The sequence below is a fragment of the Aeromonas sp. 1805 genome, from assembly GCF_013085525.1.
In the GTDB taxonomy this organism is placed as follows: domain Bacteria; phylum Pseudomonadota; class Gammaproteobacteria; order Enterobacterales; family Aeromonadaceae; genus Aeromonas; species Aeromonas hydrophila.
Genome location: NZ_CP038515.1, coordinates 3,934,719 through 3,992,389, shown reverse-complemented (window position 1 = coordinate 3,992,389; position 57,671 = coordinate 3,934,719). Strand labels below are relative to the sequence as shown.

The window sequence follows — 57,671 nt, the reverse complement described above, 5'->3', positions numbered from 1 at the left end:
GGCGGCATGGCGTGGGACGAGGCCGGTTTCGAGGCACTCAAGGAGTATGTCCGCGCCGAGCTCAACGACGCCGTGGTGGAGGTGGCCAAGCAGGTAGAAGCCGTACTGACGCTGTCCCATGAGATCAAGAAACGGCTCAAGGGCAAGATGCAGCTCGACACCGCCTTTGCCATGTCCGACATCCAGCAGCAGCTCGGCAACCTCATCCACAAGGGTTTTGTCACCGAGACCGGCTGGCAGCGGCTGCCTGACTTGCTGCGCTACCTGCGGGCCATCGAGCGGCGCCTGGAGAAGCTTGCCATCGATCCCAACCGGGATCGGGTCTACATGCTCAAGGTGCACAGCGTGGAGTCGGAGTACAAGGCGCTGCTCGCCAAGATCCCCAAATCCCAGCTTATTCCCACCGAGGTGGCCAATATTCGCTGGATGATCGAGGAGCTGCGGGTGTCGTTTTTTGCCCAGAATCTGGGAACTCCCTATCCGGTCTCCGATAAACGGGTGCTGAACGCTATCGCTCAGTGCTAATCTGCTGTAAAGGAGAGGGGCCGGTGCCGTGTTACCGGCCGGATGGACGCTGACGGAGGAGCAAGGATGCTTGGAATCTGGTTAGGGATGGCGATGGTCAACATCAGTGGCTATCAACCCATTGCCGAGCAAACCTGGGTGCAACTGAACCCGGAATACTACCCGCTGCAACGCACCCCGCCCGCCATGTTCGTGGCCTGGCGGGGCAATCAATTTCCCACCCTGGAACTCAAGAAGAAGAAGGGGCGCTGGCAGGTGCTGTTTCCGGCCAGGCTGGTGCCCCCATTCGATCTGTTCGAAGGGGAGGCCGAGCTCTCCAAGGCCTATCTGGCCAGGTTAAGGCGCATTGACGAGGCGGCCTACGGGCTGGCACCCGTTGCGGTTCCCCCTTACCAGCACCATGCGCAGCAAGAGGTGGCCACCCTTGGTGTGCCCTTCATGGCCGAGTTTGCCGCGCCGCAGCGACAAGGTCAGCCCCGTAGCAATAGTACAGAGGATGCCGAGCCCCTGCTGGCCGTTCTGAATCTGCGAGCAGCGGACTGGCAAGCGCCTGCGACGCTGCTTGCTCAAGCAGGTGAGGGGCAGGATCCCGCGCTGGTTTCACTGGCGAGCGAGCCGACCGGCAGTACCCTCACGCTGGCGGCGCCAGCGGCGGGCGGCAAACGGGTATGTCATCAGGTCGCGGCGGGGGAGACGCTCTGGCGCATCGCCGCCATGCTGGCCCAGAGCGGAACCGTGACGGGGGCGGCAGGGGATACCTACAGCTATCTGCTGGCCATCGTCGATGACAATCGGGCGCTGATGGGCAATGGCATTCGGGTCAAGGCCGGAGACACCCTGTATTGTCCGGCGCCGCAGACCCTGGCCCGCTTCGATGCCCTGAGCCCGGCCCAGCGGCAGCAGCGCTTTGCCCGGTTGGAGCAGGGGCGTTAAGGTCTCTTGTCACTGTTCGGGGCCCGTGATAGTATGCGCCCTCGTTTTGCGAGGTGCTGACCGGTCGCAGTCAACACCATACATTCATCTATATGAGATAAACATTATGTCTTTCGTATTCCAAGCTGAAGTCCGTTCTGACCTGGGGAAAGGTGCGAGCCGCCGCCTGCGTCATGCTGACCAAGTTCCTGCCATCGTTTACGGTGCAGGCAAAGAAGCCCAGTCCATCACCGTTGACCACAAGAAATTCATCCTGGCCCAAGAAAAGCCGGAATTCTACGAGTCTGTACTGACTCTGGTTATCAACGGCGAAGAAGTTAACGTGAAAGTGAAGGCTATCCAGCGTCACCCGGTACGTTACAAGCTGGTTCACCTGGACTTCGTTCGCGTTTAATCGACAGCGAACGTTCCAGTAAAGAGGCCACCCAAACGGGTGGCCTCTTTGTTTTTACAGCGTTTTTCCCCGATAAAAATAAAATACTCAAATAGTACTGTTAGTCTTTACTTGTAGGCATGATTGACAGCAACGCACCAACTGTGATGCTCTGGCATCTACAAAGTATTCGAACAAGTCCAAATACGGGGTAATGTTGACCGTGATGAAGGGAATCATACGGGGATATTTCCTGCTGTTCACACCCATTCTGGTACTGGTTTTGGTGGGTGGGTATCTGCTGGGTGACGCACTGATCGAGCGCGAGCTCTACCGTGTACGTAGCGATGAGAGCACCTTCCTGTCGCTCGCCAGCGGTCGTCTCGACGACGAACTGGCGGTGCCGCTGCGCCATGTGCGCAGCATGTCTGAAGAGCCCATCCTGCTCGAAGCTGCGGGTCGCAACGAGCGTGACAACATTGCCGCCCAGTTTACCGTGCTGATGAACCGCAATCCTGACTACGCCCAGGTGCGTTGGCTGGCGCCGGATGGCATGGAGTTGGTGCGCTTCAATCGTCAGGGCCAGCATCTGCAGCGTGTGCCCGATGACCAGCTGCAAAACAAAAAGGATCGTTACTATTTCCGCGATGCCATGGCGCTGCCCTGGGAGCGGATCTACGTCTCGCCGCTTGATCTCAACGTCGAGCAGGGGGTGATCGATCGTCCCTTCAATCCCATGATCCGTATTGCCAAGCGCCTGCGCCTGGGAGATCGCGATCTGGGTTTGCTGCTCATCAACGTGCAGGCCGGCCGTATGCTCAAGGTATTTGCCAACAGCAGTGGCAGGGCCGCCGATCACACCATGCTGCTCAATCAGGATGGCTATTGGCTGCGCAGCCCGGATCCGGCACAAGAGTGGGGCTTCATGCTCGAGCGTCCGGACCTCACCTTGAAGCAGTTTTCTCCCCAGGCCTGGCAGGCATTCTTGGGTGCTTCGAGCGGCCAGGTTGAGCTCGCCGACGGTCTGTGGAGCTGGACCACGCTGTACCCGGCACTGAATCACGATCAGCTGGCCTGGAAGGCTGCCTCCATGGTGCCACGCAGCGAGCTGCTGGCCATTCGCACTCACATCTGGGGGATCATCTCGGCCACTTGCGCCATCTTGCTGTTGCTGTTCGGCGCCGCAGTGGCCTCGTTGGTGCTCAGCCGGCATCGGGAGCAGCTGGCGCAGCAAGAGGCGGCCAGACTGGCGCGGGTCAAAGGGGATTTCATCGCCAACATGAGCCACGAGATCCGTACCCCCATGAACGCCATCATGGGGCTGGCCTACCTGCTCGAACAGGGGGCGCTCGACGATGGCCAACGTGCCCTGGTGCGCAAGATCCATCAGGCCGGGCAGGCTCTGCTCGGGATCATCAACGACATCCTCGATTTCTCCAAGATTGAATCGGGCCGGCTCGAACTCGAGCAGGTGCCATTCAGCCTGGAAGAGGTACTCGATCATGTGGCGGCCATCATGTCCACCTGCGTTGGCAACAAGCACCTCGAGCTGGTGGTGAGCAGTGCCCCCGAGCAGGCCGCTCACCTGGTTGGGGACGCCCTGCGCCTCGAGCAGGTGTTGCTCAACTTGACCGGCAACGCCATCAAGTTCACCGAGCGCGGGGAGGTGGAAGTCAAGGTTGAGCTGGAAGCCGAGCAAGATGGCATGGCCACCTTGCTGTTTCGGGTGCGCGATACCGGGATCGGCATTCCGCCCGAGCAGCAGGCCAACATCTTCAATGCCTTCTCCCAGGCCGACTCCTCTACCAGCCGCCGTTTTGGGGGAACCGGGCTCGGTCTGACTATCAGTCGCCGCCTGGTGAACCTGATGGGGGGCGACATCGGGGTCACCAGCGAACTGGGCAAGGGGAGCGAGTTCTGGTTTCGTGTCCGGCTGGAACAGGTAGAGCGGCCAGAGGCCTTCCACGAGCGGTTGCAGCACGTCTCGCTGCTTATCGCCGACGACAATCAGGTAACCCGCGACACCCTGTCGATGACGGTGGGCTCCCTCGGTTGGCAGTCACGGGTGGTGGAGTCGGGCGAGCAGGCCTTGCACCATCTGCTGCGTCAGGGGGAGCGTTTCGATGTGATCCTGCTCGACTGGATCATGCCGGGCATGGACGGTCTCGAGACCTGCGTGGCCATTCGCCAAGCCTTCGAGCAGCAGGATCGCTCGCCCATCATCATCATGGCAACGGCCTATTCCCAGGAAGAGCTGATGCGCCGCCCCGGCTCGGAGCAGGTGGATCTGGTGCTGCACAAGCCGGTCACCGGCTCCAGCCTCTACAACGCGGTGGCACGCCTCATCCATGAGAAGCGCGAGCATGTGGATCTGCTGGAGAGTGGCCAGCGCCGTCTGCGCCTGCCTGGCGTTCACATACTGCTGGTCGATGACAGCGACATCAACCTGGAGGTGGCAACCCGCTTGCTGCAGCGGGAGGGGCCGAGGTGATCACCGCCATCGACGGGGAGCGGGCCCTGACCTGTCTTGCCGATCCGGCGCAGCGTATCGATCTGGTGCTCATGGACGTGCAGATGCCGGTAATGGATGGCTACGAGGCGACCCGTCGCCTGCGCCAGCTGCCGGGACACAAGGAGACGCCCGTGCTGGCACTCACCGCCGGGGTGTTCAAGGATCAACGCGAGGCAGCGCTGGCCTGCGGCATGAACGATTTCATCGCCAAGCCGCTGGACGTGGAGCAGCTCATCGCGACCCTGCTGCGTTATCTGCCCGACAGCGTGGTGCCGCTCACGATCAACGACGTGCCACCTGCCGTGGAGCCGGTGGCCGGCATTGACATCGATACCGGGCTTCGCAACTGGGGCGAGGCCTCTGTCTATCTCAAATACCTGCGGCGATTTCGCGATGACTACATGACGGTCGGTACCGTGCTGCCGGACTACATCGCCCAGCACGAGACTGATGCGGCCGCGAGCCTGACACACAAGCTCAAGGGGGTGGCGGGCAGTCTGTCGCTCACCGATGTGGCGCGCATCAGTGCAGAACTGAATGAGGCCATCGAGCAGGGAGGGGACACCAGCCAGTTGATGGCCCCCTTCTTGGAGGCGCTGGAACGGGCGCAGCAGGCCATCGACCTCTATGCCGGACGCGAGCCGGGGGCCGTCAGCTCCCCGTTGGCGCAGGGTGAGGCGCAGGAGGTGTGCCTGCACGCCCTGCGTGAGGCCCTTGTAAGCGAGGATCTGGAACTGATTGAACCAGCGCTGGGCCAGGCCAAGAGTTACTTGCCTGCTGAGCTGGTGAGCGAGATCAGTGCGGCCCTGGAGCTGTTCGATATCCAGCTCGCGACCTGCAAGCTGGAGGGGTATCTGGACAATCGGGAGACACCTGGATCATGAATCGACCGCGAGTGTTGATCATCGACGACGAGCCGAGCAACCTCGGTCTGTTGCGGCAAATCCTCAAGGAGGAGTACAGCCTCTTTTTTGCCAAAGGCGGCGAGGAGGGGCTGGCCGCCGTGGCGCGCCACGAACCGGCCCTGATCCTGCTTGACGTGCGCATGCCTGACATGGACGGCTACGAGGTGTGCCGTAGGCTTAAAGCCGATCCGGCCCATGCCGGGATCCCGGTGCTGTTCATCACGGCGAGCGACAACCCGGACAGCGAGAGCCAGGGGTTCGAGGCGGGCGGGGTGGATTACATTTACAAGCCGGTTTGCCCAAGCACGGTGCGCGCCCGGGTGCGCACTCACCTCTCGCTGGTACGGCTCGATCAGCTCGAGCGCAGCTACCGCACCGCCATCGTGATGCTGAGCGAGGCGGGTCACTACAACGACACCGACACCGGGGTACATATCTGGCGCATGGCCGCCTATGCCCGAGCCCTGGCCGACGCGGCGGGCTGGAGTGCGGATCAGTCCGAGTTACTGGAGCTGGCGGCCCCCATGCACGACATGGGCAAAATTGGGATCCCCGATCACATTCTCAAAAAGCCCGGTCCTCTCACCGAAGAGGAGTGGGCCATCATGCGCACCCATCCGCGCATCGGGTACGAAATCTTGAAGCGCTCAGACGGGCTCATCTTTCGGATGGCGGCGGAGATTGCCCTGCATCACCACGAGAAGTGGGACGGCTCGGGTTACCCTGCAGGAGAAACCGGCGAAGGGATCCCCGAGGCGTCGCGGATCGTGGCCATCGCCGATGTGTTTGACGCCTTGAGCGTGCGTCGCCCTTACAAGGAGCCTTGGCCGCTGGAGCAGGTGCTGGCGACGATGCGTGATGGTGCCGGCCAGCACTTTGATCCCCGGCTGCTCGCCTGTTTTCTCGAGATCATGCCGGAGATCTTGCGCCTCAAGGCCCAGTGGGACACCCGCGAGGAGCGGGGGATCACCAGATAGGTTGTGTCAGGTAGGGATTGCTTGCCTGCTCGCGGCCGAACGTCGAGCTGGGACCGTGGCCGGGGATGAAGACGATGTCATCGCCAAGGGGCAGCAGGGTCTCGGTGATCGACTTGATCAGCGTCCCGTGATCGCCACGGGGAAAGTCGGTCCGACCTATGCTGCCGGCAAACAGCACGTCACCCACCCAGGCAAGCCGCTCGGTTTGAGAGAGCAGCACCACATGACCCGGGGTGTGGCCTGGGCAGAAGTACACCTCCAGCTCGCATTGACCCACCTTTACCTTGTCACCTTGCTCAAGCCAGTGATCCGGCGTGAACGCGGGGGTATGGGCGAAGCCGAACATCTGGCTTTGCTGGGGCAGCATGTCGAGCCAGAACGCATCCTCTTTGTGGGGGCCGGTGATGGCCACCCCGGTTTTCTCCCGCAGCTCGGCAGCGGCACCCACGTGATCCAGATGACCGTGAGTCAGCAGGATATGGGTCAGGGTCAGCCCGCGTTTGGCGATGGCGGCCAGCAGCTTGTCCGCTTCGCCGCCCGGATCGATGAGGGCGGCCTGATGGGTCTCGTCACACCAGATGAGGGAGCAGTTCTGGGCAAACTGGGTGACCGGGATCACCTCGAATTTCAACATATGGGGTCCTCTTGATGGGCCGCTGATTCAGGCGCGCTGCTTGGCAAAGAAATCGAGACAAGCCTGCTTGCCACCCTGGAAGATGATGCGCTCGCGCTTGTTGCCAAGCTGGTAAAGATACATGGGATCGTAATAGCGGGTCAGCAACAGGGTGATCCAGGCCAGGTGCAGCGAGGTATCACCGCTGCTGGCTTGCTCGGTGAGCGCGCTCTGCATCAGGGTGTCCAGCTCGCGATGGGCCTGATCGCCAAGCCGACGCTTGAGTCTGGCCAGTGCATCGGTCAGGTAGGCGGCAAACAGCGGCCAGCCTGCTTCGGCGCCAAACATCGCCTGATAGCGCAGCCAGAGATCGTGCACATAGTCCTGGCGGATCTGTTGGGCTCGCTCTTCTTGCGGCACTTCGACCACCACCAGCGGCGCCTGGCTCATGGCATCGAACAGTGGATTGGGCAGGCAGCAGCGGCCGATGAGGCGGCTCTCGTCTTCCACCACGAACGCCTGCTCGCCCTGATGGCGGCGTTTGAGCAGCTCGATGGCCAGGTTGTTTTCAAAGTTGATGTTGCTGGGCTGGCCGCCGGGCAGCTGGCCAAACGACGACCCCCTGTGATGAGCATGGCCTTCCAGATCGAGCGCCTGAGCCACCTCGGCCAGCATGTGGGTCTTGCCGGAGCCGGTCATGCCGGTCAGCACGGTCCACTGGCACTCTACCGCCGCACTGTCCAGGGTATCGATGAGGAAGCGGCGAAGATCCTTGTAGCCACCAGCTATCCGCGGGCGGGTGACCCCCGCCTCATGCAGCCACTGCTGCACCGTTTGCGAGCGCAGGCCGCCGCGAAAACAGTAGAGCACGGCATCCGGCTGCCGGTGCAGCTGGGCAAGCCAGCCCTCGAGGCGTTCGGCCCGCACGGCGCCACCGACCAGTTGATGGCCCAGAGCGATGGCGGCCGCCTGCCCCTGCTGCTTGAAGCAGGTACCGACCTGGGCCCGCTCATCATCCGTCATCAACGGCAGATTGGTCGAGCAGGGGAAAGCCCCCTCCTTGAACTCGATGGGGGCGCGCAGGTCGATGAGCGGAACGTCATCCAGAAAAATCCGGGCGTAATCCGTGGCCAGTGGCAGTGCACTCATTGGACAACCTCGATGAACTGGTTGCCGGTGCGGGCCTGCAGCTGGCCGATGGGGGAGAGGGTCAGCCCTGCCTGTGTGGCAATGGCGAGGAGCTCGGCTTCACTTTCTTTACCGACGGCTACCAGCAGGCCGCCGCTGGTCTGCGGGTCGCACAGGATGTTGCGGGTGCGGTCATCCATGGCGTCCAGCTTGTCGCCATAGGAGTCGAAGTTGCGCAGGGTGCCACCCGGTACGCAGCCCTCACTCAGGTAGTAATCCACCTCGTCCAGCAGCGGCAGCGCCTTGAAGTCCAGACGGGCACTGACGCCGGACCCTTCGCACATCTCCAGCAGATGGCCGGCCAGACCAAAGCCGGTCACGTCGGTCATGGCATGCACACCAGGCAGCTCGGCAAAGCGCTGGCCAATCTTGTTGAGTGTGCACATGGCGTTGGGGGCCAGTTGCTCGTGCTCGGGTTTGAGCTTGCCCTTCTTCTGGGCGGTGGTGAGGATGCCGATGCCAAGCGGCTTGGTCAGATAGAGGGTGTCACCCACCTTGGCGGTGTCGTTCTGCTTGATGGCATTGAGCGGCACGATACCGGTCACCGCGAGGCCGAAGATAGGTTCGGGGGCATCAATGCTGTGGCCGCCGGCCAGAGAAATACCTGCTTCGTGGCACACCTGACGGCCGCCGTCGATCACCTGCTGGGCCACTTCCGGCGCCAGGGTGTTGATGGGCCAGCCGAGAATGGCGATGGCGACGATGGGTTTGCCACCCATGGCGTAGATGTCGCTGATGGCGTTGGTGGCGGCGATGCGACCGAAGGTGAAGGGATCATCGACGATGGGCATGAAGAAGTCGGTGGTGGAGACGATACCCTGACCGTTGCCGATATCGACCACGGCCGCGTCATCCTTGCTGCTGTTGCCAACCACCAGCGTCGGGTCGTCAAAGCCCGGGATCTGGCTCTTGAGAATGGTGTCGAGCACCTTGGGAGAGATTTTGCAACCGCAGCCAGCGCCGTGGCTGTATTGGGTCAGACGAATGGAAGACATACTTTCCCCTTGTGTGTGCAAACTTGTGTGTACAAATAAGTGCAGCGGCTCTGTGGAGCCGTCAAATGTGCGCGTATGCGCGCGAAATTCGGGTGGCCTTGGCTGGCTTTGAGCGCAGCGATGTCAGGCAGCCGTGCAAGGCTGTCTGGCAGGACGGGGGAGGAGAGGCGACAGATGCGCCGGCGCAGCCCCGCCAAGGGCCACAGGACGGGCCATTATGCCACAAATGGCCGCTCTGGTTCGAACTGGAATTCACACAAAACGCAGGGAATTGGCGGGTTTAGAGGAAAGGGGCAGCCTTCGCCATAACGCTGGCAAGGCTCTCCCCCGGCGTAGCCCCGAAGGCGAGCCATGCTGCCATCGGGGCCATCTTTTGGTGGGGAACTTAGCCGGCTTGCTCCATCACCGGCTGGCGAGTCTTGCCGAGCCGGCGCAGGCGCCGTTGCAGCGGCCGCTCCAGCAGGGTGTAGCTCAGCGCCGAGAGGCCGATCAGCACCGCCAGCATCAACATGGTGGCCAGCACACCCAGCAAGGGGTTGGTCTGGGCATACCACCACGCGGTGAGCCCTGGCGCCAGATAGTGGACAAGCTCGCAGCCGGTGAGCAGCACCAGCGCGTGCAGCAGGTAGATGGAGTAGGAGAGATCCCCCAGCCAGTTGGTGAAGCGGTTATCCAGGAGGCGCAGCAGCGGGCTCTGGCGATCGCCCTGGCAGGCGGCAATCCAGATCAGCAACACGTAGGCGCTGATCAGCAGCAGGGTCAGCTGCGGCGTCATGGTGAACTGCATCAGCGCGAAGGGGAGCAGAAAGGCGAGCAGCAGCGGCAGATCCTGCTGCATCATGGGCCACTGGCGGGCGGTCTTGACCTTCGGCAGCAGCCAGAGGCCGAGCACGAATTCACTCACCCCGCGCGCGATGGCCAGTGCCCCGCTGGTGACATCCAGGGTACCGCGACTGTGCACGATAAAGGCCAGCACCGTCAGGGCCAGCAAGGGGACGAGGTTGCTCCAGCGGCTGCGGGTGACGGCGAGGGGAATGAGCAGCGGAAACAGCAGATAGCTAATCCACTCCACGCTGAGCGACCAGGCGGCGAAGTTCCAGGTCAATCCGTGATCGGTCACCACCTGCAGCAGCAACAGGCTGCTTGGCAGCGCCTCGGCCGGGGTAAAGGGTGAGCCGAAAGGAGGCATCCCTTCCCACTCCCACATCTTGAACAGGGGGCCGGCGTAGAAGCCAATCCCATGGTGGGCCTTGTAGAGCTCCCAGCCCACCAGCAGCAGCAGGGTCACCAGGTAGAGGGGATAAACCCGGGTCAGCCGCAGCCAGAGGAAGCGGCCATAACTTATGGTGCGGGGCGAGTGGGCGAAGCCTTCCCCGTAGACATGGGCCAGCACCAGCCCGCTCAAAATAAAGAACAGATCGACCCAGAGGTAGCCGTTTTCGATGAGTTGGGTGTGGCCGGCGATCGACTCCATCCACTGGGGAAAGAGCAGCAAGCGGGCGTGGAACAGCACCACCATCAGGGCAGCGATGCCCCGCAGCGGCGTCAACAGCGGCAATGATTGATTCATGACGGGATCCTTGATGATGTTCAGCTTGGCCTGACATCAATTTTTGTTGTGGTGCCGCTCATCAACCCTGATGAGTCGGCTGCCCAGGCTTGGCAGCCACAGGCGGGATCACCCTACCTAAAAGAGAGCCATACGGGTGTGATTTTCGTCATGAATGCGCATTTATCATCCAAAAACCAGCAAGGGATCCGCGCTGCAGCGAAGGTGAAGAGGGGATCTAGACTAGGGAAGTCATCCATCAGCGTGCAAGGATCGTCCCGATGAAACTCTATGCCCATCCTTTCTCATCCTACAGCCAGAAGGTGTTGATCGCCCTCTACGAGAATGCCACCCCGTTCGAGTACCGGAATCTCGAAGAGCCGGCGGCCAACGTCGAACTTGCCGCCCTCTGGCCGCTCAAGCGCTTTCCCGTGTTGCTCGATGACGGTCGCTGCATCCTCGAGAGCAGCACCATCGTCGCCCATCTGCAGGCGCACCACCCGGGCCCCGTCTGCCTGATCCCGCCTGGCGATGCGGGCCTGGAGGTGCATATGCTGGATCGCGTCTTCGACAACTATGTGATGACGCCGATGCAAAAAGTGGTGCTGGATGCGCTGCGCCCGGTCGCGGATCGCGACCGCTATGGCGTAATGGAGGCCCGCGAGCTGCTCGATCAGATTTACCCCTGGCTCGATCAGCGGCTGGAAGGGCGCCACTGGATTGCCGGCGCTGGCTTCACGCTGGCCGATTGCGCCGCCGCCCCCTCGCTCTTCTACGCCGACTGGGCCCACGAGATCCCCGCTGGCTATGGCCGCCTGCGTGCTTATCGCGCCCGGCTGCTTAGCCATCCCTCCATCGTGCGGGTGGTGGAGGAGGCCAGGCCATTTCGACACTACTTCCCGCTGGGCGCGCCGGCGCGTGATTGAGCGGGATGATTTGTGGCAGGCGGAATATTGCCGCCCCGGGCAATGTGCGAGGCGGACAGGGGCATGGCGGCATCAACTGCAGGGGAAAAACAGCAGTATTCATTAAGGTGAGTGAGTATGCGTTTATGGCTGATATTTCCCCGAGAAATTTTGAATGTTGATGCGTAATATTTCATGTTTTTGCATAAAGAAAATGCCGAATAGTCCCTGCCGGTGGGCTGTGTATGCCATGTCTGGGTGAAAGAGAGATGAGAAGCGGGCTAACGAGGCGGCAATTCCAGATTGAGGATGGCTGCAGTCAGTCGAAGAGGATTGTTGGGGGCACCCATCGCTGCTGGTGGCAGGGTGAGGTTATCTCTTTGGCGGCTGCATAAAAAAAGCCCGCTTTGATCGCGGGCTTTTTGATGGCTTGCCGGACCCAGTCCTAGCCCGGATCTGGAACCGGGGACAAGGGGGCTGCGCTGGTCTGCTCGGCTTAGCGGGCACGCACCACCAGCCCCTTGAGGTAGAAGCCTTCCGGATAGGCGGTACCGATGGGGTGATCGGATGCCTGGGACAAGAGCTCCAGGATCTGGGCATCGCGGCCGGCATCGAGCGCCGCATCGGCGACGATCTTCTGGAACAGGCTCTGTTCCATCAGGCCGGAGCAGGAGTAGGTCAGCAGCACACCACCCGGCGCCAGCAGCTGGAACGCCAGCATGTTGATGTCCTTGTAGCCGCGGCAGGCACCCAGCAGCTGGGCCTTGCTCTCGGCAAACTTGGGCGGATCCAGCACGATGACGTCGAACTTCTCACCCTTCTCGCGGTATTCACGCAGCAGCTTGAACACGTCGTGACGAACGAACTGGGTGTTGCTGGTATCCAGTCCGTTCAGCTCGGCGTTCTGGCGGGCGATATCCAGCGCGTTCTGGGAGAGATCGACGTTGACCACTTCCTTGGCGCCGCCCTTGAGGGCGTAGACGCCAAAACCACCGGTGTAGCAGAAGCAGTTGAGCACCCGCTTGCCTTCGGTGTACTTGGCGGCAGCCTGGCGGTTATCCCGCTGATCCAGATAGAAACCGGTCTTGTGGCCGTTGCGGATGTCCACCAGGATCTTGACGCCGCTGTTCTCCTCGATCACCACCGGCTCGGTCGGGGTCTCGCCATAGATGACGCCGGTGCGTTCCTTCAGCCCTTCTTTCTTGCGTACCGCCACGTCGGAGCGTTCATAGATGCTGCACTCGGGGTAGAGGGTACGCAGTGCTTGTGTTATCAGCTCGCGCTGGAACTCGGCGCCGGCGGAGAGAATTTGGCACACCAGAAAATCGGCATAGCGGTCGATGGTCAGACCCGGCAGGCCGTCGGATTCGGCGGCGCAGAGGCGGTAGCCGGTGAGGCCCTGACGCTTGATGAGCCCGTCGCGGGACTCCTGGGCGTATTTGAGGCGACGGATGAAGAAGTCGAGATCGACGGTTTCATCTTTGTCGAAGGTCCAGACCCGGGCGCGGATCTGGGAGCTGCCGGACCAGGCACCGCGGGCGAGCCACTTGCCATCCTGGGTGTAGATCTCGACGGTATCGCCATCGATGGGGTTGCCCTGTACCCGCTCGATCCCCTTGGAGAAGATCCAGGGGTGGCGACGCAGCAGGGATTTTTCGCGGCCTTTGACGAGATAGATGGAAGCGCTCATGGGGGTTGCCAGATGGTCAAAAGAAAAGGGGCCACATTCTATGTGGCCCGCTGGCAAAACTCAAACAACCTTGGCAGATAGCGTCAGGCTCTGGGAGCTTGCTAATCAGATTTTTAGCCCCTTCAGCGCCTGCGCCAGCTCGGTGGCGGTGGCCTTGAGGCCGGCGGTGCCGGCCACCGAGGCGCTGGCGGACTCTTCCACCTGGCCCGCTTCGTGGCGCACCTGATCCAGATTGCGGGTGATCTCCTCGGCCACCGAGCTCTGCTGCTCGCTGGAGGTGGCGATCTGGGTGCTCATCTCCAGCACCGCATCGCTGTGGTTGCTGAGCTTGTCGATATCGAGCCCCACTTCGCTGATCAAGGCCTGGCTGCTGGCGGCGCGACCTACGGTTTTCTCCATGATGTCGTTCAGCGCGCCGGTGCCGGCCTGCAGCTCTTCGATCATCTGCTGGATCTCCACCGTGGCCTGCTGGGTGCGGCTGGCGAGGGTGCGTACCTCGTCGGCCACCACCGCGAAGCCGCGGCCCTGCTCGCCGGCGCGGGCTGCCTCGATGGCGGCATTGAGGGCCAGCAGGTTGGTCTGCTGGGAGATGGCGTTGATGACGCTTACCACCTCGTTGATGCGGTTGGCGTTGTGGGTCAGTCGTTCCACCGCGCCGGAGGCGTTGCCGATCTCGTCGGCCAGGGTGCGGATGGCAGTGATGGTGCGCGATACCCGGGCGGCGCCGTTGGCCGCTTCTTCGCTCGACTGACGGGTCTGCTGCAGGGTGTCGTTGGCGTTGCGGGCCACTTCACGGATGGCGGCGGACATCTGCTCCATGGCGGCGGCCAGGGAGTCCATGTGCTGGCGCTGGGAGCGGGCCATGCTCTCGCCCTCGCTGGCATGATCGCGAAACTCGTCGGCGGCCAGGGTGAGCGCCTCGGCGGACTCTTCTACCAGTTGCACTATCTTGTGTTGGCGGTCGGTGAATCTGTCGATGCTGCCCGCCAGAATGGAGAATTCGTCGCGCACCGGGAAGAAGTTGAGACGGAAGGTGAGATCGCCATCCGCCACGGTCTGCAACGCCTTGTTGGTGGAGTAGAGCGCACCGGAGACAAAGGTCATCAGGTAGTGGGTGACCAGCGCCAGCAGGGCGGCCAGCACGGCGATGATGGTGAGCGTGGTGCCCTGACCATCCCACATGGAGTAGCGGGAGGCATCCAGGGTGCCGGTGATGACCCCGGCCTGACCGGCGCTGGCACCATATCGATAGATGTCGCCCTGCCGGGTTAACCCTGTGCTGCCGGTCGGGCTCAGGGTGAGCTCGGCCGGCAGGGTGAGACCGGCGTGCTGGCTTGATAGCTGGGCACTGAGTTCGACCCGCTGCTTGAGCTGATCCAGGCGCAGCTGCATCTGTTGCTGGTGACCGTCTGCCAGCAGATACCAGCTGAGAAAGACGATGAACAGCAGCGGGCACCAGAAGGTGATGAGAAATTTTTCGCTGATCGTGAGGTGAATGAGATAACGGTCAACCCACCGAAACTTTACTTCTTTCATAATGGTATTGCGTCCTGCAAGGGGATGAGAGTGTCGCGCTCATTATCGCCTTGGGGGGAAATTTCTTAAGGGGAAGGTGTGAGAAATGGGAGAGCAATCGTTTGTCGTGCGAGTGTGGGGCCTGGTTCAGGGGGTGGGGTTTCGTTACTTCACCCGGGAGCGGGCGCTGCAACTGGGGCTGCGGGGCCACGCCTACAACCTGGAAGATGGCTCGGTGGAGATCCTCATCTGCGGGCCGGAGCAGAGCGTGCAAATGATGCTGGGCTGGCTGGAGCGCGGGCCACGCACCGCCGAGGTGACCCGGATGGAGTATGAAGCGGCGCCACCACCCAAGGGAAGCGGCTTTCATACCAATTGAGCGCCTTGCCAGGCCAATGACGCCGAACAGCCATGAAAAACGGGAGCCACACAGGCTCCCGTTTGCATCGATGGCACTCTTGAGTCAGCCGGCCTGGGCGGCATCGGCGATGGCCTGGGTCTTGGCCAGCACCGCCTGCAGGGCGGGGCGTTTGGCCAGACGATCCCGATAGGCCGCCAGCTTGGGTGGAATGTTCTGCTCGAAGCGGGTGGCCCACATCAGGGTATGGGCCAGCAGCAGATCGGCGATGGTTACCTGCTCACCCAGCAGGTAACCCTGCTCGGGCACCCAGGATTCGGCGATGGCCGCCGCCTTGTCGAACTCCCATTTGGCGGTGGGGAAGATGGCCGGCAGACGCTGGGCCTCGGGCAGGGCGAAGCGGTGCTTGCCGATGGTCCACAGCGGCTGCTCCAGCTCGCAGGTGATGAAGCTGACCCACTGGGCGTGCAGCGCCGAGGCCTGGGTCCCTCTGGCTGGCAGCCAGTTCGGGCCATACACCTCTGCCAGGTACTGCATGATGGCGGCAGATTCGGTCAGCACAAACTCCCCGTCCTTGAGCACCGGCATCTTGCCGCTCGGGTTGAGGGTCAGAAACCAGTCGCTGCGGTTCTCGCCCTTGGCGAAGTCGAGAAACTGGAACTGCCATGCCACGTCCAGCTCTTCCAGTAACCAGGATACGCGCAGGGCCCGGCTGACGGGGGTGCCATATAAGGTGATCATGCTTGCTCCTTGCCTGATGAAGGGGGCCATGGGCCCGAAGTGAATCGCCAGTCTAGGCAAATTACCCAAACGCAACAAGCACCGAAGGGGTGAAGCGCGCACCATCCAGGGCGTTCAGTGGGGAGAGGAAAGAGGGAAGGGGGCGAAGAAGGCAAGAAGAGGGCAAATAAAAAAGGGAGGCCGCAGGCCTCCCTCGTTGCTTGATGTGCGGGCAGCGCTTACTTGACGCGCATACCCGGCTTGGCGCCTTCCTGCGGCTCCAGGATCCAGAGATCCTTGCCGCCAGGGCCTGCCGCCAGCACCATGCCTTCGGACATGCCAAAGCGCATCTTGCGCGGGGCCAGGTTGGCCACCATCACGGTCAGCTTGCCTTCCAGATCTTCCGGGTTGTAGGCGGACTTGATGCCGGCAAACACCTGACGGGTCTCGCCACCGATATCCAGCTGCAGCTTGAGCAGTTTGTCCGCTTCCGGTACGGCTTCGGCCTTCTTGATCAGCGCCACCCGCAGGTCAATCTTGGCGAAGTCGTCGTAGCTGATGGTCTCGCTGATGGGATCGTCTACCAGCGGGCCGCTCGCTTTCGGTGCCTGCTCTTTGGCCAGATCTTCCTTGGACGCGTCGATCATGGCTTCGATTTTGGCCGGCTCGATGCGGGAGAACAGCGCCTTGAACGGGGCAACGGTGTGATCAACCAGCGGCATTTCGATGCCATCCCAGCTGAGGGTTTCCCCCAGGAAGGCTTCGGCACGCTCGGCCAGGAGCGGCATCACCGGCTTGAGGTAGGCCATCAGCACCCTGAACAGGTTGATGCCGACGGAGCAGACCGCCTGCAGCTCGGCGTCAGCGCCTTCCTGCTTGGCGATGACCCAGGGAGCCTTGTCATCCACGTAGCGGTTGGCCTTGTCGGCCAGCGCCATGATCTCGCGGATGGCGCGGCTGAACTCGCGGCTCTCGTAGGCCTCGGCGATGGCTGTGCGGGCGTTGGCGAACTCGGCGTAGAGCTCGGGCTCGGCGCAGGTGGCGGCCAGCTTGCCGTCGAAACGCTTGGCGATGAAACCGGCGTTGCGGGAAGCGAGGTTGACCAACTTGTTGACCACGTCGGCGTTGACGCGGGCGACGAAGTCATCGAGGTTCAAGTCCAGATCGTCGATGCGGCTGTTGAGCTTGGCAGCGTAGTAGTAACGCAGGCACTCCGGATCCAGGTGATTGAGATAGGTGGAAGCCTTGATGAAGGTGCCCTTGGACTTGGACATCTTGGCACCGTTGACGGTCACGTAGCCGTGCACGTTGACCTTGGTCGGCTTGCGGAAACCGGCGCCTTCCAGCATGGACGGCCAGAACAGGCAGTGGAAGTAGGCGATGTCCTTGCCGATGAAGTGATAGAGCTCGGCCTCGGAGTCCGCTTTCCAGTAGCTGTCGAAATCGATGTCGCCGCGCTTGTTGCACAGGTTCTTGAACGACGCCATGTAGCCGATGGGTGCATCCAGCCAGACGTAGAAGTACTTGCCCGGGGCGCCGGGAATTTCGAACCCGAAGTAGGGGGCGTCACGGGTGATGTCCCACTGCTGCAGGCCGCTTTCGAACCACTCCTGCATCTTGTTGGCCATCTCCTCCTGGATGGCGCCAGAGCCGCGCACCCACTCTGCCAGCCATTTTTCAAACTGCGGCAGATCGAAGAAGAAGTGTTCGGAGTCCTTCATCACCGGGGTAGCGCCGGAGACGGCGGATTTCGGATCGATAAGCTCGGTCGGGCTGTAGGTGGCGCCGCAGCTGTCGCAGTTGTCGCCATACTGCTCCGGGGACTTGCACTTGGGACAGGTGCCCTTGACGAAGCGGTCCGGCAGGAACATGGACTTTTCCGGATCGAACAGCTGGGAGATGGTGCGGCTCTTGATCTTGCCGCCGGCCTGCAGACGGCCGTAGATCAGCTCCGCCAGCTCGCGGTTCTCGTCGCTGTGGGTGGAGTGATAGTTGTCAAAACTGATGTTGAACCCGGCGAAGTCGGCCTGGTGCTCCTTGGAGACGGCCGCGATCATCTCTTCCGGGGTGATCCCCAGCTGTTGGGCCTTGAGCATGATCGGGGTGCCGTGGGCATCGTCGGCACAGACAAAGTGCACCTGGTGACCGCGCATTCGCTGATAACGAACCCAGATATCGGCCTGGATGTGTTCCAGCATGTGGCCAAGATGGATGGAGCCATTGGCATAGGGAAGGGCGCAGGTTACCAGCATTGTACGAGGATCAGTTGCCATATAGTCGTTCTTGATGTGCTTGTTGGGATGATAGAGTGCCGTGCATGTTACCCGAATTGGGGGTAGCCTGCCTAGGGTTGTGGCTCGTCCGCCCTGCCGGCACACGCTGGTCGACCAGCAGGCAAGCCACTGATTTGTGTGCGGTAACCGTTCACCTCAAGATAAAGACAAGATAATGAGGAGTTAATGGTGATTGATTCAGTAAAACAGATCCTCGCCGAATTTAAGCCAGCTGGCTGGAGCAAGGATCTGGTGGCTGCCGGCTTCGTGCGCAGCATCGACAAACAGGGCTCGACGCTGACCATCAAGCTGGTGCTGCCCTTTGCAGGCCACTCCCTGTTTGAGCAGATCAAGCAGGAGTTTGACGCCCGCCTGCGCAGCGCCACCGGCGCCACCCGTATCGACTGGGTAGGCGAAATCGAGGTCGCCAGCTTGCCGCGAGCGCAAGGGCTGGCGGCGGTGCAGGGCATTCGCAACATCATCGTGGTTGCCTCCGGTAAGGGCGGGGTGGGCAAGTCCACTACCGCGGTCAACCTGGCGCTGGCGCTGCAAAAAGAGGGGGCGCGGGTCGCCATTCTAGATGCGGATATCTACGGCCCCTCCATTCCGACCATGACCGGGACCTTGAAGGAGCGTCCTGTCAGCCATGACGGCAAGCTGATGGAGCCGGTGATGGCATGCGGCCTCAAGAGCAACAGCATCGGTTATCTGGTGGCCGAGCAGGATGCCACCATCTGGCGTGGCCCCATGGCGAGCAAGGCGCTGGCCCAGATCCTCCACGAGACCCGCTGGGGCGAAGTGGACTATCTGGTGGTGGACATGCCGCCGGGTACCGGCGACATCCAGCTGACCCTGGCCCAGCAGGTGCCGACCACGGCGGCGGTGATCGTCACCACGCCGCAGGACGTGGCGCTGGCGGATGCCCGCAAGGGACTGGCCATGTTCAACAAGGTCAGCGTGCCGGTGCTTGGCATCATCGAGAACATGAGTTACCACGTCTGCAGCGCCTGTGGTCATCATGAGCCGCTGTTTGGTACCGGTGGTGGCCAGAAGATGGCGGAACAGTATCAGGTGGCGCTGCTTGGCCAGCTGCCGCTGCACATCGACATTCGCCAGCACATGGATGATGGCTGCCCAACCGTGTTCGGCGCCCCGAGCGGGGAGCTGGCAGAGGCCTATCTGAAACTGGCTCGTCGGGTGGGGGCTGAACTCTATTTCAGCGGTAAACCGATTGCGACCCCCCTCTATGCCATGGCGCTGGATGAATAATCGGCGGTCGACCGCCTGGGGTGGATTTGAGGGTGGGCATGGCTCACCCTTTTTTATATAATGGATCGGTTTAAACCATCCCCACTGCTCTTCTCTTTAGGTATTTTCAATGTCTGATACTCAACATTCGTGTGTGATCATCGGTATTGCTGGTGCATCCGCTTCCGGCAAGAGTCTTATAGCCCAAACCATCTATGAAGAGCTGGTGGCCGAGCTGGGAGCCGGTCAGATTGGCGTGATCACCGAAGATTGCTACTACCGCGATCAGACCCACCTGACCATGGAAGAGCGGGTCAAAACCAACTATGACCACCCCAACGCGCTGGATCACGACCTGCTGGTCCAGCACCTGAGCCAGCTGGTGCAAGGTGATGCGGTCAATATTCCCCAATACTCCTATACCGAACATACCCGCATGAGTGAAGTGACCCCGTTCGCACCGCGCCGGGTGATCATTCTGGAAGGGATCCTGCTGCTCACCGACAGCCGCTTGCGGGATCTGATGGATGCCTCCATCTTCATGGATACGCCGCTCGACATCTGCCTGCTGCGCCGTCTGGTGCGTGACGTGCAGGAGCGTGGCCGGACCATGGATTCTGTGCTCAAGCAGTACCAGAAGACGGTACGCCCCATGTTCCTGCAGTTTATCGAGCCTTCCAAGCAGTACGCGGACGTGATCGTTCCCCGTGGCGGCAAGAACCGCATCGCCATCGACATGCTCAAGGCGCGTATCCGCCACATGTTGATTGGTTGAGAGATATCAAGCCGGGTGATGCCCGGCTTTTTTAAATGAACAATTTGTCAGGAGAGTCGCCCAATGCGTCTTTGTGATACCGATATCGAACGTCATCTGGATGAAGGCAAGATCGTCATTGAGCCCAGACCCGGTATTGAACGGATCAGCGGCGTCAGCGTCGACGTGCTGCTGGGCAACGAGTTTCGGGTGTTTCGCGATCATACCGCCCCCTACATCGATCTGAGCGGCCCCAGCAGCGAAATGGCCGACGCCATCGATCGGGTGATGAGCGATGAAATCCATGTGCCGGATGGCGAAGCCTTCTATCTGCACCCGGGTCAGCTGGCGCTGGCGGTGACCTATGAATCGGTCACCCTGCCTGCCGACATCGTGGGCTGGCTCGATGGCCGCTCGTCCTTGGCCCGCCTCGGGCTGATGGTGCACGTGACTGCGCACCGCATCGATCCGGGCTGGTCCGGCCGCATCGTGCTGGAGTTCTACAACGGCGGCAAGCTGCCGCTGGCGCTGCGCCCCAAGATGAAGATCGGTGCGCTGAACTTCGAGATGCTCTCCGGTGTGGCGGCGCGTCCCTACAACAAACGGGAAAACGCCAAGTACAAGAGCCAGCAGGGTGCGGTTGCCAGTCGCATCAATCAGGACTGAGAGCGGGTCGACAGTCGAGCCGTCGGCAATGTGTTAAAAGAGGGCGCCGATGGCGCCCTTCTCCATTCGCTTGGGCAGGTGGATGTGGCAAAGAGGGCAGGGCGAGGGAGTGATCTTGCCTGTCATTTGTACAAATAGGGCGATACGGTCGGTCGAAAATTGACGGAGCCTAAGTCGGTGAGAGTATTTTTTGCGGCATACGGATGATGAATTGTTCCCGTTTGGGGACTGTTTTTGTCAGGCAAGGTCTGTTTAATTAATCTATGACAAGCCGCATGGTGACTGGCTCTAAGCTATTTGCAGACGGAATGCTCTTTTTTTTTCTTACTGAAATATTTCAACAACGGGTATGGCGTTACCAGCCTTCTGGCATAATCCGCCGCAACTCATAAACAGGTTCGTTTTTTATGTTTGAAATGTTTAGTGGTTTGGGTTTGTGGTGGTCAATCGGTTTGGTATTGGCCGTTTTTTTTGTGTTGGCCTATGAATTCATCAACGGCTTTCACGATACCGCCAACGCGGTAGCAACGGTTATCTATACCAAGGCGATGCCGGCACACATGGCAGTAGTGGCCTCCGGTCTGTTCAACTTTGCCGGGGTCATGATGGGTGGTCTGGGGGTGGCTTATGCCATTGTCCACCTGCTGCCCATCGATCTTCTGCTGGGGATGGACTCCACTCAGGGTCTGATCATGGTGTTCTCCCTGCTGTTTTCCGCCATCGTGTGGAATCTGGGTACCTGGTTCTTCGGGATCCCGGCGTCCAGCTCACACACGCTGATCGGCTCCATTCTGGGGGTAGGCGGCGCCTATGCCTGGATCAGCCATCAACCGCTGCAGGAAGGCATCAACGTCGCGAAAGCCATCGACATCATGCTTTCCCTGATCATCTCTCCCACCGTCGGTTTCATCATCGCCGCGCTGCTGCTGTTCGCCATGAAACGCGTCTGGCAGGGCAGCAAGATCCACAAGACCCCGGAAGAGCGTCTGCTGGTGGATGGCAAGAAGCATCCGCCGTTCTGGGCGCGTCTCACTCTGGTGGCGTCTGCCATGGGCGTGAGTTTTGTGCACGGTTCCAACGATGGCCAGAAGGGCATTGGTCTGGTGATGCTGGTGCTGATCTGCATGGCTCCTGCCTATTTCGCACTGGACATGAACAGCCGCTCCTATGACCTGGATCGTACCCAGGATGCCAATCAGCGCATCATGGAGATCTATCAGCGCAACCATGAGCAGGTTTCCAAGGTAGTGAACTTCAGTGTGCCTGCCCAGGCCCAGGAAGAGTTGATGACTCACTGTGCTGCTGATGGTGCTCTGCAGGCCATGGCCACGCTGGACAATCGTCTTGCCCAGGTGCGGACCTATGAAGAGATGGACCTGACCGACCGCCGTGAAGTGCGCCGCCTGCTGCTGTGCATCGACGATACCGCTCGCAAGGTGTCCAAGCTGCCGCTGCCGGCCAAAGAGCTGACTGACCTTGCCAAATGGCGCAAGGATCTGACGGCCACTGCCGAATATGCACCGACCTGGGTCATCGTCTCCATCGCGCTGGCGTTGGGCTGTGGCACCATGGTGGGCTGGCGTCGTATCGTCTACACCGTAGGCGAGAAGATTGGCTCCTCCGGCATGACCTATAGCCAGGGGATCGCCGCCCAGATCACCGCTGCCGCTTCCATCGGCGTGGCAAGCTTGACCGGGATGCCTGTATCGACCACCCACATCCTCTCCTCTGCGGTAGCGGGGACCATGGTGGCCAACAAGTCGGGTCTGCAGAGCCAGACCATCAAGACTATCCTGATGGCCTGGGTGCTCACCCTGCCGCTGACCATGCTGCTCTCTGGTGGCCTATTCCTGATCAGCCATCATCTGTTCAGCTGATTACAGATACCAAAAGAGTGTTGAGAAAGGGCCCTTGCGGCCCTTTTTTCATGGCCTCAAAACGGATGTGTGATGCCTGCCTCCCGCCAGCCGGGTTTCCAATTTGATCATCCTTTATATGCCATCAAACTAATTTTTCCATTCAATCAATTACTTCTCTCACCCACTAAGATCATCCCCACCCATCAACATGTATTCAAGATAGAGGGCGGTGGCCGATTGGACGTCTTTTGCGGTTCTGCCCCTGCCATGGAGCTGCTCGTCTAAGGTCGGCGCCTGTTATCTCATGGCACATGACTGCCTAAATTAGCAGATGGGATTAGCTGTGTTGACAGCTGTGGAAGAGGGGTCTTTGCCTGCATTGGTCGGCAGTACGTCTGGAGTGGCGAGAGGATGGAAGGTCGAATGGTCAGCCGATGCCGGTTGATAGATGCATACGCACACCAAGCTGACTTCGAGATGGGTTGCAGGCTTGGCCATGCAGTCCATGCGCATCAATGTCGTCAAGGATGTATACACACCACGCGATATTTGTATCTGTGCTGGCCCAGCCCGCCTAAACCAAGAACCATACAGTCGCAGCAGTAGGAAGACAAAACAAGGAGTGTGGATTGAACCGCAGCGAGTCAATGGCTGTGGTTATTCAATATGATGGGAGAAGTTTGTGGCTCTAAGTGCTAGTAGGTAGCGGAGTAGTAAAAGGACGGGTAACCGAGACTAGCTGACGGAGCCTATGCCGCACATAAAAAAGAGCCACACAATGTGTGGCTCTTTTTGTCAGACTAGCGAGTCATCAAGGACGACCGGCCGGGCTGGTTGCAACGTTGACGGCAGCGGTGCTGCCGCCATGGCGACCTGAGCTTGCCACTTCACTGCGCACCAGCGGCGCATGATCAACCGGCTCGCGTACCGGCAGGGCAGGGGCCGCAGCCGGTGTTGCCATCGGCGCAGAGGCTTTGCGGGCACCGGCCAGCAGGCCACCGCCACGTTTAACTTGCTTGGCCACAGGGGCTGCTACGGCAGCGACTACCGGAGCCTCGTCAGCAATGACAGGTTCAGCTTCAGCGACCGGAGCTGGCTGTTCAACCACCAGAGGGGCAACCTCGGCTACAACCACTGCCGGATCCGCTTCTTCAACTGCCGGTGCAGCAGGTGCAGCTTCAACCAAGGCAGTCTCGACGGCCGGTGCCTCAACAGCAACGACTTCCGCTGCGACCGGGGCCGCAACTTCTGCAACCACTGGCTCGTTGACAACCGCTACCTGGGCTTCTTCAGCAGCTACCGCTTCGGTTACCACTGGCTGTGCAGCCACGACCTCAGCCTGCTCGTGAGCTTCGGCCACAACGGCTTCTGGCACGACATGCTCGGTCAGCGCAGCAGAGGCCTGCAGGGCGGCGGCAACAGCTTCAGCACTGGGAATGGTGATGACAGGGACTGCCGGTTCTTCCACTTTCACCTGGGCGGCATCTGCCTGGGCAGCTGCTGTCAGGGTAGGGGCAGCGCCTTCGGCAGACTGCTCTTCATCTTCACGCTGGCTGCGGGCATCTTCATTGATGCGCTTGCGACGTTGGCCTTCGATACGCTGATTGCGCGGCGTACGGCGGGAACGACGCTGGCCTTCGGCCTGCTCATCGTGCTGCTCTACTGCGTCGGAGGCCTCTTCGGCAACAACCGGAGCATCGGCGGGCAGGGCGGCAACGTCGCTGGCCGGGGCATCGACCCGGATCTGCTTGCGCAGTTGGCGGCGTTCGCGGCGCTCAGCCACTTTCTGCTCTTTTTCCAGACGCGGCTCGTCGTTGACCATGGTGGTATCGACGGTTTCTACCGCGTCAACGACCACTTCGGCGCGAGGTTCACGCGGAGCACGGGGTTCACGAGCCGGGCGCGGAGCGCGGGGTTCGCGTTCCTGACGCGGCTCACGAGCCTCGCGAGGTTCACGTTCCATGCGCTGTTCACGCACTTCGCCACGGGCTTCACGCTCCTGGCGCGGCTCACGCTCTTTGCGGGGACGACGGTTGCGGCTTTCGCCACCTTCACGATTGGCACCCGCTTCCCGCTTCTCTGCGGCATCGGCAGGGCTGCGGTTACCACGGTTGTCATCACGACGACCACGCTGACCACGGCTGCGGGTTTCATCGCGTTGATGACGATGACCCTCGTCCTTGCGTGCTTCGCGCTGGGCTGCCGGTTTGTCGGCAGGAGCCTTCACGTCGGCAGGGGCGGTGTCGGCACCGAACAAGCCGGAGATGGCCTTGAACAGTTTGCCAAACAGACCGGCTTCGGGCGCAGTCGGTGCAGCGGGAGCCACGACCGGGGCTGGCGCGGCGGGGGCCGGCTGGGGCGCCTGGACAAAACCTTGCAGCAGCGGTTGTTCGCGCTCGATCACCTGAGCCTGCTTCGGCTGGTAGACCGGCTTGGCAATCTCGGTTTTCAGCTCGTAGCTGGCCGCTTCCGGGATCTCGTTCTGACGGATGCGGGTTACTTCGTAGTGCGGGGTTTCCAGATGCTGGTTCGGAATGATGTAGACACGCACATCATTGCGCTGTTCCAGGCTGGCGATGGAGGCACGCTTCTCGTTGAGCAGATAGGCGGCAACATCGACCGGCACCTGACCGTGAACCTGTTCGGTGTTGTCCTTCATGGCCTCTTCTTCGATGAGACGCAGGATGGACAGCGCCAGTGATTCGTTGTCACGGATCACACCCTGACCCTGGCAACGAGGGCAGATATGGCTGCTGGACTCGTTGAGGGAGGGGCGCAGACGCTGGCGAGACATCTCCAGCAGACCGAAACGGGAGATCCGGCCCAGCTGGATGCGAGCACGGTCCTGATGCACTGCTTCACGCAGACGGTTTTCCACTTCGCGCTGATGACGAACCGGAGTCATGTCGATGAAGTCGATGACGATCAGACCACCCAGGTCACGCAGACGCAATTGACGGGCAATTTCGTCGGCTGCTTCCAGGTTGGTTTGCAGCGCAGTCTCTTCGATATCGCCGCCCTTGGTGGCGCGGGAGGAGTTGATATCGATGGAGGTCAGCGCTTCAGTCGGATCGATGACGATGCTGCCGCCGGAGGGCAGACGCACTTCACGCTGGAAGGCCGACTCGATCTGGCTCTCGATCTGGAAGTGGTTGAACAGGGCAACTTCACCCTTGTACAGCTTCACGCGATTGAGGAAATCGGGACGAACCAGCTCGATATGCGCCTTGGCACGCTCGAAGATGACCGGGTTGTCGATCAGGATCTCGCCGACATCGCGACGCAGATAGTCACGGATGGCACGCACGATGACGTTGCTTTCCTGATGGATAAGCACCGGAGCGGAGCGGCTCTGTGACGCCTTGTGGATGGAATCCCAGTGGTTGAGCAGAACGTTCAGATCCCATTCCAGCTCTTCCGGGGATTTACCCACACCGGCGGTACGCACGATGAGGCCCATGCCGTCCGGCACGGTCAGGCCGCTCAGGGCTTCTTTCAGTTCAGTCCGTTCATCACCTTCGATACGGCGGGAGATACCACCGGCGCGAGGATTGTTCGGCATCAGTACCAGGTAGCTGCCGGCCAGACTGATAAAGGTGGTGAGGGCTGCACCCTTGGTGCCACGCTCTTCCTTGTCGATCTGGACGATCACTTCCTGGCCTTCGCGGACCACTTCTTTGATGTTGGGACGACCCTGATAGGAGTAACCGGAGGGGAAGTAATTGCGGGCGATTTCCTTTAACGGCAGGAAACCGTGGCGCTCGGCGCCATAGTCGACAAAAGCAGCTTCAAGACTGGGTTCTACGCGGGTGATTTTGCCCTTGTAAATGTTCGCTTTTTTCTGCTCGTGTCCCGGACTTTCAATATCCAGATCGTAGAGCTGTTGTCCGTCAACCAGCGCTACGCGCAACTCTTCTTCCTGAGTCGCGTTGATTAGCATTCTTTTCATTGAGTTCTCGTTATTTTGTCATTTTGATTTCCTCCACAGGATCCTGCCGGCGCCGGCCTCGGGTCTTCAGCATACTGGGGCAACCTCCCGGTTGGGGTATGCATGAGGCGCAAACTAAGGGCACTCTGGTCCAGCCTTCTCGAGAAGGCATGAAAAGGATACCGGTGTGGAGACAAATTAGCGGTTCTGTTTGCGTTCTCCATGCGCTGTACCTCGCACCCGGGAACCGTCATGTTCTTGTATACACGGTGTTTCGGGATTGGGTGGCATAAATTTTGGCCACTTAGTACAAGGCTTGAACACAATGACAAAACCTTGTTTATTATCCCATTTAAACCACTTTTATAGCAAGGCGCCATTTTTCAACAAAGCATGCAGCCAAGGGCCGCCGGCAGTGTTAAAATCCGCGCCATGACACAGATACATCAACAAGTGCAGCTGCTCACCATCGAAGCTGAGCATGAAGGGCAGCGCATCGACAATTTTCTCAAGACTCAGCTAAAGGGCGTCCCCAAGAGCCTGATCTATCGCATCCTTCGCAAAGGGGAAGTGCGCGTCAACAAAAAGCGCATCAAACCGGAATACAAACTCTGCACTGGCGACGAGGTACGGGTCCCCCCCGTGCGGGTTGCCGAAAAGAATGAATTGCCCTCGGCCAATCTCGGCAGCATCCAGCGTCTGGAGAGCCAGATCCTGTTTGAAGATGATGCCATGATCGTACTGAACAAGCCGTCCGGCATGGCGGTACACGGCGGCAGCGGCCTGAGCTTTGGCGTGATTGAAGGGCTGCGTGCCCTGCGCCCGGAAGCCCGTTTCCTTGAACTGGTGCATCGGCTCGATCGCGACACCTCCGGCGTACTGCTGGTTGCCAAGAAGCGCAGCGCCCTGCGCAGCCTGCATGAGCAGCTGCGGGTCAAGACCATGCGCAAGCAGTACCTGGCGTTGGTGCGTGGCCAGTGGCAGCCTCACGTCAAGGTGGTCAATGCGCCGCTGCGCAAGAATGACCTGCAATCCGGCGAGCGGGTAGTGCGGGTCAGCAGCGATGGCAAGCCCTCCGAGACGCGTTTCCGGATTGCCCGTCAGTTTGCCGAGGCCACCCTGGTGGAGTGCAGCCCGATCACCGGTCGTACCCACCAGATCCGGGTGCATACCCAGCATGCGGGTCACCCCATCGCCTGTGATGACAAGTATGGAGAAGCCGCATTTGACGATAAAATGCGCAGCCAGGGGCTGAAACGACTGTTTTTGCATGCCTGGAAGCTGAGCTTCATCCATCCGGCCGATGGTCGCGAGATGCAGGTGGAAGCCCCGCTGGCCCCCGAACTCGACGACTTCCTGAACAAGTTGGCCCGCTGATGCAGACCATCCGGCTCGCCATCTTCGACTGGGACGGTACCCTGATGGACTCGGTGGGCCGGATTGTCGCCTGTGTGGCGCACGCGGCTCGCGACTGTGGTGAGCCCGTGCCCACCGCCGTCGAGACGCACCAGATCATCGGTCTCAGTCTGGAGGTCGGTATCCCCCGGCTGTTTTCCCTGGAGCAGGGCGGTGAACGAGCCAACGCCCTGATCGCCCGTTATCGCCACCATTACGTGCATGACAGCACACCCAGCCCGTTGTTTGCCGGGGCGAGGGAACTGTTGCAGCATTGGCATGCACAAGGGGTGGCCCTGGCGGTCGCCACCGGCAAGTCCCGGCGTGGATTGGACAGGGTACTGGATGATACCGGGTTGCGGCCGCTCTTTGCCGCCACGCGCGGGGCGGACGAGGCCAGCTCCAAGCCCGATCCCCTGATGCTGACGCAAATTCTGGATGAGCTGGGCATTGCCCCGCCCCAGGCAGTGATGATCGGCGATTCCATCCACGACATGGCGATGGCCGAGGCGCTGGCCATGCCGCGGATCGGGGTGAGCTGGGGTGTGCACGACCGTACACGCTTGCTGGCCCATCATCCGTTGGCGGTGGTCGATACCATGGCGGAGCTCCAGCGGTTGCTGAATTAGCCTTGCGATATAACCGATGAATAAACGAAAAACGGGAGCCTTGGCTCCCGTTTTTCATGGCTGGCATACCGCTCCCATCAGGGCAGGGCGATACCGTGGCGGGCCAGCAGCTCGATCAGGCCGATCAGCGGCAGGCCGATCAGCGCATTGGGATCGCGCCCTTCCAGGGCCTTGAACAGCACGATCCCCATGCCTTCACACTTGAAGCTGCCGGCACAGTCGAGGGGCTGTTCAGCTTCTACATAGCGGCGGATGGCCGCCTCATCCAGCTGGCGAAAGTGAACGGTGAAGGGTTCTATCAGCTGTTCGGCGCGGCCAGACGAGGCGTCCAGCACGCACAGGCCGGTATAAAAGGTGACGCTGCGCCCCTGGGCCGCCATCAGCTGGGCCACCGCTCGCTCGACCGTTCCCGGCTTGCCCAGGATCCGGCCATCACAAACGCACACCTGATCCGAGCCGATGATCAATCCCTGATCATGCTGGTCGGCGATGGCACGGGCCTTGGCATGGGCAAGGCGAGCCACCAGCGTCTGTGCATCTTCACCGGGCAGCACGGATTCATCGACATTCGGCGCGGCGCACTCAAAGGGGAGGCCCAGCTTTTCCAGCAGGGCTTTGCGGTAACGGGAGGTGGAAGCGAGGATCAGGGGACGCGACATGGCAATCAGGTATCCAGGTTCAGAAACGGGCAGGCGTGGATGGTATCGCCCCCGTGCGGCGAGGGCAAATGTCGCCGCCACTCTCTTTTCCAGCATGTCGAGATTGGAAAACACCGCTATCGGCTTATTCATCCGGCCTGACGCTATAGTGCCCCGTCGATGCTACCCATTCGCTGAGGAGTCACCATGGGCCGTTACATGCTCTGCTGTTTTTTGATGATCACGCTCTACCCGGTGGGGATCGATCTCTATCTGGTGGCGTTGCCCAACATAGGCGCCAGCCTTCAGGCCAGCGAGGCTCAGCTGCACACCGCGTTTTCCCTCTATCTGCTCGGCATGGCCGCGACCGTCCCGCTGGCCGGTCTGCTGGCGGATCGCCACGGCCGCAGACCGGTGATCCTGAGCGGGGCCGGCTTGTTTATGCTGGCGTCGCTACTGGCCGGCAGCGCCGACGACACTGCGCAGTTTCTGCTGGCGCGGGTAGGCCAAGGGGCAGGGGCCGGCGCGCTCTACATCATGACCTTTACCGTGCTGCGAGACGTGTTGCCACCGGCCCGGCTGGCGGCCGTGCTGTCGGCCATCAATGGGGTCATCTGCGTTATCCCCGTGCTGGCGCCGCTGCTGGGCTATCTCATCCTGACCGGCTTCCCATGGCCTGCCATCTTTCAGGCCATGGCGCTGCTTGGCGGCGTGGTGCTGCTGATCAACCTGCTGGGGCTGAAAGAGAGCCTACCGCTGCACCCTGAGCCATCCTCGAGTGCGTCAGCAGCCCGCTTTGCCTTCTTGCGAGTGCCGCAGTTCCTCTGGATGTGCGCGTTGAGCAGTGCCGGCATGACCTGCATTCTGACCTATGTCAGCACTTCACCCATGATCCTGATGACCCAGAGGGGGCTGGCAACCGCAGAGTATGCCCGCATCATGATGATCATGGCGATGATCAGCATGATCACCTCCTTCTTCGCCCCCTGGTTGCTGCGTCGACTCCACAAGCACAGCCTGCTCGCACTGGCCCACGGCGGGTTGGGGTTGGCGCTGCTGCTGATCCTGGCCTCTCATCTTGAGAGCTCCTGGGGCCTGTGGCTGCTGCTGACGGGCTTTGCCTTCACCTGCATCGGTTTTTCCGCGAGCTTCGGCATCACCATGGGCGAGGCGCTGGCCAGTTGCCGTTATCAGATAGCGCTCGCCAGTGCCACCCTCTGCCTTGCCCAGATAACTGTGAGCGCCGGCTATATCTGGCTGATGGGGTGGCTTGGCTTTGCCCCCAGCACACTGCTTGCCTGTGCCCTGCTCGGCGCCGTGTTACTCTACCTGCTCTTTCGCGCCCTGGGGCCTGCCTTCGACAGCGCCGCCCACGGTACCCCAGTCATGGAGAATCCCTGAGCATGCGTCCCCTGATCGACCTCGATCTCAATTTGTTGGTGGTATTTCGGCTGTTGCTGCAAGAGCGCAGTGTCACCAAGGCAGCCAAAAAGCTCAATGTCACGGCGCCCACCGTCAGCAAGGCGCTGGCGCGGCTGCGCGACTGGTTCGACGACCCGCTGTTCCTTCGCACTCAGCGGGGGCTGGAGCCCACCAATCTGTCGCTCACTCTGGAGGAAGAGCTCAAGGAGTGGTTCCAGCTATCGGGCAACATCGCCTCTCTCTGCGGCAATGCCATTCCGGCGGGGGCCGCGTTCAGGCTGGTGCTGGAGTCGCCCTTTTACATCAGCTTTCTCAATGATCTGCCCATGGTGATTTATGAAACCTATCGCAAATCGACCATCCGGATCATGAACTGGGACCATCACTCCCTCAACGACATCATCAATGGCGATGCCGATCTCGGCTTCTGTGCGAGGGAAACCCACCCCAGCTCGCTGGCCAGGGTCAACCGGCTGCCCTATTACATCGATCACGAGGTGTTGTTCGAAGACAGGCCCATGGTGTTTTTGCGCAAGGATCATCCGCTGCTGGCCCGCACCTGGAATCTCGACAACTTCCTCGCCTATCCCCATGTCAGCGTGGTGTGGGAGGCGAGCGATGCCTGGGCGCTCGACAGCCTGCTGGATGATGAGGGGCTTAGCCGGCAGGTGCCGATCCGGGTCTCCAGCTTCGAGCAGGCGCTGCACATCGCAGCCCAGTCTGACCACGAACTGATCGCGGTGGTGCCCTCCTATTGCGCCAGCTATGCCCGCCAGCACCACGACAATTTGATCTCCTTGCCGCTGCCGCTGGATGAAGCCCTCTATCGGCAACTCGACATCGCCTTCATCCTGCTCTGGCACAAGCGCAACAACCACAACACCAAGGTGCTGTGGCTGCGCGACGAGATCAAACGGCTCTACCACCAGCATATCGGGGCCGCTGGCGCGGGTTAACCCTGATCAGTACCTCGCAGGGCCAGAAAAACGGCTATAAGCATAGGAATGGGCAAGGCGGGGTCATGGATGATGAGAGTCGGGATATGGCTGTTATGGTTGCTTTGCGTGCCGGCCTGGGCACAGGGCTGGCACCTGCAGGCGGGGGAGGCGGGCTCATCCCCCTGGCGCCTTTCTGGCTTTGCGCCTGGAGATGAACGTGGCAGCGCCGCCGTCGGCGCTGCTGGCCGTACTGCGTGATACCGCTCACCATCAGGAGTGGCTGCCCCAGAGCCTGGAGGTAAGGGTGCTGGCCAAGCCGGCGCCCGATGAAGATCTGGTCTATACCCGGCTCTCTGCGCCCTGGCCGGTGCAGGAGCGGGAGCTTATCACCCACTCCCGCCTGCAACGTCAACCCAATTGTGGCCTGGTGCTGACGGTATGGGCCGCCCCTGATGCTCTGCCGCCTTACCCCGGTCGGGTGCGGATCCGGGCCAGTGAAGGACGTTGGGAGGCGGTGCCGCAACTCAACGGCACCACCCTGATACGCCTCGAAACCTATACCAACCCGGGTGACAACCTGCCTGGCTGGCTCATCAACCCCATCGCCGCCCAGGCGGCGCTGGACAGTTTTCGGGCCATCCGCCGTCTGATGGAGGCCATCCCGCCCGAACCTTGCGCTTGTCCCCATATGCGGCAGGGGCGCCAAGTCGGGCTGTGCGGTAACCATCCATGAACCCCGAGGGGGCAGGGGAGTGGTTGAGTCACCTGCGCTGTGAAATTCTGCTGTCAAGGAGTGCGCCGGATCCCCACCGTCAGCGCAAATGCGGCCAGGATCCGGTGTCGGATCCGTTGGTTTATGGCATAATCAGCCACCGGTGAGCGCAAGTTCCGCCATGTGCGGGGGTTGTGAGGTTAAAATCATCGGCGGTAAGGACTTTTTCCTTTGACTATCAGTTGTTGGACCTATAATATTCGCGCCCTATGCAAAAGGTGAAGTTGCCCGTAAAGGTTGATCCAGTCCGTAGTGCCTCGAAGCTGCTCGATTATGTCGGGATAGTGGAAAAGTCGCAGATGCCCAGGCTGGAGGAATCAACCGCAGGCTTGCAGAGTGATATCGATGTATCGCTGCACTTTGGCAAAGATGTCCAGAAGTTGACCGTTATGAAAGGCACTGCCCATGCCAAGGTTGACCTGGTTTGCCAGCGTTGTGGAGAAACATTCGAGCATCTCTGTGAAGCTGAATTTATCTACACTCCGCTGTTCGAGAGAACAAACGAGGAAGAACTGCCGGAAGCTTATGAGCCCATTGAGTTGGACGAAAACGGCGAGATGGATCTTCATCAAATCCTGGAGGATGAACTCATCCTCTCGTTGCCGCAGGTGGCCATGCATCCCATGGATGCTTGCCCGCGCGGTAACATGGAGATGACCTGGGGTGAAATCGAACCTGCTGATGAGCGGCCGAATCCCTTTGCAGTTCTTGAAGAGCTTAAACGTAAGTGAATTTAGGAGTTAGCCTACAATGGCCGTACAACAGAACCGTAAAACCCGTGCCAAGCGTGGCATGCGTCGTTCCCACGATGCGCTGACCACCGCTGCCCTGACTGTTGATCAGACCAGTGGCGAAATCCATCGTCGTCACCACGTGACTGCCGATGGTTTCTACCGCGGTAAAAAGGTAATCGCTTAAGGATTGCCTTTGTCTACGCAAACTGTCGCGCTAGACATCATGGGGGGAGATATTGGCCCCTCGGAAACAGTGCCTGCCGCCGTGCAGGCACTGTCTCTTTTACCCCAGTTAAAACTGATCCTGGTTGGTGACCAACACCAGACCACCCCTCTTTTGCAGCAACATGGCTTGCTGAATCATCCCCGCGTTCGTTTCGTGCATGCATCCCAGGTGGTTGGCATGGGCGACAAACCGATCGTGGCGCTGCGCACCCTGAAAGACTCCTCCATGCGGGTCGTCCTCAATCTGGTGAAGGCCGGCGAGGCCGATGCCTGCGTCAGCGCCGGCAATACCGGTGCGCTGATGGCCATGGCCAAGTGCGTGCTCAAATCCCTGCCCGGGGTCGACCGACCCGCCCTCATCAAGGCACTGCCCACCCTTTCCGGCAAACGTACCGTGATGCTGGATCTTGGCGCCAACGTCAGCTGCGATGCCGACACCCTGCTGCAATTTGCGGTGATGGGCGCCGTGGTGGCTGAAAAGGTGGAGGGCATTGCCACTCCCAGGGTGGCCCTGCTCAACGTGGGGGAGGAGGAGATCAAGGGCAACGATCTGGTGCGCCACAGTGCCGAGTTGCTGCGCCAGTGCCAGGCGCTCAACTTCGTCGGTTTTGTCGAAGGGGACCGGATCTTCAGCGGCGAGTGCGACGTGATCGTCTGCGACGGTTTTGTCGGCAACGTGGCCCTCAAGACGGCGGAAGGGGTTGTGCGGATGATGGCCCAACTGGCCGGATATCCCCGCAAAAAACGCAGTTTTCTTGGTCGTATCGCCGGATTTATGTTCAAACGGCGTTTTTCTTACCTGAACCCCGACCAGTATAACGGTGCAAGTCTGTTAGGATTGCGCGGCATTGTGGTAAAAAGCCACGGGCGGGCCGAACGGCGCGCCCTGTGTAACGCGATCCTGCTGGCCGCGCAAGAGGCCAAGCATCAACTTCCATTGCAAATAGCAGATCGCCTTGAATCTGTCTTTTCCGACAGGGATCTATAAGAACTCTATGCATAGCAAAATTTTGGGTACTGGCAGTTATCTGCCGAACTCGGTACGTACCAATGCCGATCTCGAACAGATGGTGGAAACCAGCGACGAGTGGATTGTGGAGCGTACCGGGATCCGTGAACGTCGCATTGCCGGTGCCGATGAAACCGTCGCCACCCTGTCTCACCAGGCCGCTCTACGCGCCCTGGACGCAGCGGGCCTGACCGCCGCCGATCTCGACATGATCGTGCTGGCCACCACCAGTGCCGAGAACGCCTTCCCGGCCGCCGCCTGTGAATTGCAGGGCCTGCTCGGGGTGCAAGGGATCCCGGCTTTTGATGTGGCCGCCGCCTGCGCCGGCTTCACCTACGCACTTTCCATCGCCGATCAGTTCGTCAAATCCGGTGCCGCCCGTCACGTACTGGTGGTCGGAGCCGATGTGCTGTCGCGCATGTGCGATCCGGAAGATCGCGGCACCATCATCCTCTTTGGTGACGGGGCAGGGGCCGTGGTGATCGGCGCCAGCGAAACGCCGGGCATTATCTCCACCCATCTGCATGCGGATGGCCGTTACGGCGATCTGCTCAAGCTGCCGCAACCCCGTCGCGGAATGCCGGGGGCCGAGCTTGAAGCCTACATGTACATGAAGGGCAACGATGTGTTCAAGGTGGCGGTCACCCGTTTGAGCGAGATCGTCACCGAGACCCTGGCCGCCGCCGGCATCGCGCCGAGCGAGTTGGACTGGCTGGTGCCTCATCAGGCCAACTTCCGCATCATCAGCGCCACCGCCAAGAAGCTTGGCATGGGGCTGGACAAGGTGGTGCTGACCCTCGACAAGCACGGCAACACCTCTGCCGCCTCCGTGCCCATCGCCTTCGATGAAGGGGTGCGTGATGGCCGGATCAAACCGGGCCAGCTGGTATTGCTGGAGGCCTTCGGCGGTGGTTTTGCCTGGGGCTCGGCGCTGGTTCGCCTCTGATCGTCGTCGGGATGAGCAATCTGGCTCATCCTGCCGCTCTCATTTTTGTCTTATCTAAAGGAATCAATGATGACCCAATTTGCCATTGCCTTCCCGGGACAGGGCTCCCAAACCGTCGGCATGCTGGCCGAGCTGGCCGAACAACATGCCGTGATCAAGGAGACCTTCGCCGAGGCGAGCCAGGTGCTGGGTTATGACCTGTTTGCCCTGGTGATGGATGGCCCGGCCGACGATCTGAACAAGACCTGGCGCACCCAGCCCGCCTTGCTGACAGCCTCTGTCGCGCTGTGGCGTCTGTGGCAACAGCAGGGCGGGACAACCCCCGCCGTGATGGCTGGCCATAGCCTGGGTGAGTACTCCGCCCTGGTGTGCAGCGGTGCACTGGCCTTTGCCGATGCGGTCAAACTGGTCGAGCTGCGTGGTCTGGCCATGCAGGAAGCCGTACCGGAAGGCACCGGTGCCATGGCTGCCATCATCGGGCTGGACAATGACGCCATCGCCGCCAACTGCGAAAAAGCCGCACAAGGACAGGTGGTCTCTCCGGTCAACTTCAACTCTCCGGGCCAGGTGGTCATCGCCGGCCACAAAGAGGCCGTCGAGCGTGCCAACGTGCTGATGAAAGAGTCCGGCGCCAAGCGTGCACTGCCGCTGCCGGTCTCTGTGCCTTCTCACTGCGCCCTGATGAAACCTGCCGCAGAAAAATTGGCAGCTGCGCTGGACGGGATCGAGATCAAGGTTCCTGCCATCGCTGTCATCAATAATGTCGACGTATCCTGTGAACAGGATCCGGCCGCCATCAAACAGGCTCTGGTACGTCAGCTGTTCAGCCCGGTTCGTTGGACCGAGACTGTCGAGCGGATGGCCAATGAGGGGGTTACCCTCGAGATCGAGATGGGACCGGGCAAGGTATTGACCGGGCTCGCCAAGCGCATCGACAAGCGCGTGGAAGGTATTCATGCCAACGATGCCGCCTCTTTCGAGCAGGCGCTGGCCCAGATCAAGTAAACAGGAGCAAGTAATGAGCTTTACCGATAAGGTTGTGTTGGTGACCGGTGCCAGTCGTGGCATCGGCCGTGCAATTGCCGAAACTTTTGCGGCCCGTGGCGCCAAAGTCGTCGGCACGGCGACCAGCGAGAGCGGCGCCGAGGCGATCAGCGCCTATCTGGGTGAGCAGGGTTGCGGCATGGCACTGAACGTGACCAGCCAGGAATCCATCGAAGCCGTCTTCGCCGCCGTCAAGGCGCGTTTTGGCGACATCGACATCCTGATCAACAACGCCGGTATCACCCGTGACAACCTGCTGATGCGGATGAAGGATGATGAGTGGAACGAGATCATCGACACCAACCTCACTTCCCTGTATCGACTGAGCAAACCGGTGCTGCGCGCCATGATGAAGAAGCGCAATGGCCGCATCATCAGCATCGGCTCCGTGGTCGGTACCATGGGCAATGCCGGTCAGGTCAACTATGCTGCCGCCAAGGCGGGACTGGTTGGTTTTACCAAGTCGCTGGCTCGTGAAGTGGCCTCCCGCGGCATTACCGTGAACGCGGTTGCCCCCGGTTTCATCGAGACCGATATGACCAAGGCGCTCAATGAAGAGCAGCGTGCCGGCATCATGAGCCAGGTGCCTGTCGCTCGTCTGGGCGACCCGAAAGAAATTGCCGCTGCTGTGGTATTCTTGGCATCGGATGATGCCGCCTACATCACTGGCGAAACCCTGCATGTTAATGGCGGGATGTACATGGTGTAATCAATTTGTCGTGAGATCTGTTCAAATTTGCGATAGTACGCCGAAGTTTGGCGAATTTCGTGGTTTGACCAGCGGCAAGCCACTTGCAAACTCACGTCAATTGAATAAACTACCCCAACCAGACGCAATAGCGTATTTTTAAAGGAAAATTCAGGTCATGAGCAACATCGAAGAACGCGTAAAGAAAATCATCATCGAACAACTGGGTGTTAAAGAAGAAGACGTTAAGAACGCTGCCTCCTTCGTCGACGACCTGGGCGCTGACTCTTTGGATACCGTTGAACTGGTAATGGCGCTGGAAGAAGAATTCGATACCGAAATTCCTGATGAAGAAGCCGAGAAGATCACCACTGTTCAAGCGGCTATCGACTACATCACCGCTAATCAGGAATAAGTTCCTGTTCTGAAAGAAGCGGCCCAAGGGCCGCTTCTTTTATGTTTACCCCTTTTCAAAACACCTCTCGGAGACTACCTCAGTGTCAAAACGCAGAGTCGTGGTGACCGGCTTGGGGATGCTTTCCCCGGTAGGCAACACTGCCGAATCCAGCTGGCAAGCCCTGCTCAACGGGCAGAGCGGCATTTCTCCCATCGAACACTTTGATGCCAGCGAGTTTGCGACCCGTTTCGCAGGCCAGGTCAAGGATTTCGATCCCGAGCAGTACGGTATCAACCGCAAAGAAGCTCGCAAGATGGATCTCTTCATCCAGTACGGTATCGCCGCAGGCATACAGGCGCTGGATGATGCCGGTCTCGTCATCAACGAGGCAAATGCCGAGCGCGTCGGTGTGGCGATCGGTTCCGGTATCGGCGGCCTGGGTCTGATTGAACAGAACCACAGCAGCCTGGTCAACGGCGGCCCCCGCAAGCTGAGCCCCTTCTTCGTGCCGTCCACCATCATCAATATGGTGTCCGGTCATCTCTCCATCATGAAGGGTCTGCAAGGGCCGAACATCGCCGTGACCACCGCCTGCACCACAGGTACCCATGCCATCGGCATGGCCGGCCGGATGATCGCTTACGGTGATGCGGACGTGATGGTGGCTGGCGGCGCCGAGAAAGCCTCCACCCCGATGGGGATGGGCGGTTTTGCGGCGGCCAAGGCGCTCTCCAATCGCAACGACGAGCCCACCAAGGCCAGCCGTCCGTGGGATAAAGATCGCGACGGTTTCGTGCTGGGTGATGGCGCCGGGGTGCTGGTGCTGGAAGAGTACGAACACGCTAAGGCCCGCGGCGCCAAGATCTACGCCGAGCTGGTCGGTTTTGGCATGAGTGGCGATGCCTACCACATGACAGCGCCTCCCGCTGACGGCAACGGTGGCGCACGCGCCATGCAAAATGCCATCAAGGATGCCGGCATCGCCCCCGAGCAGGTGGGCTACATCAACGCCCACGGTACTTCCACCCCCCTGGGTGACGTGGCCGAACTGCGCGGCATGAAAGCGGTGTTTGGCGAGCATGCCAAATCCCTGATGATCAGCTCCACCAAGTCGATGACCGGTCACCTGCTGGGTGCCGCCGGCGCCATCGAGGCGATCATCACGGTACTGGCGCTGCGCGATCAGATGGCGCCGCCCACCATCAACCTGGACAACCCGGATGATGAGTGCGATCTGGACCTGGTGCCTCATGTTGCCAAGGCTGGCAACTTCGAATATGCCCTCTCCAATTCCTTCGGTTTTGGTGGCACCAATGGCTCACTGATCTTCAAACGCGTATAATTCGCCCTGGGCGGATAGTATGGGCCCGATACGACAGTATCGGGCCTTTTTTATCGGAGGGATCCTTTTGCTGATCAATGGAATACCGACAGACAGCGTTTCCGCCATGGATCGTGGCCTGGCTTATGGCGATGGCCATTTCACCACCTTGCTGGTCAAGGATGGTCGCCCCGTCTGGTGGTCGGCTCACCAAGCACGGCTGCAGCAAGCGAGCGCCAGACTCGGCCTTGCCGAGCTGAACTGGCAACAGCTTGGTGACGAGGTCGCCGAGATGGCTCGCGACCAGACGCTGGCGGTGATCAAGGTGATGCTGACCCGAGGCAGCGGTGGCCGGGGGTATGATGGCACCGCCTGCCATGCACCAACCCGGATCCTGTCGCTGGCCGCTTACCCGGCCCACTACCCGGCGTGGCAGCAAACCGGCATTCCCCTGCTGGTGTGCCAGCAACGACTGGGCGACGCCCCCATGCTGGCGGGCCTCAAGACTCTCAACCGGCTGGAGCAGGTGCTGCTGAAAAGCGAACTTGCGGCGCGTTCGGGAGTCGAAGGTATAGTCTTGAACAGCCGGGGATTTCTGGTAGAAGGGGTCAGTGCCAATCTGTTTTGGCGCCGTGGCAGGACGGTATTCACGCCGGATCTAACCCACTGCGGTATAGACGGCATCATGCGGCGCCATGTGATGGCGATGCTAAAACAGATGAGCATTGAACTGCGTGTCGTGGAGGCTCCGCTGGAGTCACTGTGGCAGGCCGAAGAGGTATGGCTGACCAATACCCTGATGGGCATAGTGCCGGTGACCGGCATCGGGGAGACCCAATATGCCAGTCCGGTATTGATCCGCCGTTTACAGGAGCGTTTGGTCATTGAAGTTTAATCGGCTTTACACCCTGCTCGCGGGCGCGGCGCTGACAGTTGCCGTGGCCGGGGGCTATGTACATTACAAATGGCAGCAGGTGGAGACGCTCACCAACAAGGGGCCGACCCGCCTCTTTACCGTCGAGAAGGGTGCCCATGCAGCGCGCCTGATCGCCGAACTGGGGGAGGGGGAAACCAGTCCCTGGGCGGTGCGGCTCTGGCTGCGCGGTCACCCCGAGCTGGTTGCCATCAAATCCGGCACCTATGAAATCAAGGAAGGGGCTCCCCTCAAGGAGACCCTCTCCCTGTTCGCCTCCGGCAAGGAGTTTCACTTCAGCCTGACTTTCGTCGAAGGATCCCGTTTCGAGGATTGGCTGAAGCAGCTGGCCAGCGCCCCTTATCTGGAGCGCTTGACGGTGGAGCAGAGCGAGGCGGATCTGGCCCAGGAGCTTGGCATCGACAATGGCAAACTGGAGGGGTGGTTCCTGCCGGAAACTTACGCCTATACCACCCATGCCAGCGATATTTCCATCCTGCGCCGCGCCTATCAGGACATGCGGGCCTTCCTGCAGCAGAGCTGGGACAAGCGCCAGGCCAATCTGCCTTACAAGACCCCTTATGAGGCACTGATCATGGCCTCGATCATCGAGAAAGAGACCGGTCAGCCGGAAGAGCGGGCTCAGATTGCCTCGGTATTCGTCAATCGCCTGCGCCTTGGCATGAAGCTGCAGACCGATCCCACCGTCATCTACGGGGTGAAGGACAGGTATGATGGCAACATCCGCCGCAGCGACCTGACCGACGTGAACCCCTACAACACCTATGTGATCGACGGCTTGCCGCCCACGCCCATCGCGATGCCGGGCAAGGCCTCCATCGAGGCGGCGCTCAACCCCAAATCGACCGACTACCTCTATTTTGTCGCCAAAGGGGGCGGTGCCCACTACTTCTCCAAGACCCTCGATGAACACAATCGGGCGGTCCGCGAATACATATTGAAGAAACCCTAATGTCTAAATTTATCGTGATTGAAGGACTGGAAGGAGCAGGGAAGAGCTCCGCGGTACGTTATGTGACCGACTATCTGCATGGCCACGGCGTGGTGCGGATCGAATGTACCCGTGAGCCGGGCGGTACCCCGCTGGCCGAGCGGATGCGAGCCATCGTCAAGGAGGTGCACGATGAGCGCCTCACCATCGAAGCCGAACTGTTGCTGATGTACGCCTCCCGGGTCCAGCTGGTCGAGACCCGCATCAAGCCGGCCCTGGCCGACGGCATCTGGGTGGTGGGCGATCGCCACGATCTCTCGTCCCAGGCCTATCAGGGTGGTGGCCGCGGCATCGATGCCAACCTCATCGGCGCCATCAAACGGGCCGTGCTCGGCGACTTCAAACCGGATCTGACGCTTTATCTCGACATCGATCCCGCCATCGGCCTGCAGCGGGCCCGCCACCGCGGTGAGCTGGACCGGATCGAGCTCGAGCAGCTCAGCTTCTTCGAGCGTACCCGCCAGCGCTATCTGGAATTGGCTGCCGCCGATGAGTCAATCAAGGTGATCGATGCCGGCCAAGCGCCGGAACAGGTCAAGGCGGCCATCGAGGCCGCATTGGCCCACTATCTGAAAGATGAGCCCTCATGTATCCCTGGTTGATCCCGGACTGGCATGCCTTGAGCCAGACCGCCGCGGCTGGCCGACTCGGTCACGCCTGGTTGCTGCTCGGCGATCCCGGTCTTGGCAAGGAGCAGCTTGCGGAACAATTGGCGCGCTTGCACCTCTGTCATCGGCCCGATCGGGGTGAGCCCTGTGGCCAATGTCACTCCTGCCAGCTGTTTGAGAAGGGCCATCATCCGGATCTGGGCACCCTGACGACGGAGAGCAAGACCATCGGGGTCGAGGCCATCCGCGAGATCTGTTCGCGCCTGCAGAATTCGGCCCAGCTTGGTCGTGGCAAGGTGGTGATCATCCCGGATGCGGAGCGCATGACGGAGTCGGCCGCCAACGCCCTGCTCAAAACCCTGGAAGAGCCCGCCGGCGACAGCTTGCTGCTGCTTATCGCCTCCCAGGTTTCCCGTCTGCTGCCGACCATTCTCAGTCGCTGTCACAAACATGTCTGCCAGTTGCCCGCCGAAGGTGAGACGGTGCGCTGGCTGGCCGAGCAGGGTCATCAGGCCACGCTGGCCCAGGTACGGATCTGCCAGGGGGCACCGCTGCGGGTGCTGCGCTATATCGAAGAACAGCAAGACAGTGCCCGCCGGGATCTGCTGGAGAGTTTTCTCGCGCTGACCCAGACGCCGACCCGGGCCAACCATGTGTGCGGTCTGCTGGCGAGCGATACCCAGGTCAGGCTGCACTGGTTGCAGCTGTTCTTGTGCGACGCCCTCAAGACGCAGGCCGGTTGCGGCCATCATCAGCTGGCGATGCCGGATCTGACGGCGCTCAGCCAGCAACTGGCCGAGCTTCATTCCAGCGAGAAGCTGCTGGAAGCGGAGCAACAGCTGGTCGAGCTGAAGATAGCCTGCCAGCCGGGACAGCTCTCCAATCCCACCATCCATCTGATGAACTGGCTGACTCGCTGGTTATAGATCTCGCTACAAAGGTTTTATATGTTACTCGTTGATTCCCATTGTCATCTCGATCGCCTGAGCTATGGCAGCAAGCAGACCAATATGGCCGATGTGCTGGCCAAGGCCGCCGAGCAGGACGTGGGATATTTTCTGTGCGTGAGCGTCACCCAGGCGCAGTTCCCGACCATGCTGGAAGCGATCGCCCCTTATCCTCAAGTGTTTGCCTCCTGTGGTGTGCACCCTCTCAACCAGGAGCCTGGTGTCGATGCCGCCTTGTTGCTGACCCAGGCGGCAGATGAAAGGGTGGTGGCCATCGGCGAGACCGGGCTCGACTACTTCTATTCGCCGGAGAACAAGGAAGTACAGCAGGCCTCGTTCCGCGAGCATATCCGGGTGGCCCGCGCCCTGAACAAACCCCTCATCATCCATACCCGCGATGCCCAGCAGGATACCCTGCAGATCATGCGCGAAGAGGGGGCCGAGCAGGTCGGCGGGGTGTTGCACTGCTTCACCGAATCGCTCGAGATGGCGGAGGCGGCCATGGCGATGGGTTTTTATATCTCCATCTCCGGCATCGCCACTTTCAAGAATGCGGCAGCTCTGCAGGCGGTGGTCAAGGCGCTGCCGCTGGAGCGGCTGCTGGTTGAAACCGACTCACCTTATCTGGCGCCAGTTCCGCACCGGGGCAGGGAGAACGAGCCAGCTTTCGTGCGCGACGTGGCCCAGTTCATCGCGGATCTGCGGCAAATACCGCTGGCCGAATTGGCCCAAGCGACCAGTCACAACTTCTTTGAGTTGTTCAAGTTGGCAAAGCGATAACAAACAACGCCCCGCATAGCGGGGCGTTTTACTATGACAATCAGCACTATCCATGACCCATCCAAAAACGATCACGGCAGGTCGTTATCTCTCACTTGGTGTCGTGGATACTGATGAGATCAAATCCCCAACCCTGATAAAACGGAGCAGGGATAACGGTGGTGCTTGGAGAATAAATGAGGGGGTGAAACGGGTTAAAAGCATTCTTCATAAGTATCGATAATATTCATTATCGATACTTGATAGATCTGCAAGAACCTGTAAGATCCAACGAAACTCCGCATTAAATCATAGAGTTAAGTGAACTACCCACACATCCAGGCCCAAACTCAACAGGCTTTGCAGAGTGTCTTCGATCCTCAGTTGAACAGCCGGGCCAGACGCTTCTTGCGCAGCGCTAAAGCCGATTCCACCCTCAATGCCTATCAGGCCGATACCCGCATCTTCGTGTTCTGGTGTCAGCTGCATGGGCTCGATCCGCTGCAGACCACCCATCATGACATCATGAACTTCCTGGCGGATCAGGCTGACGGCATCCTGGCGGACTGGATCTGGCTGGACAAGGAAGAGGGGAAGGGGGAGCTGCGTAACGGTGAACCCCGCAAACCGGCCACCCTGGTAAGACGGCTCGCCGGTATTCGTTATGCTTTCAAGCAGAAGGGGATCCACCCCATGCCGACCGAGCACGCGGAGATAAAGGAGATGATGCGGGGCATAGTGCGGCTCGGTGACAACCGCAAACGTAAAACGGGGGCGCTGACCCTGAAACCGCTAGCCTGTGTGCTCGATGAGATCGACACCGGCAATCTGGCGGGGCTGCGGGATTACACCCTGTTGTTGCTGATGTTCAGCGGCGCCTTGCGACGCTCGGAGGCAGCAAGAATTGAAGTGGATGATCTCGACTTTGTGGGGCAGGGGATCCGTCTTCGGCTCAAGCCCAGCAAGCATCAGCTGCATGAAACGGAGATCGCCCTGGTGCCAGGTAAACAATATTGTCCGGTGTCGGCACTGGCGCGCTGGCTCAAACAGAGCCGGATCAGCGAGGGCGCCCTGTTTCGCCGGATGAATCGCTGGGGTCAGCTCATGCAGGAACCGCTCGGTCCGCAGGGTATCAACCTGATGATCAAGCGGCGTACCGGTCAGGCCATCGACGATCTCCAGGTCAGCGGCCACAGTCTGCGGCGCGGCTTCATCACCTCGGCGGTCACTGCCGGCAAACCGATGAACAAGATCATCGAGGTTACCCGCCACAAGGACATCCGCACCTTGCAGGAGTATTTCGACGATGCCCACAAGTTCTCGGATCACGCCCTGGATGGCTTGCTGTAAGATAACCGCGTCACTCCAGAGATTACGTTAAATGAAGGCTCAAACTACGCCGCGCTGGAATAGGCCAGCTTTCGACGGTTTGAACAACATGGATAGGAAGATAACCAAAAACTTCATTTTTCGTTGGTTTGAATGCGGCTTTAACCAGGAAGAAACCGCCAAACTATGTTTTGTATCTGTGACAGAGGTCACATTATGGGACGAGAGAAAGGAGATCCCGTTGATATGCCAACGGGTCATGAGGATGGCTGCAGGGAGGGAGCTGCCGTCTATCTTCGAGCGTTATTGGGCCGGATGGCGAATGTCTGGCTATCACCTGATCACACCTGCAGGCTCACAAATGACTCGCCAGAGGCTCGAAGTCATCGATATGATGGGGAAGGAAGATTTCCCTAGGTGGCGAAACAAGCGCGTCAAATATCGCCTTTATAGGCGTTGAGGCGTTCACCTATAACTGAAAGTCGAAAGCCTTAAAAATCGGTTTAGCAGGGAAGGGGTGGCCCCATCTCGCGTTAGTATGGGCACGTTCCGCCGCCTACCACATGGGGTATCTCTTACCAGCAGTGGGCGGCTTGTAGGGGGCTATATAGCCCCCTATTCTCAGGCCAACCCGACTAAACAGTTTTGATAGAAAATTGGCTTGCGCTCCCAAACTAAATGTTTTTTTTGAGTATAGGTCTCCAGAATTCATATGGTAATTTATTTTCATCAGACTCCATATCTTGAATCATTTCAGAACACTGACTATCAACATAATCACCTAAAGGGCTATCAGGAAGTAAACTATTAGACTGTCTAATTACATTTGCAAGTTCGATAGCCATGTATTTATCTTCCTCTATTCTTCTTGTGCAGACAATCATAGCCTTCTGCATTTTATAATTACTTTCCAAATGTATGTATTCGTCCTTATCAAAGGCATCAGAATAAATTTCTGTAACATCCCCCCACTCAACACTATCTTTAATGGCATTTTCAAAATCCACTGGAAGGGTTTCTCCTTTAAGAGGAATAAACTGACGTCCTGGGTGATTAAAAATATCAATACCAACACTTTTATACACTACATCGATAAATTGTGAGCAAAAAAGGGACTCTTCATTTTTTTTAAATGAAAACCCCAAGCTGTAACGTTTACCTAGGTGGTGCGCTCCAGCTCTCTTAATTTCTCCCTGTAATTCATCATTTATTTGTTTGTACCTTGCAACCTTCCAGTCACCAGTCGACTTATCAATGAGCTCAGGGAAGAAACACAAATCAACCCCACCAGGGTAGTCAGCGTGAATGAAAACACCATCCCCTAAACTCAATGCAACATGCGTTGTATTCACAGGGGTTAAACGACGTATAATACTTTGCCCACCCTTATTGATTTTTTGACATTTAGTTTCATTGTCGATCAGCAGAATATCACCTGCATTCATACCAGTTATAGACATTTCGCCTCATAATAAATATTATACATCCTGTCACTTATACCATAATGTAAAATTTATGTGAAGCCACCAGATTAATTTAGATCACCATGGATGAGAGAAAGGAAATCCCGAAGATATACCAATGGGTCATGAGGAAGGCGCATGTCTGGCTATCACCTGATCACCCCCGCAGGTTCACAAATGACCCGCCAAAGGTTAGAGATCATCGACATGATGGGAAAAGAGGACTTCCCCAAGTGGCGAAACAAGCGCGTCAAATATGGCATCTACAGACGCTAAGGCGCTCACCTCTATCTGAAAGCCGAAAGCCTTAAAAGCCGGTTTAGCAAGGAAGGGGTGGCCCAGTCTCACGTTAGCATGGGCACGTTCCGCCGCCTACAGGATGGTGTACCTATTGCCAACAGTGGGCGGCTTGTAGGGGCTGCAGCCCCTTATTTTCTTGTAGGGTTACTGAGTACCAACTCGGATAAAGTGATTTGAACAAAAAGCAAACATAACTGATGCCGTGTTAATCCCTTGACGCTGGTATAATTTATATTTTCATTTATAGCACTTTCATATAAAAGCAAACATTGATATTATTTGTTTAAAAGCCACATGTGAGATTTAATATGAGCAGTGATAAAAACGGTGTCAGTGATATTTTCAAATCGTGCATTTTAAATAAAAACACTATCGAAGAGAAAATATATAGTGACGAATGGCGTGATGGGAACATTATTTCAATAACTAATGCAGAGTCTTTCGAAGTGGGCTTTGATAATTTTTCAAAAAGCCCAAAAGGGAAATTCATTTCAAAAAAATATATAATGTATTATATTGAAAAAACATTGAGTGAATGTGGCGCCCACCCTGATGACAATATAAAAAACCGTGTTAATCACTTTAACGAAATAATTGATAGCTTAGATGTGCAAAGAGAGCACCGGGTTGTTAAACAGGCTTTTGGTGTAAATATGGGGAACAGCGAAAAACCTATCAACGCTGGACCGTTATGTTTTTATGAGGTTCCCCGTCATGGCGAATATATAAAACTACCATTCCAAGATCCTTTTTTTAAAAGGCCGCAGTCTACAAAAACAGTTGCGCAATTATGTGTGAAATCTCTAGATTCGATTAAGGCTTTAGAAGTTGCAGAGACCCTTTTCAATACATTCGAACTATCAATTTACTTTTTGTGTGCAGAAAAAGACACTGCATTTTCCATAGGCTCTATGACACGTGAAATCTCTAGTTTTGAGCCACCAATAATTTATACAGAAGGTTCACTTTATGGCATGAGTAAGGATAGACCTAAACCAATAAATTCTATTGATCTAACTAGATTAATAGAATTCTTCCCCGAAAAACAAAATAACTTAATGGAGTATTTTTTTAATGTTATATTATCTCCAACCAACCAGGTTGAAAAAAAGATATCCAGAGCAGTTGAGTGGATTGGAGAGGCTTATCGTGATAAAAATAGGTCAAGTGCCTTACTGAAAGTTGTAGTCGCGCTTGAAGCGCTTTTCAAAGTCGACGAAAGCAGTATAATTACCGCATCTATAATGGCAAGTATGGCTGAACAATGTGCGCATATAAGTGGGAAATCGATTGGAGAATGCTTGGGAATTGAAAAGTATGTCAAGGATTTATATGGGCGTCGTTCTCAAATAGTCCACAGCGGTTCAAACAACATTGGAGAGAACGAATTAAAAAATGCGCTAACATTTAGTCGAACCATAATTTTCAACTTATTAAGGCTGGAGGTTATCAATAAATTTAAAACGATGGGTGAATTCCAAAAGCAGGTGCGAGAGGGTAAATACAGAGCCTGTCCATTATGGAGTCTTGACCATTAAGATAAGCGACAATATGAATGTTGTAATATATAAAAAACGTTAAAGCTGGGTAGGGTGCTACAAAGACTCTTTCACTGTGTCGGTGACGCCAGAAGTCAAACTGCCATTTTTGGTGGGTGCTATGGTGTTACGCTCGCGGATAAGCATGGTGACTTTGCCCTTAGAAATGACTAGGCCGTAAGTCTTGAGGACAACAGTCCAGCCGAGCTGGGTCAGGTCAGACGAACGCCACATCATCACAGAGTTGTCCTTGTCATCCCACACCTCGATCCAGGCATCGAGCAGCTGACCATTGACGACCGTCTGCGAGGTCAGCACCGGCTGATAGCCATCAATGGACTGGGTGAAGAGATCCTCTACCTTGGGCTTGAGGGGAGGGGTCGGTGATGGCGCGGACTGACCTGGTGAAGTAGGGGAGGTTGCAACCTGTTGTTGCTTTGTCGCTTCCCCCGTCCTGTGTGCTCACCAAAGTTGAAGAGCAAATCGAGACAATACCAGAGCGAGCCAATGACCACGATTAGCGCAAGAGGCACCCCGAACTTAAACTTGGCTGTCTTGAGAATATTGGTGCGGTCATCCTGATAGACCCCCATCTCATTGTCGTCACTGGTGGTACTGGCATAGCTGCCGAAATACTGGGGTTCATAGACTTTGATGCCACTCGTCAGCTTCTCGAAGTCAATGCGAGAGCGCTGGCGCCCCCTTGTAGGATGCCCAGGAGTAACGCTTATCCTGTCCTAACGCATCCAGCTTCATGAACACAAACTTACGGTCTATCCGGTTACGCCACAGGCTATGGACATCGTTGAGGTTCTGACCCATCAACACCACATCAAGGCCACGGTGCCGGTGTTCGGTGACAAATTGGGTGATCGGGTCGGGTAATTTCCCCCGACCGTTAGGCCAAAAGTTCTGGGCCTCATCAATCACCACGAGGCTCTTATCACGGACATGCTCATTGATGTTCGGTACTTGTTCCCGCGTGATTTGCTTAAGCAATTCCTGGCAAACCTCGAGCGTTATCTCACACAGTTCGGCTATCTTCTCGAAGTTGAGCCCCTCGATGTAGGTATCTACGGTACGGCCAGCTTAGCAACCCAGAGTGACACTTCAATTTGTCTTAAACATGACATTACTACTTAACGCTTACACACCAACCGCGCTTATGATATTTTTATGTTAAATGATATCTTGTTGATCCAATGATATATTTGCGGCGCACTGAGCTCACCCCATCAAGAGGGGGAGAGTCAGGCTCCTCACGTTCGTCAGCGGATGGTGAAGAATCGATGAGAGATAACAGGCGATAAAAATCAAAGTTGCAAGGTGATATGAGCCAGGAAATGAAAGTGAGCAGTGCGCAAGACAACGCCGAGCGGCAGCGCCAGCACGTGAAACGCAAGCAGGAAACTCACAGCCGATTGCAATGCTGGATCAGCAATCGCCACGCCGAACGGTTGGCCATGCTGGGGTTGCAGCTCGAAGACAGCCAGGCTTCTCTCATCGAGCAGGCCATCGATCTGCTCTATCAACATGAGCTGCAACAGGAACAAGCCGCGCCGCATGTCGAAGTACCAGAGCCGGCAGAGGTGCTCGAGTAAACGCACCGGCGGCATGGTGCCTAATTGCTACATGCGAACTGCGAGCATAAAAAAAGCCAGGTACGAATTCCTTGTACCTGGCATAGGGGAATTGGCTCCTTGCAGAGCCGTGCGCTAACTGGTGTTCGGATAGCCTTAAGCTTAGACAAGGCTCGAGGCTTTTCAAGATCCACGCAAAAGTTCAACCGGAGTGTGGGTTTTCCTGCTCCGACGACACTCGTTACACGAACAGATTGTTGTCGCGCACCAGCTCGCGGGGCAGGGCATTCTTGACCCGGCTGCCCACCCATTTCCCCATGCCCAGGGTATGACCCTGATAGCGGACGATCACCTCGCCGGTGCCGGCGGCTTGCTCCGGCCATACATCCCGTCCCATCATGAACTCCCGCGCATCCGCAATGCCGAGCTCGACGAATCCCTTGCTCGCGCCGTCGCCATAGGCCAGCGCCCACTCATGGGTCAGTCGATACCCCTTCTTGAAGGTCTCCGCCAGTTTCAGCCCGATGCGATCGAAACGCAGCTTGCCCTGTACCTGTTCGAACAGCCGGGGGAAGAGCCAGATCTCCTCGCTGCGGCCAAACAGATTGCCCTGCGGCACGACCCCGAAGGCGGCTTCAATCTCGCGCAGCATGGGCTCGGACTCCTTGGCCGGCAGCGGCGAGAAGGGAAATTTGCCGAGCTTGCCCGGTTTGAACATGGTGTTGGGTACGGAGTGATGCTTGCGCAATCTGGCAACGAAAAAGCCTTCACTGTCGAAGATTTGGGGCCAAACGTGCAAGTATCCTTCCGGCGTGCAGGCCTGCTCTGCTGCGGGGAAGAGATCGGCCAGCGAGTCAAAGCTGAACGCATCGCCGAACTTGTCCAGCAGTGACTGACAGACGGCCTGGTTCTCCTCCAGGCTCAAGGTGCAGGTGGAGTAGACCAGTACGCCGTCCGGTTTGAGGGCATGAAAGGCACTCTCCAGCAACCCTTGCTGCACGGCGGCAATCTCGTCGATGCTCTCGATGCTCCAGTTGCGCAAGGCATCTTCATCCTTGCGCACAGTGCCCTCGCCGGAGCAAGGGGCGTCGAGCAGGATGGCATCGAATGTTTCTGGCAACCACTGGCCGAAGACCTTGGCATCAAAATGGGTCATGCCCACGTTGGTCACGCCGCAGCGCTGCAGATTGGCGCTGAGCACCTTGAGCCGGCTGCTGGAGTACTCGTTGGCAACCAGCATGCCCTGGTTGTTCATCAAGGCCGCGATCTGGGTGGTCTTGGAGCCGGGGGCCGCCGCCGCGTCCAGCAGCATGCCGTCGCGCCGGGTCTGCTCGCAGGCAAACAGGGCGGTGACCGGCAGCATGGAGCTCGCCTCCTGAATGTAGAAGAGACCGCTCAAATGCTCGGCGGTGTTGCCAAGGGGCACGCTCTCGTCTTCACGGCTGAGCCAGAAGCCGGTGTCGCACCAGGGCACGGGATCGAGCTGCCAACCGAGCGGCTGCATCCGCGCTACAAATGCTGCCACCGATATCTTCAGGGTGTTGACCCGGATGCTGCGCCGCAGCGGTCGTCGACAACTGGCCACGAACTCATCCATGGAGAGGTGCGCAGGCATGATGGCCGCGATATGGCGCAAGAAGTGATCGGGAAGATAGGTGTTGTCGTGCACGGTGCAGTCTCGTTGACCGAAAAAGAGGGGCGACATCTTATCACAAGGGTAGGAATATTCTGAAAGCGCGGCGGGTAAAAACAAGCCCGGCACAGTGCCGGGCTTGGGTGAGCGTGGGTGAGGGGAGAGATCAGGGCTGGATGCGAGGGCTCCACTCCTGCCACTCTTTCTCCGCTTTGGCATGCAGCGGGTAGCTGTGACCGGCCTTGACGGTCGGCCCCATCTCTTTCTCCGGAGTGTTGAAGGCGATGCCGCCGGCGAGCAGGCTCTGCACCGTCTCCACCTCGATGGTGCCACCCGTCAGGCCGATATCCGCCTTGACCCCGGAGACATTCCAGAAGCGGGAGTTGGCCCGCACCAGATGGGTATACTCCTGATCCACGTTGACATCGATCAGCACCTCGCTGCCATCGCGGGCCAGCGTCACCTTGGTCACGCTGCCCACCACCATCTTGCGAAACAGCAATGGGCTGCCGACGCTCAAGCCATTGACCGACGCACTCTTGAGGGTAAGCGCCAGGCCGGCCGGGCCGCTTTGGCTGAGGGGGAAGCGCTCCTTGCCTGCGCCCTGACCGGGCTGCGCCTCCACAAAGGCGCCCTTGATCAGGGTATCGAGGTGGGCCACGCCGCCCAGCCCCAGCTTGGCCTGCACCAGAGTGAAGCGGGCGCCAGACTGCAGGAAGCGCGCGGCATACTGGCCATCCAGCTCGGCCTTGAAGATCACCTGACCCAGGGTCGGCTCCAGCTCAATCTGTTCAATCTTGCCGATGTCGACCCCGCGGTAGCGGATCGGGCTGCCGATCCCGAGCCCCGGGTTGCTGTCGGCCAGCAGGGAGAGGGTCCGTACCTTGGCCTTGGCCTGCTCCTTGCTGTCAAACAGCTGGTGACTGCTGCGACCCGTGCCGAGCCGATCAAATTCGATGGCGCCGCGCAGCAGGGTGGCGAGGTTCCCCACCTTGACCTGCACGCCATCCACCCGCACCCGGGTATCCAGTGCCGGCTTTTTCCAGAATTGCGGCTGCTGCTCCAGCAGGGGGGCATAGACACCGGCGATCTCGAGCTCAATCTCCACCCCCTCCTTGGCGGCGCGCAGCGCGTTGACCTTGCCCGCTTCGAGTCCCAGATAGAGCACCGGGGAGCCGATGCCGATGCCGTCAGCCTGCTCCGCCTTCAACACCCAGCGACGGGGCTTGGCATCCCGGGTGCCGAGCAGGGCCAGCTCCTGGCTGGGATAGAGCCGGTTGACCCGCTCGCCGGCGGGGGCCTGCACCAGCTTGATGCCGCCACCAATCCAGGCGCTGGCCGGGCTGGTTTCCACCTTGATGCCGCTCAGGTCGGCATCGATCTGCAGCGGCGCCGCCCGATAGAAACGGGCCCGGTTGAGCAGATGCTGATACTGGCTCTGCACGACCAGGGCCACGCTGGCGTTGCCACCGCCATCCAGGGTGAGCTGGCTGATCTGGCCCACCTGCAGGCCCTTGTACCAGAGCGGTGCCCCTTCGTTGAGGCCGGCCAGATCGTCGGCCTGCAGCACCAGCTTGATGCCACCCGGTTGTTCTTTGCTGCTCAGCGTCATGGCCTTGCCCCGCTCGCCCGCCACATAGTCGAGGCGAATGGCCGGGCCCGCCAGCAGGCGATCCGCATGCTTGATGCCGCCGGCGCCGAGGGAGACGCTCTCCCACACCAGACGACTGTTGCCGGTGATCCGAAACGCCTGCTCCGGGTTGATCAGCGCGGTCACCACCCGGCCCTTGTCGGTCAGGCGAATGGGGTCGATGCGGCCAATTTCGATGCCTTCGAACAGGATCGGCATCCCCTCCTTGATGGGTAGATCCCCCGCCAAAATGTCGATCCGCTCACCGCGGGCCGCCTCGGCCAACCCTTTGTAGAGGGTAAAGACCTGGCCTTTTTCCGGCTCCGGAGAGTCCTTGGGAGAGTCGAAGGCGATGCCGCCGCTCAGGATGGAGGTGAGGCTGCCGGCCTCCACATTGACCCCGGCCAGGCTGAAGGAGCCCTTGATGCCGCTGATGTTCCAGAAGCGGGTATCGGCCTTGATGAGGTGTTCAAAACGCGGCTCGATCACCAGATCCAGGATTACGTTCTGGTTCTCTTCGCCAAGGCGGGTATTGATGACGCTGCCCACCTCGATGCCGCGAAAATAGAGTTTGGCGCCGATGCCGACCGAGCCGAGCGAATCGGCAGTCAGGTGCAGCATCCGCCCCTGGGCCTGATACCCGGGGGGAGGACCGTCCAGCGCGTCGAACTCCTCCTGCAGCGGGTTGTTGTCACGCCCGGGCTGCAGGTTGATGTAGTTGCCGGAGACCAGGGTATCGAGACCGGAGATTTCGGTGAGCGATGCCTTGGGGCTCACCAGCCAGAAATCCGAGCCTTTGCGGATGAGCGGGCGGGCCCGGCTGTCAATCTTGGCCAGCACGGCTATCTTGCGGCCATCCTCGGCCAGCTCCAGCTCCTGCACCACCCCGATGGCGACCCCCTGATAGCGCACCTGGGTCTTGCCCGGCAGGATACCGTTGCCCTGGGCGAAGTTGATGCGGATCAGCTGGCCACTGCTGGCAAACTGCTGGTAGATGAAGCCCCCCGCCAGCAACAGGGCGATAAAGGGCAGCAACCAGACGGGTGACAACCAGCGACGCTTCTCAATGACGGGTTCAGCCCCGATCATACCGACTCCTTAATTGGCTGAGATAAACAGCAGTTCAGATAAAGACAAACAGTTTCAGGCATATGTGATGGCCGACCCTAGCGGGCCGCCTTGTCCCACAGCAGGCGCGTATCCAGCATGCGGGCCGACATCATGGTCAGCACCACCACGCCGGCAAAGGCGGTGGCGCCGGGGCCGGCCCGCACGTTGAGCAGCACCCCGCGATCCACCAGGGCCACCATCAGCGAGATGACGAACAAGTCCAGCATGGACCAGCGGCCGATGAAATCGATGATGCGATACATGATGAGCTGGCGTTTGCGCCGCACCGGCTTGGTTCGTTGCAGCTGCCAGCAGATCCAGCCCAGCCCCAGGATCTTGCCCACCGGCACTATGATGCTGGCGGTGAGGACGATGGTGGCGATGCCCGACATCTTGCTGCGATAGAGCATCATGATACCGCTGAAGATGGTGTCGGACTGCAACAATCCCTTGTTGTAGAAATGAGTGATGGGCAGCAGGTTGGCGGGCAGCAGCATGAAGCTGGCCAGCGCCAGCAACCCCCAGGACCAGGCCAGGGAGTGGGGAATGCGCACCTGCAGCCGGCTGTGACAACGGGGGCAGACGCTGCCCGCCTGATAGCGTACCAGCAGGCCGCAGGTGTGGCAGCGGCAGAGCCCCAGTTCACGGGCGCTGGTCTGGGACATGGTCCGGCTCCTCCAGCGGTACTCGCTCCCAGTAGGGGGCAGGGTCAAACAGGATCAGCAGGGTCAGGTTGAGCAGCATCAGGATCCCCAGGCTCAACAGACCGCCGCCGAGACGCACGTCGGCGATGTCGATCAGCTTGAACAGGGCGACCAGCAGGCTGACGATGTAGACCTCCAGCATGGCCCAGTGACGAAACACCTCCACCGCCTTCAGGGTCGGCGCCAGTATGTGCCAGCGTTTGGCGAGGCCCGAAGCCAGCGCAAAGATCCCGAGCAGCAAGCCCACCGGCGCCAGCACGGCGCACCAGAACACCAGCCCAGCCACCCAGATCTCGTGCTCGAGCAGCAGCACCATGATGCCCTTGAGCAAGTTGGCGTCCGAGTTGACGCCGGCCAGGCGCAGGTAGATCAGCGGTTCGAAGAAGGCGGACGGGAGCAACAGGAAGCCGGTGATGGTCAGCGCCATCAATTGGGAGGGGCGAAATGCATAGCGCCCGTACAGATGCTGGTGACAGCGGGGGCAGTGGGCGTGGCGCCTCAGCGGCAATAACTTGCGTTCGATCAGCAAGTCGCAAGCCGGGCAGACGATCACGGGATTGAGATCCGACATTACGATTCAACCTGTTGAAGGAATTGGTGAAATTTACCCTAAAAGCCGCGTCCTGTCTTGCCTGGCGGGGGCATGCCACGAAAGTATGATTGACGTTAACGTAAACGTGATATTAGATAGTCTCACCAGACAAGTGAAAGGAGTCATGATGTCCAGCCTTACCCCCTCGGCAGGCCTGCGTTTTCGCACCGCCCTCGCCAACGAACGCCCCCTGCAGATCGTCGGCACCATCAATGCCTACATGGCGCTGATGGCGGAGCGCAGCGGCTTTCAGGCCATTTATCTGTCAGGCGCCGGCGTTGCCAACGCCTCCTATGGCCTGCCGGATCTCGGCATGACCTCCCTCAATGACGTGCTGATCGACGCCGAGCGCATCACTGCCGCTACCCGTGTGCCATTGCTGGTCGACATCGACACCGGCTGGGGAGGGGCGTTCAACATCGCCCGCACCGTGCGCGCCTTCGAGCGGGCCGGAGTGGCCGCCGTGCACATGGAAGATCAGGTGGCCCAGAAGCGCTGTGGGCACCGGCCCAACAAGGCGGTGGTCTCGCAGGAGGAGATGTGCGATCGCATCAAGGCGGCGGTGGATGCCCGCGAGAATGGCGAGTTCGTCATCATGGCTCGCACCGACGCGCTGGCAGTGGAGGGGATTGGCCCGGCGCTGGAGCGCGCCGCCGCCTACGTGGCCGCCGGGGCCGACATGATTTTCGCCGAGGCGGTGACCGAGCTCGGTCAGTATGACCTGTTCAAACAGGCGGCCGGGGTGCCCATTCTCGCCAACATGACCGAATTCGGCAAAACCGAGCTGTTCGACAAGGAGGCGCTCGCCGCCCACGGTGTCGATATGGTGCTCTATCCCTTGAGTGCCAGCCGGGCGGCCAATCAGGCGGCCCTCAACGTCTATCAGCACCTTCGCCAGGATGGCCATCAGCGGGCCGTCGTCGACACCATGCAGACCCGGGAGTCGCTCTACGACTTCCTCGGTTATCACCACTACGAGCAGACGCTGGACCGTCTGTTTACATCCAGGGACTAGGAGGAAAGGCAATGGGACAGCAAAAACCGTTGGGTGGCGCCGGCCTGCGTGGCCAGAGCGCAGGGGAGACCAGCATCTGCACCGTGGGCAAGAGCGGCACCGGACTCACCTATCGCGGCTATGACATCCAGGAGCTGGCCGATGGCGCCCAGTTCGAAGAGGTCGCCTACCTGCTGCTCAAGGGCGAGCTGCCGGACGAGCAGCAGCTCGAAGATTACAAGCGGACGCTGCTCCGCCTGCGCACCCTGCCTGCCGCCCTGCTGGAGGTGCTCGAGCGCATTCCCGCCGACGCCCACCCCATGGATGTGCTGCGCACCGGCTGCTCCATGCTCGGCGATCTGGAGCCGGAAGATGGCTTCGAGCACGAGCATGAAGTGGCGGATCGGCTGCTGGCCGCCTTCCCGGGCATTCTCCTCTACTGGTACAAATTCAGCCACGACGGGGTACGCATCGCCCTCGACACCGACGAGGAGTGCATCGGTGGCCACTTCCTGGCACTGCTGCACCAGAAGGCGCCGAGCGAGCTGGAGCGCCGGGTGATGCACGTCTCCCTCATTCTCTACGCCGAGCATGAGTTCAACGCCTCCACCTTTGCGGCGCGGGTCTGCGCTTCGACACTCTCTGACATGTTCTCCTGCGTCACCGCGGCCATCGGCACCCTGCGCGGCCCGCTGCACGGCGGCGCCAACGAGGCCGCCATGGCGATGATCGAGCCCTGGCAGGATGAGGCCCAGGCGCGGCGCGAGCTGCTGGCCAAGCTGGCGGCCAAGGAGAAGATCATGGGCTTTGGCCACGCCGTCTATCGCACCTCGGATCCACGCAACGTCATCATCAAGGGGTGGTCGGCCCAGCTGGCCGAGGCGGTGGGTGATGACCGGCTCTACCGCGTCTCCTGCGAGGCGGAGAAGGTGATGTGGGAAGAAAAAGAGCTCTTCCCCAACGCCGACTTCTTCCACGCCAGCGCCTATCACTACATGGGGATCCCGACCAAGCTGTTCACCCCCATCTTCGTCTGTTCGCGGGTCACCGGCTGGTGCGCCCACGTGATGGAGCAGCGCGAACACAACCGGATCATCCGCCCGAGTGCCGATTATGTCGGCCCGGCGCCCCGTCATTTCGTCTCGCTGCAGCAGCGATAAACATGGGCGGCCCTGTCACTCCCTTGCCTCACCCGACCCCGGCAGCACCGGGGTCGATGCGCGCAGGCGGGCGGGCAGGGCGCCGTTTCATCACCCTGTTTCATTCACAACAACGATAAGGAAGTCACGATGTCCGCCAACGTCGACGTCAACCACAGACCAGACCCCGATCAGGTGCTGGTCGATATTGCCGATTACGTCTGCCATCACCCCATCACCAGCCAGGCCGCCCTCGATACCGCCCGTTACTGCCTGATGGATACCCTGGGCTGTGGCCTCTTGGCCCTGCGTTTTCCCGAGTGCACCAAGCACCTCGGTCCCATCGTGCCGGGCACCGTCGTGCCCTTCGGGGCCCGGGTTCCCGGCACCCAGCTCTGTCTCGACCCCGTCAAGGCGGCTTGGGATATCGGTGCCATCATTCGCTGGCTCGATTACAACGACACCTGGCTGGCCGCCGAGTGGGGGCACCCCTCCGACAACCTGGGTGGCATCCTCGCCACCGCCGACTGGCTCTCCCGTACCCGCGTGGCCGAAGGCAAGGCACCGCTCACCATGAGCGATGTGCTGGTGGCCATGGTGAAGGCCCACGAGATCCAGGGGGTGCTGGCACTGGAGAACTCCTTCAACCGGGTCGGTCTCGATCACGTGGTGCTGGTCAAGGTCGCCAGCACCGCCGTGGTGACCCATATGCTGGGCGGCAGCCGCGATCAGGTGATCGATGCAGTCTCCCAGGCCTGGGTCGATGGCCAGAGCCT

Annotated in this window: 51 protein-coding genes and 3 pseudogenes (2 of these 54 cut by a window edge); 37 read left to right on the top strand and 17 right to left on the bottom strand. The window is 59.5% G+C overall.

The annotated features are described in order from the left end of the window. The 5 genes and pseudogenes from hrpA to E5E96_RS18670 form a co-directional block, all read left to right on the top strand. Positions 1-525, top strand: the final stretch of a protein-coding gene (gene hrpA / locus E5E96_RS18690; RefSeq protein ID WP_171282815.1) for an ATP-dependent RNA helicase HrpA. The gene continues 3,375 nt to the left of window position 1, outside the view; only the last 525 of its 3,900 coding nucleotides appear in the window; its start codon lies off the left edge, out of view; it ends in the stop codon at positions 523-525. 66 nt (positions 526-591) lie between these two features. Then, positions 592-1,458, top strand: a complete 867-nt coding sequence (locus E5E96_RS18685) for a hypothetical protein (RefSeq protein WP_171282814.1) — start codon at positions 592-594, stop codon at positions 1,456-1,458. A 106-nt stretch (positions 1,459-1,564) separates the two neighbouring features. Next, a complete protein-coding gene (gene rplY / locus E5E96_RS18680; protein ID WP_024945378.1) occupies positions 1,565-1,852 on the top strand; it encodes a 50S ribosomal protein L25 in 288 nt (95 codons plus the stop codon). Positions 1,853-2,057: 205 nt separating this feature from the next. Next, positions 2,058-5,227, top strand: a pseudogene (locus tag E5E96_RS18675) (response regulator). Next, positions 5,224-6,225 carry an HD domain-containing phosphohydrolase gene (locus tag E5E96_RS18670; RefSeq protein WP_011706078.1) on the top strand — a complete coding sequence of 334 codons (1,002 nt, stop codon included), beginning with the start codon at positions 5,224-5,226 and terminating at the stop codon, positions 6,223-6,225. The pseudogene E5E96_RS18675 and the gene E5E96_RS18670 overlap by 4 nt, the downstream one beginning before the upstream one ends. Here the strand turns inward: E5E96_RS18670 and E5E96_RS18665 are convergent. From E5E96_RS18665 to E5E96_RS18650, 4 genes are all read right to left on the bottom strand, one after another. Further along, complete coding sequence (locus tag E5E96_RS18665; protein ID WP_011706079.1) at positions 6,215-6,859, bottom strand: MBL fold metallo-hydrolase; 645 nt, start codon at positions 6,857-6,859, stop codon at positions 6,215-6,217. The genes E5E96_RS18670 and E5E96_RS18665 overlap by 11 nt on opposite strands. A gap of 27 nt (positions 6,860-6,886) precedes the next feature. Then, positions 6,887-7,987 carry a tRNA 2-selenouridine(34) synthase MnmH gene (mnmH, locus tag E5E96_RS18660; protein WP_171282813.1) on the bottom strand — a complete coding sequence of 367 codons (1,101 nt, stop codon included), beginning with the start codon at positions 7,985-7,987 and terminating at the stop codon, positions 6,887-6,889. Beyond that, on the bottom strand, positions 7,984-9,021 hold the full coding sequence (selD, locus tag E5E96_RS18655) for a selenide, water dikinase SelD (RefSeq protein ID WP_139750217.1): 1,038 nt from the start codon (positions 9,019-9,021) through the stop codon (positions 7,984-7,986). The genes mnmH and selD overlap by 4 nt, the downstream gene beginning before the upstream one ends. A gap of 385 nt (positions 9,022-9,406) precedes the next feature. Continuing rightward, entirely contained in the window at positions 9,407-10,591 is a 1,185-nt protein-coding gene (locus E5E96_RS18650) for an acyltransferase (RefSeq protein ID WP_171282812.1), read from the bottom strand. A 260-nt stretch (positions 10,592-10,851) separates the two neighbouring features. Between E5E96_RS18650 and E5E96_RS18645 the strand changes: the two genes are divergently transcribed. Continuing rightward, on the top strand, positions 10,852-11,496 hold the full coding sequence (locus tag E5E96_RS18645; protein WP_171282811.1) for a glutathione S-transferase family protein: 645 nt from the start codon (positions 10,852-10,854) through the stop codon (positions 11,494-11,496). A 475-nt stretch (positions 11,497-11,971) separates the two neighbouring features. On the opposite strand, the gene E5E96_RS18640 is transcribed toward E5E96_RS18645, so the two are convergent. Together E5E96_RS18640 and E5E96_RS18635 are read right to left on the bottom strand one after the other, a co-directional pair. Then, positions 11,972-13,165 (bottom strand): class I SAM-dependent methyltransferase, encoded by a 1,194-nt coding sequence (locus E5E96_RS18640; protein WP_171282810.1) that lies wholly within the window; start codon positions 13,163-13,165, stop codon positions 11,972-11,974. Positions 13,166-13,270: 105 nt separating this feature from the next. Continuing rightward, positions 13,271-14,701: a methyl-accepting chemotaxis protein gene (locus tag E5E96_RS18635; protein ID WP_171282809.1), complete on the bottom strand. Its 1,431-nt coding sequence runs from the start codon at positions 14,699-14,701 to the stop codon at positions 13,271-13,273. Positions 14,702-14,786: 85 nt separating this feature from the next. Here E5E96_RS18635 and E5E96_RS18630 point away from each other — a divergent pair, with 85 nt between their 5' ends. After that, positions 14,787-15,059, top strand: coding sequence for an acylphosphatase (locus E5E96_RS18630; protein ID WP_016350729.1), 273 nt, complete (start codon positions 14,787-14,789; stop codon positions 15,057-15,059). An 84-nt stretch (positions 15,060-15,143) separates the two neighbouring features. Here E5E96_RS18630 and E5E96_RS18625 read toward each other — a convergent pair whose 3' ends face one another. Together E5E96_RS18625 and metG are read right to left on the bottom strand one after the other, a co-directional pair. Next, on the bottom strand, positions 15,144-15,779 hold the full coding sequence (locus E5E96_RS18625; protein ID WP_102988772.1) for a glutathione S-transferase family protein: 636 nt from the start codon (positions 15,777-15,779) through the stop codon (positions 15,144-15,146). A gap of 218 nt (positions 15,780-15,997) precedes the next feature. Further along, positions 15,998-18,031, bottom strand: a complete 2,034-nt coding sequence (gene metG / locus E5E96_RS18620; RefSeq protein WP_017408400.1) for a methionine--tRNA ligase — start codon at positions 18,029-18,031, stop codon at positions 15,998-16,000. Between the two features lie 186 nt (positions 18,032-18,217). On the opposite strand from metG, the gene apbC reads away from it, so the two are divergent. The 4 genes from apbC to E5E96_RS18600 all read left to right on the top strand — a co-directional run bounded on the left by apbC (position 18,218) and on the right by E5E96_RS18600 (position 22,576). Further along, positions 18,218-19,300 carry an iron-sulfur cluster carrier protein ApbC gene (gene apbC / locus E5E96_RS18615; RefSeq protein ID WP_171282808.1) on the top strand — a complete coding sequence of 361 codons (1,083 nt, stop codon included), beginning with the start codon at positions 18,218-18,220 and terminating at the stop codon, positions 19,298-19,300. Positions 19,301-19,409: 109 nt separating this feature from the next. Further along, positions 19,410-20,054 carry a uridine kinase gene (udk, locus tag E5E96_RS18610; protein WP_011706091.1) on the top strand — a complete coding sequence of 215 codons (645 nt, stop codon included), beginning with the start codon at positions 19,410-19,412 and terminating at the stop codon, positions 20,052-20,054. Between the two features lie 63 nt (positions 20,055-20,117). Next, positions 20,118-20,699 (top strand): dCTP deaminase, encoded by a 582-nt coding sequence (gene dcd, locus E5E96_RS18605; RefSeq protein ID WP_011706092.1) that lies wholly within the window; start codon positions 20,118-20,120, stop codon positions 20,697-20,699. A 407-nt stretch (positions 20,700-21,106) separates the two neighbouring features. Continuing rightward, on the top strand, positions 21,107-22,576 hold the full coding sequence (locus tag E5E96_RS18600) for an inorganic phosphate transporter (protein ID WP_011706094.1): 1,470 nt from the start codon (positions 21,107-21,109) through the stop codon (positions 22,574-22,576). Positions 22,577-23,369: 793 nt separating this feature from the next. Here E5E96_RS18600 and rne read toward each other — a convergent pair. Next, the gene (gene rne, locus E5E96_RS18595; protein WP_171282807.1) at positions 23,370-26,507 is read right to left on the bottom strand and encodes a ribonuclease E; all 3,138 of its coding nucleotides are present in this window, start codon (positions 26,505-26,507) and stop codon (positions 23,370-23,372) included. Positions 26,508-26,918: 411 nt separating this feature from the next. On the opposite strand from rne, the gene rluC reads away from it, so the two are divergent. Both rluC and E5E96_RS18585 read left to right on the top strand, forming a co-directional pair. Further along, positions 26,919-27,863 carry a 23S rRNA pseudouridine(955/2504/2580) synthase RluC gene (gene rluC, locus E5E96_RS18590; protein ID WP_201356046.1) on the top strand — a complete coding sequence of 315 codons (945 nt, stop codon included), beginning with the start codon at positions 26,919-26,921 and terminating at the stop codon, positions 27,861-27,863. Further along, positions 27,863-28,510 carry an HAD family hydrolase gene (locus tag E5E96_RS18585; protein ID WP_171282806.1) on the top strand — a complete coding sequence of 216 codons (648 nt, stop codon included), beginning with the start codon at positions 27,863-27,865 and terminating at the stop codon, positions 28,508-28,510. The genes rluC and E5E96_RS18585 overlap by 1 nt, the downstream gene beginning before the upstream one ends. A gap of 77 nt (positions 28,511-28,587) precedes the next feature. Here E5E96_RS18585 and E5E96_RS18580 read toward each other — a convergent pair whose 3' ends face one another. Beyond that, positions 28,588-29,169, bottom strand: coding sequence for a nucleoside triphosphate pyrophosphatase (locus E5E96_RS18580; protein ID WP_171282805.1), 582 nt, complete (start codon positions 29,167-29,169; stop codon positions 28,588-28,590). A gap of 186 nt (positions 29,170-29,355) precedes the next feature. Between E5E96_RS18580 and E5E96_RS18575 the strand changes: the two genes are divergently transcribed. The 18 genes and pseudogenes from E5E96_RS18575 (at position 29,356) to E5E96_RS18490 (ending at position 44,672) form a co-directional block, all read left to right on the top strand. Continuing rightward, the gene (locus tag E5E96_RS18575; RefSeq protein WP_171282804.1) at positions 29,356-30,549 is read left to right on the top strand and encodes an MdtL family multidrug efflux MFS transporter; all 1,194 of its coding nucleotides are present in this window, start codon (positions 29,356-29,358) and stop codon (positions 30,547-30,549) included. Positions 30,550-30,551: 2 nt separating this feature from the next. Beyond that, on the top strand, positions 30,552-31,526 hold the full coding sequence (gene yidZ, locus E5E96_RS18570) for an HTH-type transcriptional regulator YidZ (RefSeq protein ID WP_029300874.1): 975 nt from the start codon (positions 30,552-30,554) through the stop codon (positions 31,524-31,526). 69 nt (positions 31,527-31,595) lie between these two features. Next, positions 31,596-32,241 (top strand): annotated as a pseudogene (locus E5E96_RS18565) (START domain-containing protein). Positions 32,242-32,489: 248 nt separating this feature from the next. After that, the gene (yceD, locus tag E5E96_RS18560; protein WP_011706102.1) at positions 32,490-33,011 is read left to right on the top strand and encodes a 23S rRNA accumulation protein YceD; all 522 of its coding nucleotides are present in this window, start codon (positions 32,490-32,492) and stop codon (positions 33,009-33,011) included. A 19-nt stretch (positions 33,012-33,030) separates the two neighbouring features. After that, a complete protein-coding gene (rpmF, locus tag E5E96_RS18555) occupies positions 33,031-33,198 on the top strand; it encodes a 50S ribosomal protein L32 (RefSeq protein ID WP_005300935.1) in 168 nt (55 codons plus the stop codon). A 9-nt stretch (positions 33,199-33,207) separates the two neighbouring features. Continuing rightward, a complete protein-coding gene (gene plsX, locus E5E96_RS18550; protein ID WP_029303012.1) occupies positions 33,208-34,227 on the top strand; it encodes a phosphate acyltransferase PlsX in 1,020 nt (339 codons plus the stop codon). Between the two features lie 7 nt (positions 34,228-34,234). Continuing rightward, complete coding sequence (locus tag E5E96_RS18545) at positions 34,235-35,194, top strand: beta-ketoacyl-ACP synthase III (RefSeq protein ID WP_166463672.1); 960 nt, start codon at positions 34,235-34,237, stop codon at positions 35,192-35,194. 69 nt (positions 35,195-35,263) lie between these two features. Continuing rightward, a complete protein-coding gene (fabD, locus tag E5E96_RS18540) occupies positions 35,264-36,199 on the top strand; it encodes an ACP S-malonyltransferase (RefSeq protein ID WP_171283252.1) in 936 nt (311 codons plus the stop codon). A 13-nt stretch (positions 36,200-36,212) separates the two neighbouring features. After that, the gene (gene fabG, locus E5E96_RS18535; protein WP_171282803.1) at positions 36,213-36,947 is read left to right on the top strand and encodes a 3-oxoacyl-ACP reductase FabG; all 735 of its coding nucleotides are present in this window, start codon (positions 36,213-36,215) and stop codon (positions 36,945-36,947) included. 157 nt (positions 36,948-37,104) lie between these two features. Continuing rightward, a complete protein-coding gene (gene acpP / locus E5E96_RS18530) occupies positions 37,105-37,341 on the top strand; it encodes an acyl carrier protein (protein ID WP_005300909.1) in 237 nt (78 codons plus the stop codon). Positions 37,342-37,423: 82 nt separating this feature from the next. Next, entirely contained in the window at positions 37,424-38,665 is a 1,242-nt protein-coding gene (gene fabF, locus E5E96_RS18525; RefSeq protein ID WP_017408413.1) for a beta-ketoacyl-ACP synthase II, read from the top strand. A gap of 19 nt (positions 38,666-38,684) precedes the next feature. Then, positions 38,685-39,539, top strand: coding sequence for an aminodeoxychorismate lyase (gene pabC / locus E5E96_RS18520; RefSeq protein ID WP_171282802.1), 855 nt, complete (start codon positions 38,685-38,687; stop codon positions 39,537-39,539). Then, entirely contained in the window at positions 39,529-40,530 is a 1,002-nt protein-coding gene (gene mltG / locus E5E96_RS18515) for an endolytic transglycosylase MltG (RefSeq protein ID WP_016350715.1), read from the top strand. The genes pabC and mltG overlap by 11 nt, the downstream gene beginning before the upstream one ends. Further along, positions 40,530-41,171 carry a dTMP kinase gene (gene tmk, locus E5E96_RS18510; protein WP_171282801.1) on the top strand — a complete coding sequence of 214 codons (642 nt, stop codon included), beginning with the start codon at positions 40,530-40,532 and terminating at the stop codon, positions 41,169-41,171. Before mltG ends, tmk begins: the two co-directional genes overlap by 1 nt. Continuing rightward, entirely contained in the window at positions 41,156-42,103 is a 948-nt protein-coding gene (gene holB / locus E5E96_RS18505; RefSeq protein ID WP_171282800.1) for a DNA polymerase III subunit delta', read from the top strand. Before tmk ends, holB begins: the two co-directional genes overlap by 16 nt. 21 nt (positions 42,104-42,124) lie before the next feature. Continuing rightward, positions 42,125-42,904, top strand: coding sequence for a TatD family hydrolase (locus E5E96_RS18500; RefSeq protein ID WP_011706112.1), 780 nt, complete (start codon positions 42,125-42,127; stop codon positions 42,902-42,904). 300 nt (positions 42,905-43,204) lie between these two features. Beyond that, positions 43,205-44,233, top strand: a complete 1,029-nt coding sequence (locus tag E5E96_RS18495; RefSeq protein ID WP_124251491.1) for a site-specific integrase — start codon at positions 43,205-43,207, stop codon at positions 44,231-44,233. 31 nt (positions 44,234-44,264) lie between these two features. Beyond that, the gene (locus E5E96_RS18490) at positions 44,265-44,672 is read left to right on the top strand and encodes a DUF3653 domain-containing protein (RefSeq protein WP_171282799.1); all 408 of its coding nucleotides are present in this window, start codon (positions 44,265-44,267) and stop codon (positions 44,670-44,672) included. A gap of 214 nt (positions 44,673-44,886) precedes the next feature. Here the strand turns inward: E5E96_RS18490 and E5E96_RS18485 are convergent, their stop codons facing one another. Then, complete coding sequence (locus tag E5E96_RS18485; RefSeq protein WP_171282798.1) at positions 44,887-45,672, bottom strand: YiiX/YebB-like N1pC/P60 family cysteine hydrolase; 786 nt, start codon at positions 45,670-45,672, stop codon at positions 44,887-44,889. A 141-nt stretch (positions 45,673-45,813) separates the two neighbouring features. Here E5E96_RS18485 and E5E96_RS18480 point away from each other — a divergent pair, with 141 nt between their 5' ends. Continuing rightward, complete coding sequence (locus E5E96_RS18480) at positions 45,814-45,951, top strand: hypothetical protein (RefSeq protein WP_171282797.1); 138 nt, start codon at positions 45,814-45,816, stop codon at positions 45,949-45,951. 332 nt (positions 45,952-46,283) lie between these two features. Then, positions 46,284-47,513, top strand: coding sequence for a HEPN domain-containing protein (locus E5E96_RS18475; protein ID WP_171282796.1), 1,230 nt, complete (start codon positions 46,284-46,286; stop codon positions 47,511-47,513). A 57-nt stretch (positions 47,514-47,570) separates the two neighbouring features. On the opposite strand, the gene E5E96_RS18470 is transcribed toward E5E96_RS18475, so the two are convergent. Together E5E96_RS18470 and E5E96_RS18465 are read right to left on the bottom strand one after the other, a co-directional pair. Further along, positions 47,571-47,831, bottom strand: coding sequence for a hypothetical protein (locus E5E96_RS18470; RefSeq protein WP_171282795.1), 261 nt, complete (start codon positions 47,829-47,831; stop codon positions 47,571-47,573). Between the two features lie 360 nt (positions 47,832-48,191). Then, positions 48,192-48,587: pseudogene (locus E5E96_RS18465) on the bottom strand (zonular occludens toxin domain-containing protein); the annotation flags it as partial. 257 nt (positions 48,588-48,844) lie between these two features. On the opposite strand from E5E96_RS18465, the gene E5E96_RS18460 reads away from it, so the two are divergent. Then, the gene (locus E5E96_RS18460) at positions 48,845-49,114 is read left to right on the top strand and encodes a RepB family protein (RefSeq protein WP_062726108.1); all 270 of its coding nucleotides are present in this window, start codon (positions 48,845-48,847) and stop codon (positions 49,112-49,114) included. A gap of 220 nt (positions 49,115-49,334) precedes the next feature. Here the strand turns inward: E5E96_RS18460 and rsmF are convergent, their stop codons facing one another. From rsmF to E5E96_RS18440, 4 genes are all read right to left on the bottom strand, one after another. Further along, positions 49,335-50,762 (bottom strand): 16S rRNA (cytosine(1407)-C(5))-methyltransferase RsmF, encoded by a 1,428-nt coding sequence (gene rsmF, locus E5E96_RS18455; RefSeq protein WP_171283249.1) that lies wholly within the window; start codon positions 50,760-50,762, stop codon positions 49,335-49,337. Between the two features lie 130 nt (positions 50,763-50,892). Then, positions 50,893-53,445 (bottom strand): MlaD family protein, encoded by a 2,553-nt coding sequence (locus E5E96_RS18450; protein ID WP_171282794.1) that lies wholly within the window; start codon positions 53,443-53,445, stop codon positions 50,893-50,895. A gap of 77 nt (positions 53,446-53,522) precedes the next feature. After that, the gene (locus tag E5E96_RS18445) at positions 53,523-54,131 is read right to left on the bottom strand and encodes a paraquat-inducible protein A (RefSeq protein ID WP_016350707.1); all 609 of its coding nucleotides are present in this window, start codon (positions 54,129-54,131) and stop codon (positions 53,523-53,525) included. Next, entirely contained in the window at positions 54,109-54,741 is a 633-nt protein-coding gene (locus E5E96_RS18440) for a paraquat-inducible protein A (RefSeq protein ID WP_016350706.1), read from the bottom strand. Before E5E96_RS18440 ends, E5E96_RS18445 begins: the two co-directional genes overlap by 23 nt. Positions 54,742-54,889: 148 nt before the next feature. Between E5E96_RS18440 and prpB the strand changes: the two genes are divergently transcribed. The 3 genes from prpB to E5E96_RS18425 form a co-directional block, all read left to right on the top strand. After that, the gene (gene prpB / locus E5E96_RS18435) at positions 54,890-55,777 is read left to right on the top strand and encodes a methylisocitrate lyase (RefSeq protein ID WP_024945212.1); all 888 of its coding nucleotides are present in this window, start codon (positions 54,890-54,892) and stop codon (positions 55,775-55,777) included. An 11-nt stretch (positions 55,778-55,788) separates the two neighbouring features. After that, positions 55,789-56,916: a 2-methylcitrate synthase gene (gene prpC, locus E5E96_RS18430; protein ID WP_171282793.1), complete on the top strand. Its 1,128-nt coding sequence runs from the start codon at positions 55,789-55,791 to the stop codon at positions 56,914-56,916. Between the two features lie 129 nt (positions 56,917-57,045). Next, positions 57,046-57,671, top strand: partial view of a bifunctional 2-methylcitrate dehydratase/aconitate hydratase gene (locus E5E96_RS18425; RefSeq protein WP_171282792.1) — the beginning only. The gene runs 820 nt beyond the window's last position; 626 of the gene's 1,446 nt are visible here — the first part of the coding sequence; it begins with the start codon at positions 57,046-57,048; its stop codon lies beyond the right edge, outside the window.

Coding starts and splice junctions, on each gene's coding strand:
- E5E96_RS18685 (WP_171282814.1), top strand. CDS start 592: ATGCTTGGAATCTGGTTAGGGATGGCGATGGTCAACATCAGTGGCTAT.
- rplY (WP_024945378.1), top strand. CDS start 1,565: ATGTCTTTCGTATTCCAAGCTGAAGTCCGTTCTGACCTGGGGAAAGGT.
- E5E96_RS18670 (WP_011706078.1), top strand. CDS start 5,224: ATGAATCGACCGCGAGTGTTGATCATCGACGACGAGCCGAGCAACCTC.
- E5E96_RS18665 (WP_011706079.1), bottom strand. CDS start 6,859: ATGTTGAAATTCGAGGTGATCCCGGTCACCCAGTTTGCCCAGAACTGC.
- mnmH (WP_171282813.1), bottom strand. CDS start 7,987: ATGAGTGCACTGCCACTGGCCACGGATTACGCCCGGATTTTTCTGGAT.
- selD (WP_139750217.1), bottom strand. CDS start 9,021: ATGTCTTCCATTCGTCTGACCCAATACAGCCACGGCGCTGGCTGCGGT.
- E5E96_RS18650 (WP_171282812.1), bottom strand. CDS start 10,591: ATGAATCAATCATTGCCGCTGTTGACGCCGCTGCGGGGCATCGCTGCC.
- E5E96_RS18645 (WP_171282811.1), top strand. CDS start 10,852: ATGAAACTCTATGCCCATCCTTTCTCATCCTACAGCCAGAAGGTGTTG.
- E5E96_RS18640 (WP_171282810.1), bottom strand. CDS start 13,165: ATGAGCGCTTCCATCTATCTCGTCAAAGGCCGCGAAAAATCCCTGCTG.
- E5E96_RS18635 (WP_171282809.1), bottom strand. CDS start 14,701: ATGAAAGAAGTAAAGTTTCGGTGGGTTGACCGTTATCTCATTCACCTC.
- E5E96_RS18630 (WP_016350729.1), top strand. CDS start 14,787: ATGGGAGAGCAATCGTTTGTCGTGCGAGTGTGGGGCCTGGTTCAGGGG.
- E5E96_RS18625 (WP_102988772.1), bottom strand. CDS start 15,779: ATGATCACCTTATATGGCACCCCCGTCAGCCGGGCCCTGCGCGTATCC.
- metG (WP_017408400.1), bottom strand. CDS start 18,031: ATGGCAACTGATCCTCGTACAATGCTGGTAACCTGCGCCCTTCCCTAT.
- apbC (WP_171282808.1), top strand. CDS start 18,218: ATGGTGATTGATTCAGTAAAACAGATCCTCGCCGAATTTAAGCCAGCT.
- udk (WP_011706091.1), top strand. CDS start 19,410: ATGTCTGATACTCAACATTCGTGTGTGATCATCGGTATTGCTGGTGCA.
- dcd (WP_011706092.1), top strand. CDS start 20,118: ATGCGTCTTTGTGATACCGATATCGAACGTCATCTGGATGAAGGCAAG.
- E5E96_RS18600 (WP_011706094.1), top strand. CDS start 21,107: ATGTTTGAAATGTTTAGTGGTTTGGGTTTGTGGTGGTCAATCGGTTTG.
- rne (WP_171282807.1), bottom strand. CDS start 26,507: ATGAAAAGAATGCTAATCAACGCGACTCAGGAAGAAGAGTTGCGCGTA.
- rluC (WP_201356046.1), top strand. CDS start 26,919: ATGACACAGATACATCAACAAGTGCAGCTGCTCACCATCGAAGCTGAG.
- E5E96_RS18585 (WP_171282806.1), top strand. CDS start 27,863: ATGCAGACCATCCGGCTCGCCATCTTCGACTGGGACGGTACCCTGATG.
- E5E96_RS18580 (WP_171282805.1), bottom strand. CDS start 29,169: ATGTCGCGTCCCCTGATCCTCGCTTCCACCTCCCGTTACCGCAAAGCC.
- E5E96_RS18575 (WP_171282804.1), top strand. CDS start 29,356: ATGGGCCGTTACATGCTCTGCTGTTTTTTGATGATCACGCTCTACCCG.
- yidZ (WP_029300874.1), top strand. CDS start 30,552: ATGCGTCCCCTGATCGACCTCGATCTCAATTTGTTGGTGGTATTTCGG.
- yceD (WP_011706102.1), top strand. CDS start 32,490: ATGCAAAAGGTGAAGTTGCCCGTAAAGGTTGATCCAGTCCGTAGTGCC.
- rpmF (WP_005300935.1), top strand. CDS start 33,031: ATGGCCGTACAACAGAACCGTAAAACCCGTGCCAAGCGTGGCATGCGT.
- E5E96_RS18545 (WP_166463672.1), top strand. CDS start 34,235: ATGCATAGCAAAATTTTGGGTACTGGCAGTTATCTGCCGAACTCGGTA.
- fabD (WP_171283252.1), top strand. CDS start 35,264: ATGACCCAATTTGCCATTGCCTTCCCGGGACAGGGCTCCCAAACCGTC.
- fabG (WP_171282803.1), top strand. CDS start 36,213: ATGAGCTTTACCGATAAGGTTGTGTTGGTGACCGGTGCCAGTCGTGGC.
- acpP (WP_005300909.1), top strand. CDS start 37,105: ATGAGCAACATCGAAGAACGCGTAAAGAAAATCATCATCGAACAACTG.
- pabC (WP_171282802.1), top strand. CDS start 38,685: ATGGGCCCGATACGACAGTATCGGGCCTTTTTTATCGGAGGGATCCTT.
- tmk (WP_171282801.1), top strand. CDS start 40,530: ATGTCTAAATTTATCGTGATTGAAGGACTGGAAGGAGCAGGGAAGAGC.
- holB (WP_171282800.1), top strand. CDS start 41,156: ATGTATCCCTGGTTGATCCCGGACTGGCATGCCTTGAGCCAGACCGCC.
- E5E96_RS18500 (WP_011706112.1), top strand. CDS start 42,125: ATGTTACTCGTTGATTCCCATTGTCATCTCGATCGCCTGAGCTATGGC.
- E5E96_RS18490 (WP_171282799.1), top strand. CDS start 44,265: ATGAAGGCTCAAACTACGCCGCGCTGGAATAGGCCAGCTTTCGACGGT.
- E5E96_RS18485 (WP_171282798.1), bottom strand. CDS start 45,672: ATGTCTATAACTGGTATGAATGCAGGTGATATTCTGCTGATCGACAAT.
- E5E96_RS18480 (WP_171282797.1), top strand. CDS start 45,814: ATGTCTGGCTATCACCTGATCACCCCCGCAGGTTCACAAATGACCCGC.
- E5E96_RS18475 (WP_171282796.1), top strand. CDS start 46,284: ATGAGCAGTGATAAAAACGGTGTCAGTGATATTTTCAAATCGTGCATT.
- E5E96_RS18460 (WP_062726108.1), top strand. CDS start 48,845: ATGAGCCAGGAAATGAAAGTGAGCAGTGCGCAAGACAACGCCGAGCGG.
- E5E96_RS18450 (WP_171282794.1), bottom strand. CDS start 53,445: ATGATCGGGGCTGAACCCGTCATTGAGAAGCGTCGCTGGTTGTCACCC.
- E5E96_RS18445 (WP_016350707.1), bottom strand. CDS start 54,131: ATGTCCCAGACCAGCGCCCGTGAACTGGGGCTCTGCCGCTGCCACACC.
- E5E96_RS18440 (WP_016350706.1), bottom strand. CDS start 54,741: ATGTCGGATCTCAATCCCGTGATCGTCTGCCCGGCTTGCGACTTGCTG.
- prpB (WP_024945212.1), top strand. CDS start 54,890: ATGTCCAGCCTTACCCCCTCGGCAGGCCTGCGTTTTCGCACCGCCCTC.
- prpC (WP_171282793.1), top strand. CDS start 55,789: ATGGGACAGCAAAAACCGTTGGGTGGCGCCGGCCTGCGTGGCCAGAGC.